The sequence below is a fragment of the Pseudomonas sp. NPDC088885 genome (assembly GCF_044750025.1).
GTDB lineage: Bacteria > Pseudomonadota > Gammaproteobacteria > Pseudomonadales > Pseudomonadaceae > Aquipseudomonas > Aquipseudomonas rustica.
Genome location: NZ_JBIVJB010000030.1, coordinates 1 through 54,979 on the forward strand (window position 1 = coordinate 1; position 54,979 = coordinate 54,979).

Here is a 54,979-nt window from a genome sequence, read left to right on the forward strand (position 1 = left end):
GAAAGTCACAGCACCAAGGACATGAATGTACACTTGTGCACTGAAATTTTTAATCAAGCCCCTTTTGAGGCTCGTTCGGGTGCCTAAGACTGCCGCACTTTCGCTTTTCACGCCAGTCGCAGATGGTCGAAAGGCCCACTCTACGACACCCAGCGCTGCAGAATCTGCTGCAGATCATTACGTTTGAACGGCTTCGCCAGATAATCGTTCATACCCGCCTGCAGGCAGGTTTCGCGGTCGCCCTGCAAAGCGTTGGCAGTCAGCGCGATGATCGGCACGTCGGTACGCCCGGGCAGACAGCGAATCTGTCGGGTCGCCTCGTAGCCGTCGATAATCGGCAAGCGGCAATCCATCAGAATCACTTCGAAATCATTTTCTTCGGCACTGCGCACCGCTTGCGCGCCATCGGTGGCCACGCTGACAGTAAAGCCCAGACTGCGCAGCATCGCTTCAATCACCGTTTGATTGACCGGGTTGTCCTCGACCAGCAGCACATTGCGCCCTTCACCGTGGCCGTCGCCATTCAGCGTGCGCGGCGCGGTCAATTGCGGCAACGCCTGCTTCGACAGCGCCAGCGGAATCTCTAGGGTAAACACCGAGCCGCGGCCTTCCTCGCTTTGCGCGCGCAATGTGCCGCCCATGCGCTCGGCCAGCGTTCGGGCGATCGGCAAACCGAGGCCGGTGCCGCCGTAACGCCGTGAAATCGAACTGTCCGCCTGCTGGAACGCGTTGAACATCAGCTCCAGACTCTCCGACGAAATACCGATGCCGCTGTCGCGCACCGAGCAGGTGAACCACAGCAGTTCGTGATCCAGCGACTGCCACTGCGCCTCGATGCTGACCCGGCCCTGTTCGGTGAACTTCAGCGCATTGCCGACCAGGTTGACCAGAATCTGCCGGATCCGCGTCGGATCGCCCTGTACCTGCAAGCCGCGCATGTCCTCGGGAATCCGCAGATTCAACGCCAAACCCCGTTGCACGGCGCTGTGCTGGAAAGACTGCGCGCAGGCACTGATCAACTCGGCGAGGTTGAACGGGATATGTTCCAGCTCCAGCTCTGAGCGTTCGATCCGCGAGAAATCGAGAATATCGTTAATGACTTTCAGTAAGTGTTCGGTGGACTCGGAGGCGAGGGCGGCGTACTCGACCTGCTCCTCGGTCATCTCAGTGGTTTCGAGCAATTGCAGCATGCCGAGCACACCGTTCATGGGCGTGCGCAGTTCATGGCTCATCATCGCCAGAAAGTCGGATTTGGCGTTGTTGGCCTTCTCCGCTTCCTCGCGAGTCTGGATCAACTGCGCCATCGCCTGATGCTGTTCGCGGCTGGCCTGCTCCAGCGCCTGGGCAAGGTTATTGATGTGCTGTGACAGCGCGCCGAGTTCGGTGTCATCGACAATCGGCAGCGGAGTTTTGTACTCGCCCTCCTGAATCGCCTTGACCGCATTGCCGATGTCACGGATCGGCTGGGACAGACTGCCGGCCAGACGCCGCGCCAATACGAAAGTGAAGAGCAGGGCAAACAGCGCGAGAATTCCGGCCTTGAGCAGAATTTCCTGCTGACGCTGATTAAAGGCATCGTTGGACAGACCGACGATCACCCGCCCCAGATAATCCTCGCCGGCCGCCGCGTTATTGGCTTTGGTGTCCTGGAAAAAATCATTGTGCAGAGCGATGCGTTGCAATCGCACCGGCGCCTGAAACACCTCGACCTGATGCGGTTGGCTGTGGGACGCCGCCGGTTGCTCGACGTACACCAGAATCCGGTTGGCGCTGTCCTGTACCTCAAGGAATCGCACATTCGGCGTGGCCAGCGTGGCCCTGAGCAGACTTTCCAACACTTCATTGTTGCCGGAAATCACCCCGTATTCGGTGGCGGGCGCCAGTTGGTTGGCGATCAATTGCCCGGTGTGAGTCAGCTCCTGCCGCAAATCCTGAATGCGCACAAAGGTGAAGAAGCTGATCAGCAACAAGGTCAGCAACAGCGCCGGGCCCAGACTGATCAGCTGAGTGCGGGTGTTGATGTCCCAACGGCGACGGAAACTCATCAGTGGCGCTCTCCTTCAGCCAGCGTTCTGGCGACAGACGCTTCATTCAACGGTTCGATCCCTAAGGAACGCGCCACCTGCGCATTACTTGAGACTTTAAAACGTTCGGGATAGAGCGTTCGCGGCCAGCGCGTGGTGGGCTGGTCGAGCAAATCATCCAGAATCGCCAGCCAGTCGCTCTGGTCGCTGTAACTGCTGGCCAGACTGCCGGCGCGCACAAAAGCGGCATTCGGTCCGATTAGCGCGACGTGCCGCGCGTAGCTGCTGAGCAGCAGGTTCTTCGCGGTTTTCGGGTTGTACAGGTCGGGGTCGTCGAGGCCGAGCAGCACGTCGCTGTTTTTCAGGACTATTTGTAACGGGCGACTGTCGTTGGTGTTATCCCAGCGCTGGCTGAAGATCTGCAGATTCAGCGGCTCGGCAACCAGATTCAGTTCTTTGAGGAGGAATTCGCTGTGCTCATCGAACAGCACGCCGACCCGCTTGGCCTGCGGCAGAATCCGTCGGATCAATTGCAACTGGCGAGCCAGCGGCGGATCGCTCCACAACAGACTCAGATGCATCGGTTGCGCTGTGCCAAAACGTTGCCGCGCTTGCAGACGGCTGATGCGCAGCACCAGCGTCGCCGGGCCTTGGGCATCTTGCAGGCGCCAGTCCAGCGCGGGCAGGTCAAGCAGGATAAGCCGCAGACTAGACGGTAATTTGCCCGGTGCCGGCAGGCTTGCCAGTGGCTGAAAACGCACGTTATCGGTCGGGCGCAATTCGCTCAGCGCTTCGACGAACGCCTGCACACCGGGGCTTTCTTCGTTGCCGGTCAACAGAATGTCGGCGGCTTGCACCCCGACGCCGTGCAGCCACGCGGTCAAAAACAGGCAGAGCCCGGCCAGCCAGTGGCCCAGGGTTGGCGTCTTCCGTGACGTGCCCAATCGCATCCTAGAACTCCAACTCGGCGCTGAAGTACATGACTCGGCGCTCGTCGTAGTTGTTGTCAACGAAAGTGGTCGGCTCATGGTCGAGGCGCTGTTGCAGCACGCCGGCCAGTTGCAACTGCGCCTTGCCCAGCGCGATGCGTTTGGCGATGCGCGTGTCGACCCGTTCGAAGCGGTAGCCGTTGAGGGCGTTGTCGCCGTAATAGAAGAGGGCGCTGTTCCAGCCGTGGCCCCAGTCGCGCAGCCAACCGGCGGAACCACTGTTGCGCGAAGTGAATTGCTGATCGAGTGGATTGCTCGCTTCGGCATCGACGAAGGCATACGTGAAGCGCAGGCGATCGGCCCGGCTCACGCGCCAGTCGAGCTGGGTTTCCGTGCCGCGAAAACGTGAGCTGTTGGCGTTGCTGGCGATGTACTGATTGTTGCGCAACGGCTCGCTGATCATCCCGGTGATTTCGTCGTAGAACAGTTTCACGTCGACGGCCAGACCGAGCTCGGCGAAATAGCCGTTGTAGCCCAACTCGCGCGAGCGCATGTGTTCCTGATCAAGATCGCCCGGGCCACGGGTCTTGACGAAATAACGCGCCGAAGACTGGCCGTAGGCCGAGGGCCGCAGGTTGCTCACCTGATAGCTCCAGTTGACGTTGTTTTCGAACATGTCCGGCGAGCGGATCGCTTCCGAGTACACCGCGCGCAGGCTGTGGCGCGGATTGATCAGGTAGTTGATCGCGAAACGCGGGGTTAGCGAACTGCCGATCAGTTGCGTGTCCTCGAACATCGCGCCGCCCTGCAACAACCAGTGTTCTGTCGCGCGCCATTCCAGTTGGCCGAACGCGCGCCAGGTGGTGTCGTCCAGTGTGCCGTTGAAATAGGTTTCGGAGTCGGCGCGGTCGTAACGATAGTTCATGCCGCTGACCAGACGCAGGCTGTCGGACAGGCTGAGGGTGTCCTGCAATTCGAGGTCGTAGCGCGATTCGCGGGCGCTCTGGTCGATGTCACCGCACAGGGTTCGGCTGGCACCGTTGCGCCATTGATCGAGCACTTGGTTGGCCAGGGCCATTTCCTGCGGCGTACCGGGCGCGGCACCGGGGCCGGTGAACTGGGTGATGTTGCGCGCCAGGCGTTCGGTGTAATTCGGGTTGAGCTGCCACAGTTGCGTCAACTCAGGGCTGAACGACACTTCGGCATCACAGGCGCGCCACGTTTGCTGACGATCCCAGTGTTGCGCCGAAGCTTGTACATAGAGGCTGTGCTCGGGATTGATGTCGAGATTCCAGCGCACCGAACCAGCGTAATCCTTCGCCACCACGTCGGAATTGTTCCCGGCCGCGGTAATCCCCGAGAACACCGGGTGGTAGGTGTAGGGCCGCTGGTTCGTGCCGTCCTTGGCGTTGACCTGCCAGTCGAGGCTCTGGTTATCGCTGAGGGTGTGGCTGACCGCGAGGCTGAAGCGGTTCAAGCGGCGGCTGTCGCGATAGTCGTCGCCACGGCGGTCGCTGTCGAAACCGTCATCTTCCTGACCGGACAACGACAGGCGCAGATCGCCGCCATTCCAACCGGTGCCCTGACTGGCATAGAAATCATTGATGCCGCGCTGGCCACGGGTGATTTTCAGTCGCGTGCCGTGACTGTCCACCGGGTGACGGGTGATGATGTTGACCACCGCCATCAGCGCGTTGGCGCCGTAGCTGACGGTGTTCGGGCCGCGAAAGACTTCGATGCGCTCGATGTCTTCCATGGCCACCGGAATATCGCTCCAGTCCACCGTGGCCAAACCGGCGCGGTACACCGAACGGCCGTCGATCAGCACTTGCATGCGCCGCGCTTCGGTGGCGTTGGTGCCGTGGTAATTGACCGCCGCCTGATTGCCGCTGATGTTGCCGACCATCATTCCCGGCACCAGCCGCAGCAGTTCGCTGATGTCGCGGGCGCCGCTGGCGTTGATCAATTCACTGTCGAGTACGGTCATGCTTCCCGGCACTTCCGCCGGCGTCTGCTTCAAACGCGTGGCGGTCAGCACCTGCGGCAGCGCTTCGCTGTCGATAAACAGGTCGTCTGCCAGCACCACCGGGCTGAATAACAGCGCCAGCAACAGTGACGAACGCGGAGGAGGGGAACCGACGGACACGACACAGCCTTGAAAGCAAAGAATTGGCGCGCATGTTAACCGAGGACAGCGACTTTTCCAGTCACGTTGCGGGCATTTTCCTAGGTTTTATTGGTCTTCTTCCTACAAGTGTCGGTAATTGTTGCGGGGGCTGGCCGCGACCGGGTCGCCCCGTATAATGCCGCCATCGCCACTGGTATGGATTAACGGATTGCATATGACTGAACAGCGCCCGATTGCGGTCCTGGGAGGCGGAAGTTTTGGTACCGCCGTGGCCAATTTACTGGCCGAGAACGGCCATCAAGTCCTGCAATGGATGCGTGACCCCGAACAGGCTGAAGCCATCCGGGTCAATCGCGAAAACCCGCGTTACCTCAAAGGCATCAAGATTCTGCCGGGCGTGACTGCGGTCACCGACCTGCAAGCCACGCTCGACGCCTGTGATTTGTGCTTTGTCGCGCTGCCGTCCAGCGCGCTGCGCACGGTGCTCGCTGCCCACGCCGAGCGCCTCAGCGGCAAGATGCTGGTCAGCCTGACCAAAGGCATCGAAGCGCAGACTTTCAAACTGATGAGCCAGATTCTCGAAGAGATCGCCCCGCAAGCGCGCATCGGCGTGCTGTCCGGGCCGAACCTGGCGCGCGAAATCGCCGAGCACGCGCTGACCGCCACGGTGGTCGCCAGTGAAGACGAAGATCTGTGCAAAGCCGTGCAAGCCGCGCTGCATGGTCGCACCTTCCGCGTTTACGCGAGCGCCGACCGTTTTGGTGTCGAGTTGGGCGGGGCGTTGAAAAACGTCTACGCGATCATCGCCGGCATGGCGGTGGCGCTGGAGATGGGTGAGAACACCAAAAGCATGCTGATCACCCGTGCCCTCGCGGAGATGACCCGGTTTGCGGTGAATCAGGGCGCGAATCCGATGACCTTCCTCGGCCTGGCCGGTGTCGGCGATTTGATCGTCACCTGTTCGTCGCCGAAGAGCCGCAACTATCAGGTCGGTTTCGCCCTCGGTCAGGGTCTGAGCCTTGATGAAGCGGTGTCGCGTCTCGGTGAAGTCGCCGAAGGCGTAAATACGCTGAAAGTGCTCAAGGCCAAGTCGCAGGAAGTCGGCGTGTACATGCCGCTGGTCGCCGGGCTGCACGCGATCCTGTTCGAAGGACGCACGCTGGAGCAGGTCATCGGTCTACTGATGCGCGCCGAGCCGAAAACCGACGTCGACTTTATTTCCACCAGCGGTTTCAACTGAGTGAGCCGGGAGTAGCAAGCCATGAACGATCCGAAAACCGAAGCCAAGTACGAATCCATCCTCCTGCGTGTGCTGTGGATGATCGTTTACGTACTGGTCTGGCAAGTGGCGCAGTTCATCCTTGGCGCGGTGGTGCTGGTGCAACTGATCTATCGTTTGATTTATGGCGCGCCGAGCGCCAGCCTGATGAATATCGGCGACAGCCTGAGCCAGTTTCTGGCGCAGATCGGCCGTTTCGGCAGTTTCCACAGCGACCAGAAACCGTGGCCGTTCGCCGACTGGCCAACGCCGCGTACCCCGGAAGGTGAAGCGCCTCACGCCGTCGCGCCGGCACCGCATCCGGTTCGAGATGAGGAACCCAAACTATGAAACTCTGGGTATTGCGTCACGGTGAAGCGGTGCCTTACGGCTCGTGCCCCGACTCCGAACGGGAGCTGACCGACCACGGTCGCAAAGAAGCCTTGAGCAGCGCTGCCCATTTGATCGGCCAGCCGCTCACGGCGATCTACGCCAGCCCTTATTTGCGAGTGCAGCAGACCGCGCAGATTGTGCGCGAGGCGCTGGGTTTTGAGCCGGAGATTCGTACGGTTGAGTGGCTGACGCCGGAGGTTGATCCGGACAAGGTCACCGATCAATTGGTCTCGGTGAGCAATGTGCTGTTGGTCAGCCACAATCCCTTGGTGGGCAATCTGCTCAGCTATTTGCAGCATGGCGCCGGTTATCCGCCGGAGAAGGTCAGCACTGCCGGGTTGGCCGAGCTGGAAAGCCCTGAGTTGTTGATTGGCTCGATGACCCTTAACAGTCTCAAACATCCTTAAAAGCAAAGATCGCAGCCTTCGGCAGCTCCTACATTGGAATGCATTTCCCTGTAGGAGCTGCCGAAGGCTGCGATCTTTTGATCTTGTTTCTTTTGGTAAAAAATCCAACCAAGCACTTGCTTGGTTGACTACGCTTGCTCCAGACCTAAAAAACAGGAGCGAGTCGCATGTCTGCCGCCTTCCGTTTGCCGCTGGACGTGTTCTACGAACGAGAAGCCCGGCACCCGCGCCAGCGCTTTCTCGTGCAGCCCATCGGTGGCGGGCAAGTCGAGACCCTGAGCTGGGCCGACGTCGGCCATCAGGCCCGATGCGCCGCGCATTGGCTGCGTGCTCGCGAGTTGCCGCAAGGCAGCCACATCGCCCTGATCTCGAAAAATTGCGCGCACTGGATCATCGCCGACCTCGCGATCTGGATGGCCGGTCATGTTTCGGTGCCGCTCTATCCCAATCTCACCGCGGATTCCGTCGCGCAGGTGCTCAACCATTCGGAAAGCGTGCTGGCGTTTATCGGCAAACTCGATGACTGGCCGAGCATGTCCAAAGGCGTGCCGGATGATTTGCCGACCATCAGCCTGCCGCTGCACCCGCCTGGCGACTTTGATTTCAGCTGGGCTGACTTGCAGCGCAGCTCACCGATTCAGGACGATCCGCGTCCCGCCGCCGAGCAACTGGCGACGATCATCTACACCTCCGGCACCACCGGCCTGCCCAAAGGCGTGATGCACAGTTTTGCCAATCTCGGTTTCGCCACGACGCGCGGCACGCAGCTGTTCGGGCTCAACGAGACTGACCGGCTGTTGTCGTACCTGCCGCTGTGTCATGTTGCCGAACGGATGTTTGTGGAGTTGGCGTCGATCTACACCGGGCAAACCGTGTTCTTCGCCGAAAGCCTCGACACCTTCATTACCGACTTGCAACGCGCACGGCCCACCGCGATGTTCGGCGTGCCGCGTATCTGGACGAAATTCCAGATGGGCGTGTACAGCAAGATCCCGGCGAAGCGTCTGGATTTCCTCCTCGACCTGCCGTTCATTGGCAAACGCGTCGGCCACAAAGTGCTCGCGGGGCTGGGGCTGGATGCCTTGCGCGTGGCGTTGTCCGGCGCGGCGCCGGTGCCGCAGACCTTGCTCACCTGGTATCAGAAACTCGGCCTCGATGTACTCGAGGTTTATGGCATGACCGAGAGTTGCGGTTATTCGCACATCTGCCTGCCGGGGCAATACAAACAGGGCTGGATCGGCAAACCGTGCCCGGATGTCGAGGTGCGCATCGATGAAACCGGCGAAGTGCTGGTGCGCAGTCAGGCGACCATGCTCGGCTATTTCAAGGATCCCCAGAAAACCGCTGAAACGCTCACCGAGGATGGCTTCCTGCGCACCGGCGACAAGGGCGAACAGGATGCCGAAGGGCGCTTGCGCCTGACCGGGCGGCTGAAGGAAATCTTCAAAACCAGCAAGGGCAAATACGTCGCCCCGGCGCCGATCGAAAATCGCCTGGCAGTGCATTCGCGCATCGAACAGGTCTGTGTGGTCGGCGATGGTTTGAGTGCGCCGCTGGGCTTGTGCGTGCTGTCGACGGTCAATCAGGAGGAGGGGCGGGCGAGTCTGCGTTCCAGCCTGGAAAAACTGCTGGAAGAGGTCAACGCCGTGCTCGACAAACACGAACGCCTGCGCCGTCTGGTAGTGGTCAAGGACAGTTGGGCGGTGGAAAACGGTTTTCTCACGCCGACCTTGAAGATCAAACGCAACGTCATCGAAGACACTTACGGCGCGCGCTTTGAAGAATGGAGCGAGCGCAGCGAGGCGGTGCTGTGGCAGGATTGAGCGACGACTAAAACAACAAAGGAAGTCTGCGATGAGCTTGTGGCGTACCACTCCGAACATCGAGCAGTTGAACGCGATCCAGAAAAACACCATCGGCGAAGTGCTGGACATTCGCTTTGAATCTTTCGACGAAGAGTCGCTGACCGCGAGCATGGTCATCGACCATCGCACCCATCAACCGTACGGTCTGCTGCACGGCGGCGCATCGGTGGTGCTGGCGGAAAGCGTCGGTTCGATGGCCAGTTATCTGTGCATCGATGCCAGCAAGTTTTATTGCGTGGGGCTGGAGATCAACGCCAACCATTTGCGTGGTTTGCGCAGCGGTCGGGTGACGGCGGTTGCCAAGCCGATTCATATCGGCCGCACCACGCATGTCTGGGATATTCGGTTGACCAGCGATGAAGGCAAGGCCAGTTGTGTGTCGCGGCTGACCATGGCGGTGGTGCCGTTGGGGCAGACGCCGCCTGCGCAGTGAGTCAATGGCTGGATTGGCTTCGCCGAGAGCCAAAGGATCGCATGGGCAGGTCAACCGCATGCGGTGTCTCCGGATGATAACTATCAGGTGTGGCATTTCTCCACTCTCTGTTGGGAGGCGTGAATCGATCCAGAACGAAGTCCGCGTCCCCGGCTATTTGGAGTAACTCGTAAGCGCCCAGCTCTACATGTTGCCCAAGGTAGGTGCGGGCTTCGCTGGGCGTTGCCAGGCTGGTGACCGCGGCGTTTCTCAGGTTGATATCGTCGATGGCTGCTGTAGCGGAGGCCGTGCCCAATGCGAGCGAGGCGGTCAAAGTAGACCCGGCCGTGCGTGTCGTGACGCCGTATAACATCTCCCCGAACTTCGGCATGGAGAGCTGGTTTTTCTCCGGACTTTGGTACGCGCCACCTCGAAAGGCGTTAATCGTGGTGATGGACACGCCATCAAGACCTTCGACGCCAGCCCCGGCAACCACGCCCGCGATTGCGGATAACTCTGCTCGTACGAGGCCAGTGCTAAACAGCAGGCCGCCGTAAGCGGCGGTACGCGCCGCCGTGGTGATGGCGGAAGGTGCAACCGTGACGCTGGGGCCAACATCGGCCAGCATCCGCTGCCCGGCTTCTCTTGTCAGATTCCCGGGGGCGCTGGCTAGCAGACTGATGGCCGTGACGTTCAACGCTTCACGGTTGGCGAGATAGGCATAAACGGGGGCGGCGGCTCCGAGGGCGGCGCCCGTCAGAGCCAATGCGCCAGCCATGATTTTTTGTGTCGTGCGACTGTAATTACGGCTGCTGGCAATCCGGCTACCAGTTCCCAATCCCATCGATCCTCCGGCAGCGGCACCGACAATCGCGCCTGCGATGGTCAATCCCAGATTGACACCGGCATCCGGGGGCGAGTCCGTATCGCCCGAGGCCCATTGCTCCAATCCTGCGGCGGCAAAATATTTCACCGAACCGCCGGCCAGTGCGCTCGCGCCATCTCGGGCAAACGTTGCGAGCGCCGCGCTGGCGCCTTCTTTCACCGTGACCAGCCCCTGAAAATCGACATTGCCGACCGGATTGCCATGCACCATGGCAAACAGATTCAGGCCGTCTGCAGTGCCCAGCGGATCAGCATTGAGCCAGCGCTGCAGCCATGGCGCGTAGTAACGAAAACCGTAGTAATACAAACCCGTGGCGTCACGCTCTTTGCCCGAATAGCGCAGGGTTTTGTAACTGGCTTGGACCTGACTGCGCCCGGCCCACCAACAGGTTTCGCCGTAGGGGTAATAGTCCTCCCGCGAAATCAGTTGTGCCTGTGCGTCCAGCTCCACGGTGCTGGAATTCAGGTGGTCGCTGAAGCTGTAGCGTTGCTGATCCTGCACCATGCCCGCCGGCAGGCCTTTCGCCCAATGCAACACCTGGAGGGTGGCGCGTGCGGCCTTGATCGAGATGACGTGGACAATCTGGTCTGGCTCAGTGCGAATCTCCAGACCGGGCAAGTAACGGGTTTCACTGTCGCGCGTCAGCGTGCCGGTGAAACGCTGAGTGATTTTGCGCTGACGCTGGCCACCACCGTCATACACATAGAACTCGATGTCATCTGGCTCATCGGCACGGACGATCTGGCTAACCTGCCGTAATTCATTACGCCGATCCCATTGCAGATCGTGTCCATGCTGCAAAAGCAGGCGATTGCCGCTGGCGTCGTACCTCGCAGCAATTTCGCCTTCATCCGGCAACTGGCCGTCAGGTTTTTCCGCCAGGCTACGATTGCTGGAGTGAGCGACGGCGGTGCGTTCGGTGCGGTTGCCGCTGGCGGCGCGGTGTTCCATGCGCAGTAAATTACCGGCGCAATCGTAGGTGTAGGTACGCGTGTAGTTTTCCAGTTGTGCCGGATCGGCAGGCGAGGAAAACTCCGGTAACTGTGGGCCGCCAGTGGCGTTACGGATCTGCCGGCCACTGGCCTCAATCAAGCGCGAGAGACTGTCGTAGCGATAGCGACAGGTCGCTTCGGTGCGCTGGTTGCGGTGAAAGTGAGCGGGCGCTGCGTGATCGGCGATGCGGGTGATGTTACCGCTCGCGTCATATTCGTACGTCAGATCCTGCACCGTCTGGCCATCATTTGTCTGACTGAGCAGATGCTGCAGGCGACCGTCATCAGCGCCGAACCGTGCTCGAGACACCACGCCGTTCCCTGCACGTTGATGTTCCAGATGGCCTTCGGCGTTGTACTGAATATCGCTGGCTATCGTCTGGCTCTGCGGGTTGGCTGCCAGCGTCAGATGGATCTCGCGTAACTGACCGACGCGATCCTGCAACAGTGTTTGCCGATTGCCCAGCGCATCGGTCTGGCTGATCAACTCCCCCATGGCGTTGTAGATGCAGAACGTCGTTGCGGGGTCTCCTTCCAGAAAGTGATCGCGCTCGGCGCGCGTTTCCGGCCAGTTCACCGCCCAGACGGGGTCAGCGCAGAAGGCACGACCGCATTGCAATGGCAGGCCAGTCAGACTGAATTGCGCAAAAAGCAGGGTGCCTGCCGTATCGTCGTGCCGAATCAATCGGCCGCGACGGTTATGGACGATTTCCGTCGATTCATCGCCATAGGTGAAACGCTCCGTGCAGTGTTCAGGCTCGCTCTCTGCGTGCTCGAATATCGCGCTCGGGCGGCGCAGCGAATCGAGGCCCGTGCGTCGGTGGTTGCGTTTCTGATCCCAGCCTTCAAGGCTGAAACCGTCCGCTGCGATCAGGCTCAAGCGCCAGCCAGCGTCGGTGTTTTCACTTAACAGCGGCGATCCCGAGAGGCTGAACACGTTGCTCTGATTCGCCGGGGCCGAAGGATCGAGCTGATGACGGAGGAACAGTCTCGGATCGCGGCTCTGGAGCGCGCGTCCTGATGCATCGTAAATCTGTTGAGTGACGTAGCTTTCAATTGCCGCACTCGCGTCGCGGTGATGATAGGCCACGCTGCGCACGGGCAGCCCCCTCGGATCGCGCGCTTGAATGGCCGGCGTGTTCGCGTGAGTCATGAGCAGCCAGCGCCAGACAAAGGGGGGTAGGTTTTTATCGGCCTCAGCAGGGCGCCTGTCAACTGACAGAACTGACAGTTGACAAGTGCCACAACGGCGCCTGCCATAGCCGTGGCGCGACTGTCATCATTCCTGGCAGTTACGGTCATTGCTGTCGCGCGCCGTCTTGCGGACAATCAACGCCACGTTTCCCGCTCATGGATGTACCGGTATGTCGCAACCCATCTTTTTCGCCCACGCCAACGGCTTCCCTTCGGGCACCTATGGCAAGTTGTTCGCGGCGCTGGCGCCCGAATACCGGGTCGCGCATCTCGAGCAGCATGCCCATGACCCGCGTTTTCCGGCGGATGACAACTGGTACAACCTGGTTGATGAGCTGATCCATCATTTACAGCAGCAGGATCAACCGGTGTGGGGCGTTGGCCATTCGTTTGGCGGCGTGTTGCATCTGCACGCGGCGCTGCGTTGCCCGGAGTTGTATCGCGGCGTGGTGATGCTCGATTCGCCGGTGCTCACGCGCACCGATCAGTGGGTGATTCGTGCGGCCAAGCGTTTTGGCTTCATCGACAAACTGACCCCCGCCGGTCGCACCTTGGGCCGCCGCGAAGAGTTCGCCGACCTCGACAGTGCGCGCAGCTATTTTGCTGGCAAAAGCCTGTTTCGTGGCTTTGATCCGGAATGTTTCGACGCTTATCTGCAACACGGTTTGCACAAGGTCGGCGACAAGCTGCGCTTGCGCTTCGACCCCGCCACTGAAATCAGCATCTACCGCGGCGTGCCGCACACCAGCCCTGGCCGCACCGGGCAATTGCAAGTGCCGCTGGCGGTGGTGCGCGGGCACAAAAGTCGCGTGGTCATGCGTCATCACACGCGTTTTGTGTCGCGGCTGGCGCAAGGCGAAGCGCTGAGCATGCCCGGCGGCCACATGTTTCCCCTTGAGCGCCCGCAGGACACCGCGCGGCTGCTGAAGACTCTGTTCACGCGCTGGGAAAACCGTCAGGACAAGGATTGCGCATGAGCCCGACTTTCGAAGAAGTGCGCCTGAGCCTGCCGCATATCGAACTGGCGGCGCATTTGTTCGGCCCCGAGGACGGTCTGCCGGTGATCGCCCTGCATGGCTGGCTCGACAACGCCAATAGCTTCGCGCGGCTGGCACCGAAGCTCAAAGGCTTGCGCATCATTGCACTGGACATGGCCGGGCACGGCCATTCCGGGCATCGTCCGAACGGCGCCGGTTACGCGCTGTGGGACTACGCCCATGACGTGCTGCAAGTCGCCGAGCAACTGGGCTGGAAGCGTTTCGGTCTGCTCGGGCATTCGATGGGCGCGATTGTTTCGCTGGTGCTGGCGGGTGCGTTGCCGGAACGCATCACCCATCTGGCGCTGATCGACGGCGTGATTCCTCCTACAGACAAAGGCGAAAATGCCGCCGAGCGCATGGGCATGGCCCTGCAAGCGCAACTGGATCTGCGCGAGAAGCGCAAACCGGTTTACAACACCCTCGACCGTGCGATCGAGGCACGGATGAAAGGGTTGGTGGCGGTCAGTCGTGAGGCGGCCGAACTCTTGGCCCAGCGTGGTTTGATGCCGGTGCCGGGCGGTTACACCTGGCGCACCGATAATCGCCTGACCTTGCCGTCGCCGTTGCGTCTGACCCAGGAACAGGCGATGGCTTTCGTCGCGCGCATCAGTTGCCCGGCGCAACTGGTCGTCGCGGCCGACGGCATGCTGGCGAAACATCCAGAGCTGCTGGAACGTCTACCCTTTAGCCGGGAACAGCTGCCGGGTGGCCACCATTTGCACCTGAACGATGAGGCCGGTGCCGACCTTGTCGCAGACTGTTTCAATCGGTTCTTCGCCATTCCTTGACTTGCTGCGGGCAACTGTCGAGGCTGGGCGGGTTGAAATGGGAGACAACCACGATGGATTTCTATACCGCTGCGACCTCGAATCACACAGTCATGCCGATCCGATGAGCCTGACTATGCGGTCACTCAGTCTGTTGGCGCTGTGCTGTTTCAGTACCTTTTCATTCGCCGCCGATGTGCCCGGCAGTCAGGATCTGCAGATCGTGCCGCGCCTGGCCGATGCGCAGATTGTCGACTATCGCCCTCCGGTGGAGCTGGAGCGCATCTACCCGATGGGCTCGATCCGCAAGATCAGCGGCCAGTTGCGCTTTGACGGCCAGGTCACCGCCCGAGGCCAAACCACGGCGGTGACCTATGAGTTGCCACCCGAACATTCCGCCACCGAAGCCTTCACCGCTGCCCGCGAAGCCCTGCAAAAGCAGGACGCCGAGTTGCTGTTCTGGTGTCAGGCGCGTGATTGTGGCGAGAGCAGCCTGTGGGCCAACGAGGTGTTCGGCAACTCCAAGCTTTATGGCGCTGATGAACAGCAGGCGTACTTGCTGTTGAGGCTGGCAGCTCCGCGCGACAACACGCTGGTGGCGCTGTACAGCATCACTCGCGGCAATCGCAAAGCCTATCTGCACGTTGAACAGTTCGAAGCAGTCGCGCCGCTGGGAGAGTTGTTGCCAACCTCGGCGACCTTGTTGCGTCAATTGAAAAGCACCGGTGAGCTGGATTTCCCGAACCGCGTGGATGCTCCGGATGACGCTTGGCTGCGGCTGATTTCCCGTGGCTTGAATCTCGACACGACGTTACGCGTGACGGTGTCCGGACCCAAGGCCGAGGCGTGGCGTCAGGCGTTGATCAATCAGGGCGTACGTGCAGCGCGTATGGAGACCGGCAGCGTCGACGGCGTTGGCCTGCGCATTGATCTGTTGCGATAAGCTGTATCGGGCGAGCGCGCGCGGCGTGTTCGCCTACTCTTGGCCTGACTGACTTTTTCGGAATCTTACATGCTCAATAACGATCGCCTGCTGGTGCAGATCCTCCTGCTGGTGTTGTTTGGCGCCAGCCTGTGGGTGATGGCGCCATTCTGGTCGGCGCTGTTCTGGGGCGCGGTGCTGGCCTTCGCCAGTTGGCCGCTGATGCGCCTGCTGACCCGCTGGCTCAATGGCCGGGAATCGCTGGCGGCAGCCATTTTGACGCTGGGCTGGATGTTGCTGGTGGCGGCGCCGCTGGTTTGGCTGGGGTTCAATCTGGCGGATCATGTGCGCGATGCCACGGGTTTCATCAAGGACGTGCAGGTCGACGGTTTGCCGGAAGCGCCGGTGTGGCTGGGGACTGTGCCGTTGGTGGGCGAGCGTCTGGTCGGCATCTGGGACAGTATCGATCAGCAGGGCGCGGCGCTGATGGTGTCGATCAAGCCTTATCTGGGGCAGGTCGGTAACTGGTTGCTGGCGCGCAGTGCGCAGATCGGTGGCGGCATTCTTGAGCTGACGCTGAGTATTGTGTTTGTGTTCTTTTTCTACCGTGACGGGCCGCGGCTGGCGGCGTTTGTTCATGGTTTGCTGGAGCGGTTGATTGGTGATCGCGCCGGGTATTACATCGAGCTGGTGGCTGGTACGGTGCAGCGGGTGGTCAACGGGGTGATCGGCACGGCAGCGGCGCAGGCGGTTCTGGCGTTGATCGGGTTTTTGATTGCCGGGGTGCCGGGGGCGCTGGTGCTGGGGATTGTGACGTTCCTGCTCAGTCTGATTCCGATGGGGCCGCCGTTGGTGTGGGTGCCGGCGACGGCCTGGCTGGCGTGGAAGGGTGAGTATGGGATGGCGGTGTTCCTCGGGATTTGGGGGACGTTTGTCATCAGTGGCGTGGATAACGTGCTCAAGCCGTATTTGATCAGCCGCGGGGGGAATTTGCCGTTGGTGATTGTGTTGCTTGGGGTGTTTGGCGGGTTGATTGCGTTTGGGTTTATCGGGTTGTTTATTGGGCCTACGTTGTTGGCGGTGGCTTACAGTTTGTTGACGGATTGGAGTAAGAGTCAGGGGCGGGTTGAGGATCGGCGCTGAGTTGTTTGGGCATATCCGTTGCTGCGGGTGTGGCTGATTATGGTTTCGCCCTTACGGCGAGTCACCTTTTCCAAACGCCGAAAAGGTAACCGAAAAGGCTTTGCCCTGACGTTCGGCCCTCGCTGGGGCTCGGGTTCCTTCGCTCCGGGATTGATCCGGGGTTCATCGCCTACGGTTTGCTTCGCTGCACCTCCTCTCGATGTGTTTGGCTGCGCCAAACGGTCGCTGCGCTCCCACCCCGGATCAAACCCTCCACTCAGCCTGCCGACGGGCTCCGAGATCAAAATCAAAAGCTTTGTCGAGCTTGCGCTCATCCTGTGTAGGAGCTGCCGAAGGCTGCGATCTTTTGATCTTCGTTGGATTCGCCCCTCACCCCAGCCCTCTCCCGAAGGAGAGGGGGCCGATTGGTGGGCTTTTCAAAACTTGAGTTCAACTCGATATCCCACGTCGGCGTACTTCTACCAAACCACTCGATCAGTCCCCTCTCCCTCCGGGAGAGGGCTAGGGTGAGGGGCTCTTGATTCAGCTCTTCAAACTCGAGTTCAACTCGGTATCGTCGGCGTATCTCTCCGAATCCACGCGGTCAGTCCCCTCTCCCTCCGGGAGAGGGCTACGGTGAGGGGCTTTTGATTCAGCTCTTCAAACTCGAGTTCAACTCGGTATCCCACGTCGGCGTATCTCTCCGAATCCTCGCAGTCAGTCCCCTCTCCCTCCGGGAGAGGGCTAGGGTGAGGGGCTTTTGATTTTGCGCTGTAGATTACGTCGCAGGCTCAAGTCGCCACGTTCAAGTACTTGCCCACCGGCGCCGCGTTATCGAGCGAGTATTGCTTGCTCAAATTGGCAATCATGCGATTCAGCGCTTCTGTCGTGCTTTGAGTCGAAGCCGTCTGTTCTTCATCCGGGCGTTCGCGTCCAGCCTGTAAAGCGGCTTTCAGTTCATCACTGCTTACGCCGCCACTGCTGTCGCTATCGAGTACTTGGAGCAGGGCGGCGCTGGTGTCGGTGTTGCTCGTTGAGGTGCTGTCGCTGGTTTGCAACGCGCTGCTCAGTTCGGTGGCGGTGACGCTGCCGTCGCCATCGGCATCGAGTTGGCTGAACAGTTCGTCGCTGTTCATTTGTGGCGGTGGCGGTGGCGGGGGTGGCGTCAGGCTGGCGGTGAGTTCGTCCTGGCTGACGGTGCCGTCCTTGTTTTTGTCCAGGGCGGAGAAGATTTCGCTGCTGTCGGCGGTGCTGCCGGCGCTGGTCAGGCCGCTGCTGAGTTCATCGCTGTTGATGGTGCCGTCGCCGTTGCTGTCGAGTTTGGCGAACAGTTCTTTTTGCAGTTCCTGACTGCGGGCGTTCCGTGTGGTGTTGCTGGTGCTGATATAGCTCGTGTAGTTGCTGACGCTACCGATCATTGGACTCACTCCCTGGAATGAAAACCGGTGGGTGTACCGGCTTATGCAGCGTCGGGGCGCAAGTTGTCGGGGGTATGTGGGGTTTGTACCGGGTGGTACACAGATCAAAAAAACACGACAAAACCCTGTGGGAGCGGGCTTGCTCGCGAATGCGGTGGGTCAGTCAAATCATTGCTGGCTGACACGCCGCTTTCGCGAGCAGGCTCACTCCTACAAGGGGATGGTGGTGTTTTCAGGGGCGGGGCAGGCGGATGATGGCGGTGAGGCCGCCGCCCGGGGTTTCTTCCAGATTCAGCTGTCCGCCCAGACGCTGCGCGGCTTCGCGGGCGATGGTCATGCCGAGGCCGACGCCGCCGGAGTTGCGGTTGCGTGAGCCTTCCAGTCGGTAGAACGGTTCAAACACCGCTTCACGTTTGTCGGCGGCGATGCCCGGGCCGTGGTCGATCACGTGAATCAGCAGTTGTTCACGCTGATCCTGCAGTTCGATCCGCGCCTGCCCCGCATAGCGCAGCGCGTTGTCCATCAGGTTGTTAAGGCACGAGCGCAGCGCCATCGGTTGCACCGGCAGCGGTGCGCAATGGCCGCTGACCTGCACGTCGGCGCCCTGATCCTGGGCGTTTTCGCACAACGATTCGACCAGCGCCTGCACGTCCATCAGTTGCAGGGCTTCGCTGGTGCGCTGTTCGTGCAGGTAGGTGAGGGTGGCGTCGAGCATGCCGATCATGTCGTCCAGATCCTGACGCATCTGGCCTTGCAGCTTTTCATCGCTGATGTTTTCCAGACGCAGTTTCAGGCGTGACAGCGGCGTGCGCAGGTCGTGGGAGACGGCGCCGAGCATGCGCGCGCGTTGCTGCACCTGTTCGCGGATGCGCTGTTGCATCAGGTTGAAGGTGTGCGCCGCTTGCCGGGCTTCTTTCGGGCCTGATTCGTCGAGCGGCGGGCTGTCGAGGTTTTCGCTGAGGCGCTCGGCGGCGTCGCTCAGGCGCTGGATCGGTCGGGTCAGCAGTTTGGCGCCGTACCATGCGGCGATCATCAGCGAGATGAACTGAAACGTCAGCGGCACCAACGGCCCGCCAAACCATGGGCGCGGTGGACGCGGTTCGAAGCGCGGATCCATCGGCGGACGCTGGCCGTCGACGCCCTCGGAAAGTTCCGGCGGTGGCGGCGGCGGAGGCGGGCCGTAGTGGTGGAACCAGGCAAACGCCAGCAAGTGCGCCAGGACAATCGCCACGAACAGCATGCCAAACAGGCGGCCGAACAGCGTGTCGAAGCGCGCTCGCATCAGCCGATGTCCCGCGCGTCGAACAGGTAACCCTCACCGCGCACGGTTTTGATCAATTGCGGGGCTTTCGGATCGTCGCCGAGTTTTTGTCGCAAGCGCGACACCAGCAAATCGATGCTGCGGTCGAACGCTTCGATCGAGCGACCGCGCGCGGCGTCGAGCAATTGTTCGCGGCTGAGCACCCGGCGCGGGCGTTCGATAAACACCCAGAGCAAGCGGAATTCGGCGTTGGACAGCGGCACCACGAGGCCATCGTCGGCGATCAACTGGCGCAGGACGCTGTTCAGGCGCCAGTTGTCGAAGCGAATATTCGCACGCTGTTCGGTACGGTCGTCGCGCACGCGGCGCAGAATCGTCTGAATGCGCGCCACCAGTTCGCGCGGTTCGAACGGCTTGGCCATGTAGTCATCGGCGCCGAGTTCGAGGCCGATGATGCGGTCGGTCGGCTCGCAGCGCGCGGTGAGCATCAGGATCGGGATGTCCGATTCGCTGCGCAGCCAGCGGCACAGCGACAAACCGTCTTCGCCGGGCAGCATCAGGTCGAGCACCACCACGTCGAAATGTTCGGCCTGCATCGCCAAACGCATCGCCGCGCCATCGGTCACACCGCTGGCGTGGATGTTGAAACGCGCAAGGTAGTCGATCATCAGCTCGCGGATCGGCACATCGTCGTCGACGATCAGCGCGCGAATGCTCCAGCGTTTGTCGTCTTTGGGCTCATCAGTCGCGGTCATTTGGGTGTTGTGCATGAGGCTGTTCGTCTGCCAGGTAGGCCGCCAACCACAAAGATGGGCTGCGAGGTAGTGGTTTCAGCATAGGCGTCCGGCCGTGAGGCGGGAAGTGCTGATGTAAGGACGTGTTGCGGCTGGCGAGGCTAGCGCGGGTGCTTGTTGCTGGCGTGTCGGCTGTGTATCGGAGTCGACACAATAGCAGCGAGCGCTATGCTGATCACGGTTGGCGCAACGATTTACCGATCATCGGGTGCCGCGCCGCCGCCGGTTCCGCTACAATGCGCGCCGATTTCGTCCTGCCTGAGAGCCCATTCATGTCCGCCTGCCAGACTCCTATCATCGTCGCCCTGGATTTTCCCACCCGTGACGCCGCACTGAAGCTGGCCGACCAGTTGGACCCGAAACTGTGCCGGGTCAAAGTGGGCAAGGAATTGTTCACCAGTTGCGCCGCGGAAATCGTCGGCACCCTGCGTGACAAGGGTTTTGAGGTATTCCTCGACCTGAAATTCCACGACATTCCCAACACCACCGCGATGGCCGTAAAAGCCGCTGCCGAGATGGGGGTGTGGATGGTCAACGTGCATTGTTCCGGCGGTATGCGCATGATGGCTGCTTGCCGTGAAGTGCTCGACAAGCGCACGGGCCCGCAACCGTTGCTGATCGGCGTGACCGTGCTGACTTCGATGGAGCGAGAAGATTTGGCCGGTATCGGTCTGGACATCGAGCCGCAAGAGCAAGTGCTGCGTCTGGCTGCACTGGCCGAGAAGGCTGGCATGGACGGTCTGGTGTGCTCGGCGCTGGAAGCCACCGCACTGAAAACTGCGCACCCGTCGCTGCAACTGGTGACCCCGGGGATTCGCCCGGCGGGCAGCGCGCAAGACGATCAGCGCCGCATTCTGACCCCGCGTCAGGCGCTGGATGCCGGTTCCGACTATCTGGTGATTGGCCGTCCGATCAGCCAGGCGGCAGATCCGGCTCAGGCATTGGCTTCGGTTGTAGCCGAAATCGCCTAAGTAATACCGAAGATCCAAATGTGGGAGCGGGCTTGCTCGCGAATGCGGTTTGTCATTCAACATTAATGTCGACTGATACACCGATTTCGCGAGCAAGCCCGCTCCCACATTGGTTTTGTGGTGGGTTTAAACCTTCAACACCAACTTGCCAAAGTTCTCGCCGCTGAACAATTTCATCAGCGTCTCCGGAAAGGTCTCCAGGCCTTCGACGATATCTTCCTTGCTCTTGAGCTGCCCCTTGGCCATCCAGCCGGCCATCTCCTGCGCCGCGCTCGCGTATTGCGCCGCGTAGTCCATCACCACAAAACCTTCCATCCGCGCGCGGTTGACCAGCAGCGACAGGTAATTGGCCGGGCCTTTGACCGCTTCTTTATTGTTGTACTGGCTGATCGCGCCGCAAATCACCACCCGCGCTTTCAGATTCAAACGGCTCAGTACCGCGTCGAGAATGTCACCGCCAACGTTATCGAAATACACGTCCACGCCTTTCGGGCATTCGCGTTTGAGCCCGGCGATCACGTCTTCGTTTTTGTAATCAATGGCGCCGTCGAAACCCAGCTCATCAATGAGGAATTTGCATTTATCGGTGCCACCGGCAATGCCCACCACGCGGCAACCTTTGATCTTGGCGATCTGCCCGGCAATGCTGCCCACCGCGCCGGCCGCGCCGGACAACACCACGGTGTCGCCAGCCTTCGGCGCGCCGACATCCAGCAAAGCGAAGTAAGCGGTCATGCCGGTCATGCCCAGCGCTGACAGATACACCGGCAGCGGGGCCAGTTTCGGATCGACTTTGTAGAAACCTCGTGGCTCGCCGAGGAAATAATCCTGCACGCCAATGGCACCGTTAACGTAGTCGCCGACGGCAAAACCCGGATTGTTCGAGGCGACGACTTTTCCCACGCCCAATGCGCGCATCACTTCACCGATGCCGACCGGCGGGATGTAGGACTTGCCTTCATTCATCCAGCCACGCATGGCCGGGTCGAGGGACAGGTATTCGTTCTTGACCAGAATCTGGCCCGCCGCCGGCTCGCCGACCGGTACTTCCTGATAGGTGAAGGTCTCGCGGGTGGCTGCGCCCACCGGGCGTTTGGCGAGCAGGAACTGGCGATTGGTCTGGTTGGTCATGGCAGGCACTCGAACGGAATGAAGCCTTGTTGATAGACCTTCATGGCCGATGCCGCAAGGTTGGCTGATGCGGCGAATGCACGTCGATCCAGTGCAGTGATGATCACCGGGCCGGTTTTATCACTGCAACGCATGGGTGCCTAAACAGCCACTGGATAGTGCTGACGCCCGGCCAACCGCTGTGGCTATGCTGCAACGCTAAGCATTCCCCCTGCATCTATGCGTTCGAGGACATAACAATGAGCATGACGTTTTCCGGTCAGGTTGTCGTAGTCACAGGCGCGGCCAACGGCATCGGCCGTGCGACCGCCCAGGCATTCGCCGCCGAAGGCTTGAAAGTGGTGGTCGCCGATCTGGATAGCGCAGGGGGCGAGGGCACCGTGGCGCTGATTCGTACAGCCGGCGGCGAAGCGACCTTCGTCCGTTGTAACGTGACCGTCGAGAGCGAAGTGAAAAATCTGATGGACGAGGTGATCAATACCTACGGCCGTCTCGACTATGCCTTCAACAATGCCGGGATCGAAATCGAGAAGGGCAAGCTGGCTGAGGGCTCGATGGACGAGTTCGACGCGATCATCGGCGTCAACGTCAAAGGCGTCTGGCTGTGCATGAAGTATCAGTTGCCATTGCTGCTGGCGCAGGGCGGCGGGGCGATCGTCAACACTGCTTCGGTCGCCGGTCTTGGCGCCGCGCCGAAGATGAGCATTTACGCGGCGTCGAAACACGCAGTGATCGGCCTGACCAAATCGGCGGCCATCGAATATGCGAAGAAGAAAATCCGCGTCAACGCCGTGTGCCCGGCGGTGATCGACACCGACATGTTCCGTCGCGCCTACGAGGCCGACCCGAAGAAAGGCGAGTTTGCCAACGCCATGCACCCGGTCGGCCGCATCGGCAAGGTCGAGGAAATCGCCAGCGCGGTGTTGTACCTGTGCAGCGACGGTGCGGCGTTCACCACCGGTCATTCGCTGGCAGTAGATGGCGGTGTGACCGCGTTCTGAACCTGCTCCCTCACCCAGCAATGTGTATCAAATAGTTAGATCGAGCGCTTTTGTCGGCTTTGTCGCACAGCCTCCTGACGGCGGCTGTGATTTACTGCGGCCAGCAAAACGGACAGGAGTTTGTGCGCTCATGGAATTGAGAATCGACCGACAGGCATTGGTGCCAGTGGTGCAGCAAATCGTTGATGGAATGACGGAGTGGGTCGCGCAGAGTGGCGTCGCGCCCGCCACTCGTTTGCCCTCGGTTCGGCAAATTGCCCGGGGCAACTTGCTCAGCCAGTCCTGTGTGACCGAGGCCTGCGAGCGGCTGGTCGCGCAGGGGATTCTGGCTTCATGCCAAGGCACGGGGTTCATGGTGGCCGCGTCACCCAAAACGCTGTGCGGACAGGGCGAGGGCGAGGCTGGTTGCAGTGGCTTCTACGGCGCTGCTGGCGGATTGAAGCTGGGCGGTGGCGGCTTGCCCGAGAGCTGGCGCGAGTCCGATGACTTGAGCTATGCGATCCGCGAGGTTGCCCGCACGGACATGGCCAGCCTGTTCAACTACAGCAGCGCGGCAGGCCTTCCGGCGCTGCGCGAGCAGATCGTCAAACGCCTGAAAATATTCAATATCGATGCGCCTGCAGAGCAATTGCTCACCACTGCGGGTGCCAGCCATGCACTGGATTTGATCGTGCGCACGCTGTTACAAGCGGGAGATTGCGTGGTCGTGGAAACACCCGGATACGCGCCACTGTTCAATCTGCTGCGCTTGAACGGAGTGAACATGATCGAGGTGCGCCGCACGCCGACCGGGCCTGATCTCGACGCGCTTGAAAGGTTGCTGGGTGAATTTCGCCCGGTGGCGATGTTCATCAACAGTCATCACCACAATCCCACGGGTACCAGCCTGACAGCGGCCGCGGCTCAGCAGGTTTTGTACTTGTGCAGGCTGCATGATGTCCGCCTGATCGAAGACGATGTCTACGCCGACCTACACACTGGCAACGGTACTCGGCTGGCGGCGCTGGATGAACGGGTGATTTACGTCGGCAGTTTTTCGAAAACCCTGAGCAGTTCATTACGGGTCGGTTTCGTCCTCGCCGAACCTGAAGTGATTGCCCGTCTGGCGCAAGTGAAGATGATCAGCAGCATGGGCGCCTCGAGCTTCAGTGAGGCGGTTGTGGCAAGCCTCATGGCCAGCGGCGCTTATCGAAAACTGGTGCAGCGCCAGCGCCAGCGCCTGAATACCGATCGCACCGCCGCATTGCAGTTGCTGGAAGACGCCGATTGGGAGGTGTTCGGCAAGCCTACGGGCGGATTGTTCATTTGGGCGCGGGCCCCGCAGACCGATGATGTTCGGTTGTGCCGCCAGGCTCAGCGCAGTGGTGTGTTGCTGTCGGCGTCCAGTGTGTTCAGTCCGAGTGGCGAAAGTAGCGACTGGCAGCGGATCAATGTGGCGCATGCCTGTGATCCGCGCGCGCGGCAGTTTTTTCGCAACACTTGTGTGGATCGACCTCGAGTGTCCTGAAAACGACGCGGGCGTAGCTTTTTGCCATTATTCCGACGCCAGAGACTTGTGCTGCCTGTTGGCCGTTGCGACTCTGCGTTCACAGACTTTGGCAGGGGATTAAGCGCAATGATTTCGGCCGTGCAAGGACGTTTTGCCAACCTCGGTATGGCAAAAAAACTGGGTATCGGATTTGCACTGGTGCTGCTGTTGACCGCGTTGGTCGCGGCGATTGGCGTCTGGTCTCTGCAAACCATCAGTCAGCGTTTTGATGGGCTCAAACAGATGTCATCGCTCAATAGCGGTCTGCTCGATGTGCGGCTGCTGGAGCAGGAATATGCGCTGCGCGGCAATCCGAAAACCGCCGATGCCTTGCGTGAAGGCGTCGATGGGCTGATTGCTCAAGCCAACGCGCTCAAGGCGCAATCACCGGCCAACGTGCCGGTGATGAACGATGTCGTGCAATCGCTGGAGGCCTATCGCAAGGCCTTCGATGAATTTGTTTCGCTGACCCAGACCAAGGATCTGGCACTGGAGATGGCCAGTTGGTCGGTGTCCAGCGTCGCCAATAACCTCGATGTGTTGCAGGCCGGGTTGGCGGACGACGGCGCCTATACCTTGAAAGAGTCCGAGGGCAAGGACGGTGCGCAATTCATCGAGCAAGCCAGTCAGGTCAGTCAGGTGTCGCGGCTGATGTTGCAGGCGATGAACGAGGCGCGGGTTCGCCTGGATCAAAGTCGCAAGGGCGATGCCGACGGTGCCGACAAAGGCAATATCGAACAGGCCGCGCAGGCTCAGGCGCAGGCCGAGGCGCTGAAGTCGACGGTCAAGGACGAGGGTTATCTGACGGTGCTCAATGAGGTGTCTGGGCATATTGCCGGTTTCAACGAGAAGCTGGCTGAGTACACCGGGTTGTTGGCGCAGGAAAAAACCGTCTACGGCCAATTGCACCAGCGGGCCGCGCAAGTGGTGGAGCGGGTGAATCAGGCGTATGTCGCTGAAGACGGTGCGATGCAGGCTGAGCTGAAAAAGAATTCACTGCTGATTATTGCCTCGTCGGCGTTGGCGCTGTTGGTCGGGTTGATTGCGGCGTGGGTGATTACGCGATTGATCGTTGCGCCGTTGCGCAGTGTGATTCAGGTGGCGCAGCAGATTGCGGCGGGGGACTTGAGTGCGACGGTGCCGGTGACGCGTCGTGATGAAATCGGTCAGTTGATGCTGGCGATGCAGCAGATGGGCGCGGGGTTGAGCACGATTGTCAGCGGGTTGCAGGCGGGTATCGAGCAGTTGGCCAGTTCGGCGCAATCGCTATCGGCGGTGACTGAGCAGACCAATCTTGAGGTCAGCAGTCAGAAGGAGGAAACCGAGCAGGTTGCCACCGCGATGAATCAGATGACGGCGACGGTGCATGATGTTGCGCGCAATGCCGAAGAGGCCGCGTTGGCGGCGCAGACCGCAGACAGCAAGGTTGAGAGTGGTCAGCAGGTGGTGCGGCAGAGCATGGCGCGGATCGAGCAGTTGGCGGATTCGGCGACGTCGGCGAGTTCCAGCATCGAGAGCCTGAGTACCGAGATTCAGAATATCGGCACGGTGCTGGGGGTGATCAAGAGCGTGGCCGAGCAGACCAATCTGTTGGCGTTGAACGCGGCGATCGAGGCTGCGCGTGCCGGGGAGCAGGGCAGGGGTTTTGCGGTGGTGGCGGATGAGGTGCGTGCGTTGGCGCGGCGTACGCAGCAGTCGACCGAGGAGATTGAGCGCTTGGTCAGTGCGTTGCGGGCGGCGGCGCATTCGTCGGTGCAGCAGATTCAGAGCAGTGGTGAGTTGGTGAAGCTGGCGGTGAGTGATGCGCTGCAGACGGAGAGTGCGTTGGGGAGTATTGCGGCGGCTGTTTCGTTGATTCAGCAGATGAATCAGCAGATTGCGGCGGCGGCCGAGGAGCAGAGTTCGGTGGCGGAGGAGATTAATCGCAGTGTGACGAGTATTCGTGCGAGTGCGGATCAGTCTTCGTTGGCTATGCGGGGGAATGCGGCTTCTAGTGTGGAGCTGGCACAGTTGGGGGTTGGGTTGCGGGGGATGGTTGGGCATTTTCGGCTTTGACGCTTTTGGGTTGTCTTGGCGGCCTTTGGGCCGACCATGTTCTTGGGGTTTTGGGTGTATATCCGGTTCTTCGGGGGTTGCGGCTGGCGGTTTCGCTCTTACAGCGACTCCCTTTGGCAGACGCCCCAAAGGAAGCAAAGGTCTGGGCCCCGGCGTTCGGCCCGCTCGCTGGGGCTCGGGGTTCCTTCGTTACGGGATTCATCCGGGGGCATCGCCTCCGGTTTGCTTCGCTGCACCTCCTCTCGATGTGTTTGGCTGCGCCAAACGTCGCTGCGCTCCTACCCCCGGATAAATCCCTCCACTCAGCCTTCCGAAGGGGCCGGCACGGCAAGATCAAAAGCTGCAGCCGAGCTTGCGCTCATCCTGTGTAGGAGCTGCCGAAGGCTGCGATCTTTTGATCTTGATTATGCTTTTGTAGGAGCAGAGCTTGCTCGCGAAGGCGGCCTGACAGCCGACCCATTTCTACGGTTGTACTCAATCCCTGTGTGGCGGGCTTGCTAGTGATGACGGCCTCACAACCAACAATTATCTGCCTGTACGCACCCAATCCAGCTGTAGGAGCTAGCCTGCTAGCGATGACGGCCTCACAACCAACCATTATCTGCCTGTCCGCACCCAATCCAACTGTAGGAGCTAGCCTGCTAGCGAAAGCGGCCTGACAGCCGACTCATTTCTACGGTTGTACTCAATCTCTGTGGGAGCTGGCTTGCCAGCGATGACGGCCTCACAACCAACCATTATCTGACTGTCCGCACCCAATCCAACTGTGGGAGCTAGCCTGCTGGCGAAAGCGGCCTGAAATTCCCCTCAGTCCCCATCTATCACCCACAAAAAAGCCACCTCCCGGTGGCTTCTCTCGCTACTTCTTCAATCAGTCGTAAATCACTTTCTTCTTCCAGTCCGCATCCGCCTCTACATCTTTCAAACCTGTGGTCAGTTGGTTCTCTTCGCCTTCGACCGGTGCAATTTTGTCCATGACCTGGGCGTTGGCGCGGGCGAGCAGTTTTTCCAGGTATTGCAGTTGTTCGGCGTAGGCCTGCGGGTCTTGTTGTTTGCGCAGGTATTGCACGCCGCGTTCGAAGGCGAGGCGGGCTTGGCCGGGTTGGTTTTGTTGCAGGGATTGTTGGCCGAGGTTGTTGAAGAATTCGATGTGCAGCAGTACGAGGATGTGGCGGACTTCGCGGATCCACTGTTTGGCTTCGTTCGGTGGCAGGAAGCCGTCGTGGGCGGCGCGGGTTATTTGGCCGTGCAGGGCTTCGAGCAGGAAGCGCACGTCTTTGGCTTTGGCTTCGGTCAGGATCGGTGCCGGCGGGTTGTTGACCGGGATCGATTCGCCCTGGGCGACCAATGCGCTGAGTTCGCTGATGCGCGCTTTGGTGGTGGCGCTGGTTTTTTCCAGGTTGAGCAGGCGCTGGCAGACGTTGAGTTCCAGTCGGGTCAGCAAAAGTTTCAGCGCAGGGGTCATGAACTGGCCGGGAAAGGTCTCGGTCAGTTCGCCGCAGCGGCGCAGGCGGTCGTTGAGTTCGACCTTGGTGCGGGCCTTCTCCAGTTTGTTGTTTTCCACCACATGGTTCATGTAGCCAATGGCGATCAGAATTGCGATCCCGGCTACGACTAGCAGGGTGATCATGAGTGGTGTCACCGGTACGACCTCTTTATAGGGTTCACTTGCGAGTTCAGTGGCTCGGCATTCAGCTGGCTGCCGCTGCTCGACACGTTGGATCGGTAGCTTCTGTCTATATCGGCCACGCACTGCTTAGATGAATGCTGGCGCGGTAAGCGCATATGGCCATCACTGTGCGGTGGACTATAACGCCTTGGCGTGTGGCGGAATATAGGCGTCAATCGTCGGGCGACGGAAAAGCCTGATTGACTTGGTAAAGCAGGTCGAAGTCATTGATTTAAATAAATTTATATCAAGGGGTTGACGACCCCTTAATCCATCCATAGAATGCGCGCCACTTACAGCGTAAAGCACACAGCGAAACGCGGTAGGGAGTGAAGTTGTAGCGTGTCCCCTTCGTCTAGTGGCCTAGGACACCGCCCTTTCACGGCGGTAACAGGGGTTCGAGTCCCCTAGGGGACGCCATTGCGGGAATAGCTCAGTTGGTAGAGCACGACCTTGCCAAGGTCGGGGTCGCGAGTTCGAGTCTCGTTTCCCGCTCCATATTCAACAAAAACGCCGATCAGTGATGATCGGCGTTTTTGTTTGTGCGCGATTTGTCGCGGCCCAAAAAAAAGGACCTTTACGGTCCTTTTTTTGTTTCCGTCAGAGCTTCGGCAATTGCCCGATGCGCCCCATCATTTCGGTGACAATCTGCAGATCCAGCAAGAACTGGTCAACAGTCTTGAATTCGCCATCGGTGTGCCCGGTGTATTTCACCTCGGGACGCGCCAGACCGAACTGCACGCCATTCGGCAATTCATGCACCGACGTCGCGCCGGCAGAGGTGCCGAACTCGTGCTTCATGCCAAGGTTTTCCGTCGACACTGCCAGCAGCGCCTTGACCCATTCGCCTTCCGGGTTGCGGTACATCGGCTCGGCGATCGAGTAATCGAAGGCCACGGCAACGTGGGTTTTCTTCGTCCACGCGCTCAGCTTGTCAGCGATTTCAGCCTTGAGTTTTTCTGGCGATTTGCCCTTCGGCACGCGCAGATTGACCGCCAGTTTGAAGGCTTTGTCGTTCTCACCAACGTAGGTCAAAGAAGTGGTCAGCGGGCCCATGAAGCTGTCGGCGAAACCGACCTTCAAGGTGTTGCCCAAGTAATCCAGGCCCCAGTTGTCAGCGGCATAACGCGCGGCGTCGGTGAACTGGTTGTGCTTGAGGGCGACTTTGCCGTTCAGGCTATTGATGAACACCAGCATGCGCGCCACCGGGTTCACGCCGGACTCTGGCTCGGAGGAGTGCGCAGAAACACCGGTCACCGTCAGTTTGACGTCTTTGCCATCAACCTTGGCCGCCACTTCGAAGTTGCCGCCGTTGTTTTTGGCGAACTCATTGCCGGCCTTTTGCAGACTCGCCGCCAATTCGGCAGGTTTGTCCGTCACCAACGTCACGACGGAGGCCGATGGAATCTGGTTGGTCGCCAGACCGCCGGTCATCGAAGTGATTTCGGCGCCTTTGCCTTCAGCTTTGCGCTTGGCGAAGTTGGCCATCACGGTGCCGTAACCTTTCTCGGCAATTACCACCGGGTAACCGCCATCCAGCGCCATGTTGTAGGCCGGCGTCGGGTTGTGTTCGAAGTAGTAAGGGATCGCATCGCCGGTGGTCTCTTCGGTGGTGTCGACCAACAGCTTGAAGTTGCGTGCCAGTGGCAGCTTTTCTTCTTTGATGACTTTCATCGCGTACATGGCGACGACGATGCCGTTCTTGTCATCCTCGGTGCCGCGACCGTACATGCGATCGCCGATCAGCGTGACTTTGAACGGATCGAGTTTGGTGCCGTCCTTGAGCACCCAGTTTTCCGGGGTGACCGGCACCACGTCGGCGTGCGCGTGAATGCCGACGACTTCATCGCCCTGGCCTTCCAGCGAAATCTCGTAAACGCGGTTATCGACGTTGCGGAAATTCAGGTTGAAAGACTCGGCCAGGCTCTTGATCTTGGCAGCGATCTTGATGAACTCAGGGTTGTCGTGCTGTGCCACACCTTCCTTCTGGAAGGTCGGAATCTCGACCAGTTCGCGCAGGGTTTCCAGCGCGGCTTTGCCGTACTTCACGCGGGTGTAAATGCCTAACAGACGATGAATCTCGTTCTGCTGCTCAGCGTTCAGGGTTTTGTTGTCGAGGAAAGCGCTGATGGCCGGGCCGAGGTTGTCGGTTTTAGCGATGTCGCTTTTGGCCAGACTGCCCAGAAACTCGCGAAAATCCGTGACGGTTTTGGCGTCGAAGGATTTCAGGATGACCGCGCTCTGCTCTGGGGTGATGTTGGCTTGAGCGGCGGTGGTGAACGAGGCGAGGCTGGCCAGCATCAGGGTAGCGGCGGCCAGTTGCTTGAGGGAAAAGTCCATTACGGAGGCATTCCTTTGCAGGCGGTTAATGAGATGTTGCCGACGGGTGTGTCAGAAACATTTCGCAAACTAACACTGCAAGCACCTGCCGTGGGAGGCTCTAAACGGGATGTGTCGCACAGAACTGCAAAAGAGGCGCACAAATGAAAAAGTCCCGGCGGGCATCGCCGGGACTTTTTTTGCATTACATGGAGAGCATCAAGCGCCCGGCGAACAGAATCAAAATCACCCCCATGCTGCGTTCGAACCAGTGGCCCATGCGCATAAACAGCACGCGTACTTTGTTGCTGGAGAAGAACAGCGCGACGATCACAAACCACAGTGCGTTTACAAAACACATCCACAAACCATAGAAGGCCTGGATTTGCAGGGGCGTGCTGGCGCTGATGATCGTGGTGAAGATCGCCAGGAAAAACAGGGTTGCTTTGGGATTGGTCGCATTGGTCAGGAAACCGGTGCTGAACGCCTTGAACAACGATTGTTCCACCAACGGTTCATCGGCATTTTTTTCGCCTTCAAGGGTGGTTTTCGGTTTGCTGCGGATCAGGCTGACACCCAGATACAAAATGTAAGCACCGCCGACTACCTTGGCCACGGTCAACAACCACGGGGTGGTGTGCATCAACGCGCCGACCCCAAGCAACGTGTACAACACGTGCACGGAAATTCCCGCACCGATGCCCAGCGCGGTGCAGATCCCTACCAGCCTTCCGAAGCGCACGCTCTGGCGGATGGTCACCGCGAAATCAGGGCCGGGAGCGACCACGGCAAGGAAGTGAATGGTGGCCAGCGCCAGAAACTCGCCCAGGTAATTCGAATACATCTCAGCTCCAGAAAGTCAGGGGTGAAGCATTGCCGCGATAGCCGACAAAGAAGGAAAGGCTCAAACGCGGATCGGCCACGCCCGGGGTCACCGAGTGCATGCAGCGCGAATTGAACATGATGAAATCGCCGGGTTCGGGGCGTACCTCAAGGGCTGGGCGGCCTAACAGCGCCGGGTCGATGCCGTAGCTGTCGCCGCGCATTTCGTCGAACTGATCCGGCGTGATGTCGTCGTCCCACATCTGCAATGCGCCGCCCTCGGTGGGCATGTTCAGGTACACGTTGCAGGCAAATTGCGCATCGAGGCTGCGCGCCTGAAAACTGTCCGGGGCGTCCTTGGCGAAAATGTCGTGATGGGCGAGAAAGCACACGCCGGGCTTCACCACGCGCGACAGGCCGACGTACATTTTGCGGCCGTAAAGGTTTTCCAGATGCGCACCGGCCGGCCAGGATTCGTCGAGCATGCAGCGCAGCGTGTCGACCGGCGAGGAGTAGGGCGCGCAGCGATGGCGCAACTCGGCGATGTTGCGGGTGGCGAGTTCGAAGTAGTCCTCAATCAGCATCGGCTGATTTTCTGCCTCGTAAAACGCCATGCCGATACGGCCGATACTCGGCGCGTTGATGTAGCCCTCATAGCCCGGGGCAAGAATCTTGTCGCCAATTTCGATCGCCAGCGGCTTGGGCAGAAAGCCTTTGACGCGGATGGCGAGGACTTCTTCGTTGGCCAGTTTTTTTATGCACGTCTCATCGAGACGCTCGACGTCTAGCATCATTTTATTTTAGGTCCATCTATCGATAGTCAACGGAACCGGCGAGTGCGGTTCCACGGCGTCGGGCGCTGCGTGGCGGCAGCGCCCGAAATGCTCAATCCACGCTGTAGTGGACGGACAGCGTGCCCTTCTTCTGCGAGAGGGACGCGATCGTGACTGTGCCCAGATCCTTCAGGCTACGTACATGGGTGCCGCCGCAGCCGTAGGCAGGCAGCTCACCGAAACTGATTTCCCGCGCGCCTTCGCGCAGTGAGGTGAGGCGTGGCAGATCGTGTTCGATCCACTGGCCGACGCCGTATTGAACGGTCTCGGCATCGACATCCTGGGCGACATCGCTCGGTTTGAATTGCACTCGGCCCTCATCCGGCCAGTGATGCGCCTTGATCGGTGTCCAGCCCATGGCCTGAACGAAATGGCCGATCAGGTGACCGGCCGAATGCATGCGTGTGTTGAAGCGACGGCGATCTTCGTCGACGCGGATACAGGTCATGCCTAACGGTACCGGGCGATCAACGAAATGCACGATGCGCTCTGGCTCCTGCACCACACGCAGCACCTGGCTTTCGCCGATCCAGCCGGTATCGCAAGGCTGACCACCGCCCTGCGGGTGAAACAGGGTGGCACGGAGCACCACGGCATATTCGTTTTCGTGGGGTGTGCAGTCGAGGACTTCCACGTTGGCCTTGAGGTCATCACTGTGGAAAAACAGGCGAAGCGTCATGTTTCAGGCCTTATTAAAGTTCTGTTTTTATTATATGAATCGTGCAATAACGTGATAATCCATCCAAACATCAAAGGACTTGTGCGCTGTGAGCATCAATCTGCCGCTACCGCTGCTCGGTGAAATGGCGATTTTCGTCAAGGTCGTGGAGACCGGCAGCTTCTCTGAAGCGGCTCGCCAACTGGGCTCTTCGCCGTCGGCGGTCAGTCGCAGCATCTCGCGGTTGGAGAAAGCCCTGGCCACGCGCTTGTTGCAGCGCACCACGCGCAAACTGCGCCTGAGCGATGGCGGCGAAGAAGTGTTCAAGCGTTGTCAGGAGATGGTCAGCGCGGCCAAGTCGGTGATGGAAATCAGCGGCCAGTTCACCCACGAAGCGGAAGGTCTGGTGCGCGTCAGCGTGCCGAAAGCGGTGGGGCGTTTTGTGATTCATCCGCACATGCCGGAGTTTCTGCGGCGCTATCCCAAAGTCGATGTCGAGTTATTGCTGGAGGATCGGCAGGTCGATCTGATCGACGATCATGTAGATCTGGCCATTCGCATCACCGATCGGCCGCCGGCGGGGTTGGTCGGACGTCAATTACTGACCATCGACCATATGCTCTGCGCCACGCCGCAATACCTCGCCGAACACGGCACACCCACGCATCCGCATGACCTGCTCAATCACAGTTGTATTTATCTGGGCGAAACCCCGAGCGATGCGCGCTGGAAATTCAAGAAGGGCAGCAAAGCGGTGACGGTCGGGGTACGCGGTCGCTATGCCGCCAATCACACTGGCGTGCGACTGGGCGCGGTGTTGCAGCACATCGGCATTGGCAGCCTGCCGTACTTCACTGCGCGTTATGCGTTGGAGCAGAAGTTGGTGGTGCAGGTGTTGCCGGACTGGACGTTCCTGGCTTCGTATCACGGTGGGCTGTGGCTACTGCATTCGCCGACGCGGTATCTGCCGCCGAAGCTGCGGGTGCTTATCGATTTTCTGGTGGAGTGTCTGGAGAAGGAACCGACCTTGAGCAAGCCGGGGAAGGTGGGCAATGCGAGTAACGCCGCGATGGCGTATGAACTGCCTGAAAGCGAAGGGTTGTTGTAGCGCAAAAGCAAAAGATCGCAGCCTGCGGCAGCTCCTACAGGGGATTGCGTAATTCCACTGTAGGAGCTGCCGAAGGCTGCGATCTTTTGATCTTCAACCAATCTATTTGATCAGTGCTTGCTGTCCTGAGCAGACATCGCCAGCAACTGCTTTTCCTGATTCCAGTCGAACGGTTCGTCGTTCTGTTCAGCTTCGAAACGACGTTCTTCCAGCGCCTGATATAAGTCGATTTCTTCATCGGCCAGGTAATGCAGGCAATCACCGGCGAAGAACCACAGCAGATCCCGCGGGATCAGGTGGGCAATTTGCGGATAACGGCTAATCACTTGAGTCAGGATGTCCTGGCCCAGGTATTGGCTTTCGATCGGATCGATCGGCAACGAAGCGAGCAGTTCGTCGAAACGCTCCAGAAACAAGGCATGGCTTTCTTCGGGAACCTGTTCGGCCTCACCTACGGCGACCAGGATACTGCGCAGATGGTCGAGCAACACAAGATGATCGGCAACGACGTTGGACACGAGATAAGTCCTCAAGAGCAAAACGGGCGCGGGAGTATAAAGCTCCTGCGCCCGCTTGGACATGGGTCTCAGGATCAGCGGACTTTGCCCTCTGCCTGTTTCAGCTCCTCTTTGTCGAAATCATCGACATCGATCACCTTGCGTCGCGCCGCTTCGGCATCACGCAGGCTCTGCGCTTCCACCGCTTGCAGTACGCCGGCCTCCAGTGCCGCGTCGATCGCGTGTTCGCCGGCGACCGGTTTGACCTGACCGCTTTTCAGCGACGCATGCAGCTTTTTATGCAGCGGTTGCGCAGTCGTCAGCAGATCGCTGGCGTGTTGCAACGCACCGACCGCATCGTCCGGCGACTGTGGGCGATAGCAACCGGCGAGCAGTTCTTCCAGCGCCGGATCGCCTTTCGCCCGACCAATCACGCCAGCCACTTCGGCCCCGAGTTTGTCCGACGGGCCTTTGTGACGACGGCCAAACGGGAAGACGATGACGCGCAGCAGGCAACCGAAGACCTTGTTCGGGAAGTTGCGCAGCAACTCATCCATGGCCCGCTCCGCCTGGCCGAGGCTTTCTTCCATCGCCCAGCGGAACAGCGGCTCCATGTACGCCGGCGAATCCAGATCGTGATAACGCTTGAGCGCAGCCGAGGCCAGATACAAGTTGCTCAACACATCGCCCAGTCGTGCCGACAGACGTTCGCGGCGTTTCAGCTCACCGCCGAGCAGCATCATGCTGAAGTCGGCAAGCATCGCGAACGCGGCTGCCTGACGGTTAAGCGCGCGGAAGTAGCCTTGGCTGATCTTGTCGCCCGGTGCGTGTTCGAAGTGGCCGAAACCAAGGTTCAGCACCAGCGTGCTGGCGGCGTTGCTCACGGCAAAACCGATGTGCTTGAGCAGCAGACCGTCGAACTCTTTCAGCGCCTGATCCTTGTCCTCACGACCGGCCAGGGCCATTTCCTTGAGCACGAATGGATGGCAGCGAATCGCGCCCTGACCGAAGATCATCAGGTTGCGCGACAGGATGTTCGCGCCTTCCACGGTGATGAAGATTGGCGCGCCGTTCCAGCTGCGCCCAAGGTAGTTGTTAGGGCCCATGATGATCGCCTTGCCGCCGTGGACATCCATGGCGTGGCTGATGCATTCGCGGCCGCGTTCGGTAAGGTGGTACTTGAGAATCGCCGACAGTACTGAAGGCTTCTCGCCGAGATCCACCGCGTTGGCCGTGAGCATCCGCGCCGCGTCCATCATCCACGCGTTGCCGCCGATGCGCGCCATCGCTTCCTGAATGCCTTCGAACGCCGACAGCGGCACGTTGAACTGCTCACGAATCTGCGCGTACTGACCGGTGACCAGACTGGTGAATTTCGCCGCACCGGTACCCACCGCTGGCAGCGAAATCGAACGGCCGACCGACAGGCAGTTCATCAGCATCATCCAGCCTTTGCCGAGCATCTCCTGACCGCCGATAAGGAAGTCCAGCGGGATGAACACGTCCTTGCCGGAGTTCGGGCCGTTCATGAACGCCGCGCCCAGTGGCAGGTGACGACGGCCGATCTCGACGCCTTCGGTGTCGGTCGGAATCAGCGCCAGGCTGATGCCGAGGTCTTCCTTGTCGCCGAGCAAGTGCTCTGGGTCATACGCTTTGAATGCGAGGCCGAGCAGCGTCGCCACCGGCCCGAGGGTGATGTAGCGTTTTTCCCAGTTCAGGCGCAGACCAATGACTTCCTGACCTTCCCACTGACCTTTGCAGATAATCCCGGTGTCGGGCATTGCACCGGCATCGGAACCGGCGAGCGGGCCGGTGAGGGCGAAGCACGGAATGTCGTCGCCACGGGCCAGGCGTGGCAGGTAGTGATTGCGTTGTTCGTCGGTGCCGTAATGCAGCAACAGTTCGGCCGGGCCGAGGGAGTTGGGCACCATCACGGTGGAGGCGAGGTCGCCGCTGCGGGTCGCGAGTTTCATCGCCACTTGCGAGTGGGCGTAAGCCGAGAAGCCTTTACCGCCAAATTCTTTCGGAATGATCAGGGCAAAGAAGCCGTGTTCCTTGATGTGCGTCCAGGCTTCCGGCGGCAAGTCCATCGACTGGCCGATCTGCCAGTCAGTGACCATCGCGCACAGTTCTTCGGTCGGGCCATCGATGAAGGCTTGTTCTTCTTCGGTCAGTTGCACCTTGGGATAGGCCAGCAGTTTGTCCCAGTCCGGACGGCCGCTGAACAGCTCACCATCCCACCACACGGTGCCGGCATCGATCGCGTCGCGCTCGGTCTGCGACATCGGCGGCAGGGTTTTCTGGAACCAGTTGAACAGCGGCGCGGTGAAATGTTTGCGGCGCAGGTCAGGCAGCAGCAACGGCGCGGCGACCACCGCCAGCAGCACCCAGAGCACCAGCATTAGCCAGCCGTGTGCGTGACTGAAAATGCCCATTGCCAATAAGTAGACGGCAACGATGCCCAACGCGGGCAGCGGGGCGATACGCCGGTGGGCGATATACGCCACGCCGACAATCAAAACCAGTATCCACAACAACAGCATATTTCAGTCCTCCGTGAACCAAGGCAAATCGACCCTCCAGAGCTTAGACCGCATCTGCAAAACCGGGTGGTCAGACCAAGGTGATTGAAATCGTGGGAAACCCCGGATGGTGTTCGTAGGTTCGGTGGGCAACACGTGTGGGAAATCGTTCGGTGATCCCGCGTCTTTGCGTCCAAGTTTGGCCGAAACGTCGTTATCTCTGTGCTTGAGCTGTCGCTAGACTCCAGTTTCATCAAGGAGATTGTCGTCATGCACGAATATCTGAGTCCCGGCCGCTTCACCGATAGTGACCACCCGGCGGTGGTGGAGTTCGCTGAACGACACCGGGGTGCCAGCCGCGACCCGGTCGAGCAGGCGATCAATCTTTATTACGCCGTGCGCGAAGCGGTGCGCTACAACCCTTACACCTTCAGCCGTGATCCGCAAACCCTGCGTGGCAGCTATGCATTGGCGGCGGGGGAGAGTTATTGCGTGCCCAAAGCCACGCTGCTCGCCGGTTGCGCGCGGCATTGCGGGATCCCGGCGCGGATCGGTCTGGCCGACGTGAAGAATCATTTATCGACGCCACGTCTGCTCGAATTGCTGAAAAGCGACATGTTCGCCATGCACGGCTACACCGAGTTTTTCCTCAACGATCGTTGGGTAAAGGCCACACCGGCGTTCAACCAGAAGCTCTGCGAACTGTTCAACGTCGCGCCGCTGGAGTTCGACGGCATCACCGACAGTGTTTTCCACCCGTACAACCGTGATGGCGCGCAGTTGATGGAGTACCTGGTCGATCACGGCCAGTTCACCGATGTGCCGGAAACCTTCTTCTTCGAACACCTGGAAAAATGCTATCCGCACCTGTTCGGCGATCGGCAGCCACAACTGTTGGGTGACATGCACAGCGATGTAAGCCGCGTCTGATCCGGCGTATGCTGGCCGCCCACTCATTTGAAAAGAGGCGGTCATGCTGAAGATCTGGGGACGGAAAAACTCATCGAATGTCAGGAAGCCATTGTGGGCTGCCGAGGAACTCGGTCTGGCTTACGAGGCGATCGATGCCGGGGGCGCATTCGGTGTGGTCGACACGCCGGAGTACCGGGCGATGAACCCGAACGGTCGCGTGCCGGTGATCGAAGACGACGGTTTCGTGCTGTGGGAATCCAACGCCATCGTGCGCTATCTGCTGGGCAAACATGCGCCGAACAGCGCTTGGTATTCGGCCGATCCGCAAGCCCGCGCCCTCGCAGACAAGTGGATGGACTGGACGACCTCGAGTTTTGCCGGGCCGTTCCGCACGGTGTTCTGGGGCGTCTTGCGCACCCCGGCGGACAAGCAGGACTGGCCTGCGATCAACGCCGCGATCAAGGAATGCAGCGAGTTGCTGAGCATGGCCGACGAGGCGCTGGTCAGCCAACCGTACCTGTCCGGAAAAGACATCGGCATGGGCGATATTCCACTGGGCAGTTTCATTTATGCCTGGTTCGAAATGCCCATCGAACGCGCCCCGCAACCGCATCTGCAAGCCTGGTACGAGCGCCTGAAGCAGCGTCCGGCCTACAAAAAAGCCGTTATGACCGCGTTGACTTAATACCTACTATCGACACACTTGACTGTACTTGTACGGCGGCGGCAAGCACCATTGCGCACTTGCGCTGCGGTTGGATCCATCGCCGCCGTCTCCTTTCTTCCTTCCATGGTGCGTAAATCAGATATGAGTTCCGCTCTGTCCATCCGGCAGCTAACCAAAACCTACGGCAACGGGTTCCAGGCCTTGAGTGGTATCGATCTGGACGTCGCCGAAGGTGACTTTTTCGCCTTGCTCGGCCCCAACGGTGCCGGCAAATCCACGACCATCGGCATTCTCTCGACCCTGGTCAACAAGACCAGCGGCAGCGTGAATATCTTCGGACATGACCTCGACAAGAATCCAGCGCAGCTCAAGCGCTCGATCGGCGTGGTGCCGCAGGAATTCAACTTCAATCAGTTTGAGAAGACCTTCGACATCGTCGTCACTCAGGCCGGTTACTACGGCATTCCGGCGAAGATCGCCAAGGAACGCGCCGAGCAGTACCTGACGCAACTGGGCTTGTGGGACAAGCGCGATGTGCCGTCGCGTTCGCTGTCCGGCGGCATGAAACGCCGTTTGATGATCGCCCGCGCGCTGGTGCACGAACCGCGTCTGCTGATCCTCGATGAACCGACCGCAGGCGTCGACATCGAGCTGCGCCGCTCGATGTGGACGTTCCTCACTGAACTGAACCAGAAAGGCATCACCATCATTCTCACCACGCATTACCTGGAAGAGGCTGAGCAGCTGTGCCGCAACATCGGCATCATCGACCACGGCACCATCGTCGAGAACACCAGCATGAAACAGCTGCTGGGCCAGTTGCACGTGGAAACCTTCTTGCTCGATCTGAAAAACGACTTGAGCGTCACGCCGCAATTGCTCGGCTATCCGGCGCGGTTGATCGACAGCCATACCCTGGAAGTCCAGGTCGATAAATCCATGGGCATCACGGCGTTGTTCACTCAATTGGCGCAGCAGAACATCGAAGTGCTGAGCCTGCGCAACAAAACCAATCGCCTTGAGGAGCTGTTCGTGTCCCTGGTGGAGAAAAATCTGTCGAAGGTGGCGGTATGAGTTCCGAGTTACGTCCCAACCTCGTCGCCCTCAACACCATCGTTTATCGCGAGGTCCGACGCTTCACGCGGATCTGGCCGCAGACCCTGCTGCCGCCGGCGATCACCATGGTTTTGTACTTTGTGATCTTCGGTAACCTGATCGGTCGACAGATCGGCGACATGGGTGGCTTCACTTACATGCAGTACATCGTGCCGGGGCTGATCATGATGTCGGTGATCACCAACTCTTACGGCAACGTGGTGTCGAGTTTCTTTGGCAGCAAGTTCCAGCGCTCCATCGAGGAATTGATGGTCTCGCCGGTGTCGCCGCACACGATCCTGATCGGCTATACCTGCGGCGGCGTGCTGCGCGGTTTGATGGTCGGCGTGATCGTGACGATTCTGTCGATGTTCTTCACCGATTTGCAGGTGCATCACCTCGGCGTGACGATTTTGGTAGTGGTACTGACGGCGACGATCTTCTCGCTGCTGGGCTTTATCAACGCTGTATTCGCGCGCAACTTCGATGATATTTCGATCATTCCGACGTTCGTGCTGACGCCGTTGACTTATCTGGGTGGCGTGTTCTACTCGATCACCTTGCTGCCGCCATTCTGGCAGACCGTATCGCTGGCCAACCCGGTGCTGCACATGGTCAACGCCTTCCGTTACGGCATTCTCGGTGTGTCCGACATCAAGATCGGCATCGCCATCACCTTCATGCTGGTGGCGACGGTGGTGCTGTACCTCGGTTGTGCGCGGTTGCTGGTGAGTGGACGCGGGATGCGTACTTGATCCGAGACCTCGTCTACCGCTTCGCGAGCAAGCCCGCTCCCACACTGGATCTCTGTTACAACGCAGACCCCATGTGGGAGCGGGCTTGCTCGCGAAGGCGTCAGTCCCGACAACACAAAACAAAAAATGGCCTCCCATCGCGGAGGCCGTTTTGCATTCAGGATTTGCGACTTTTCTTGCGCCGTGCCCACTGCCGCGCCACCCACCAACGCCAATACATCATCACCAGAAAGTAGGCGAGGGCACCGAGCACCAGCCCCACCACCACTGATCCCAGCAAAAAAGGCTGCCACAACGTCGACAACTCACCGCTGATCCATTCCCAGGTCAGCTCATCGGGCAGATGCCGCGCGGGCACATCCATCAGCCACGCCCCGGCCTGATAGGTGCAGAAAAACACCGCCGGCATGGTGATCGGATTGGTCAGCCAGACCAGACTCACCGCAATCGGCATATTGCCGCGCACCATGACGGCAAGCGCGGCAGCCACCAGCATCTGCGCCGGAATCGGCAGGAAAGCGGCAAACAATCCGACCGCCATCGCCCGCGCGACCGAGTGGCGATTGAGGTGCCAGAGGTTCGGGTCATGCAGCAACTTGCCGAGAAAGCGTAAGGATTTGTGTTCCCTGATGCTCGTCGGGTCGGGCATGTAACGTTTGAATAAGCGCCGGGGCATAAGGCTTCTCGGTCGGTTAAGGCGGCAAGTATGTCTGGATTCGATGAACCGCCCATTCAGACTTTGTGACAATTGTTGACGGCGCGAGTGCGCAACACCCGCTATGCCTAAGAACGGGACTCTCAAGGACGGGCTTATGCGCACAGGGATGATGGCGCTGGCAGTCGGTCTGCTGGCCCCGATGTTTTTACCGGCATTACCGCCGGTCGGGTTGATGCTGGTGTTGCCGGTGGTGGGTTTGATGTTGCTGCCGTTTCGCAGCTATCCATTGGCGTTTTGGTTGTTTGGCTTTACCTGGGCTTGTGTCAGTGCGCAATGGGCGCTGAATGATCGACTGCCCGCGCATCTCGACGGTGAAACCCGTTGGCTCGAAGGGCGGGTGGTCGGCTTGCCGCAAAATGCGGACGGCGTGGCGCGTTTCGAACTGGCCGATGCGCACTCGCGACACGAAAAACTGCCGTCGCTGCTGCGTCTGGCCTGGTACGCCGGGCCGCCGGTCAACAGCGGCGAGCGCTGGCGACTGGCAGTCAAACTCAAGCGTCCCGTTGGTTTGCTCAATCCGGATGCGTTCGATCACGAGGCGTGGCTGCTCGCGCAACGTGTCGGCGCGACCGGCACAATCAAGGATGGCCAGCGCCTGAGCGAGGCGCGCTGGGCCTGGCGCGACAGCATTCGTCAGCGCTTGCTGGCAGTGGACGCGCAAGGTCGCGCCGGAGCATTGGCAGCGCTGGTGCTGGGCGACGGTTCGGGGCTCAGCCGTGACGATTGGCAGATTTTGCAGGACACCGGCACTGTGCATTTGCTGGTGATTTCCGGGCAGCACATCGGTTTGCTGGCGGCGGTTATGTACCTGCTGGTCGCCGGGCTCGCGCGTTTTGGACTGTGGCCATTGCGCTGGCCATGGTTGCCGTGGGCCTGTGGATTGGCGTTCGCGGCGGCGCTGGGTTACGCCTTGCTCGCTGGTTTCGACGTGCCGGTGCAGCGCGCCTGCGTGATGGTCGGATTGGTGTTGTTGTGGCGCCTGCGCTTTCGTCATCTGGGCGCGTGGTGGCCGCTGCTGCTGGCGTTCAATGGCGTGCTGTTGCTGGAACCGCTTGCCAGTTTGCGTCCGGGTTTGTGGCTGTCGTTCGCGGCAGTTGCGGTGTTGATTTTCACCTTTGGCGGCCGCTTGGGCGCGTGGCGTTGGTGGCAAACGTGGACGCGGGCGCAATGGTTGATTGCCATCGGTTTATGCCCGGTGCTGCTGGCGCTGAATCTGCCGATCAGTCTGAGCGGGCCGTTGGCGAATTTGCTCGCGGTGCCGTGGATCAGTCTGGTGGTGTTGCCGCCGGCGCTGCTCGGCACTGTGTTGTTGCCGGTTCCTTATGTCGGCGAAGGACTGCTGTGGCTGGCCGGCGGTTTGATCGATTGGCTGTTTCGCGCGCTGGCGCTGATTGCCGGGCGATGGCCTGCGTGGACTGCGCCGTCGATACCATTCTGGGTGTGGATTCTCGGCAGTCTCGGCGCCGTGCTGTTGCTATTGCCACGCGGGGTGCCACTGCGACCACTGGGCTGGCCGTTGTTGCTGATTCTGGTGGTGCCGCCGCGCGAGCGACTGGACGAGGGATTGGCCGATGTCTGGCAGCTCGATGTCGGCCAAGGCCTGGCGATCCTGATCCGAACCCGCCATCACACGCTGCTCTACGACGCCGGCCCGCGCTTCGGCGATTTCGATCTCGGTGAACGCGTGGTGCTGCCAGCCCTGCGCAAACTCAGCGTGGACAATCTCGATGTGATGCTGCTCAGTCACGCCGACGCCGATCATGCCGGCGGTGCGCTGGCGATTGCGCGGGGCATGAAAGTCGTCCGTGTATTGAGCGGCGATCCGCCGGGCCTGCCTGCCGAATTGAGCGCTGAAGCCTGCGAAAGTGGCGAGCAATGGCAGTGGGACGGTGTGCGTTTTCAACTGTGGATGTGGGCGGATGCCCGCGACAGCAACCAGCGCTCCTGCGTGTTGCAGATCGAAGCCAACGGCGAGCGTCTGCTGCTGACGGGCGATATCGATGTCCATGCCGAGCGCGTGCTGCTCGACAGTCCATTGGCGGTGCCAACGCAATGGCTGCAATCCCCGCACCATGGAAGTCGTAGCTCGTCATCCATGGCCCTGCTCAACGCGCTGAAGCCCGAAGCCGTGCTGATCTCTCGAGGCCACGGCAACTCCTTCGGCCATCCGCACCCGACGGTGCTGGCGCGCTACCGCAAACAAGGCCTGCGCATCTACGACAGCGCCGAACAGGGCGCCATTCATCTGCAACTGGGCCGCTTCAAAGCGCCGTGGACGATGCGTCAACAGCGGCGTTTCTGGCGCGATCCGCCTGCGCTCGCCCGTTGATCGGTGCCAGCATGGATGGCACATCACGGTCGTCGGAGCGGCGGGTCTTAATCGCGGATCGGTATGGTAAAGTGGCGCACTTTTTCGAGGGGACTGTCACTGTGTGGGAATTGGTCAAATCCGGCGGCTGGATGATGTTGCCGATCATTCTGAGTTCCATCGCGGCCATGGCGATTGTCGCCGAGCGCCTGTGGACCCTGCGCGCCAGTCGCGTCACCCCCGAGCATCTGTTGGGCCAGGTCTGGGTCTGGATCAAGGACAAACAGCTCAATAAAGAAAAACTCAAGGAATTGCGCGCCAACTCGCCGCTGGGGGAAATCCTCGCCGCCGGTCTGGCCAACTCCAAGCATGGTCGCGAGATCATGAAAGAGTGCATCGAAGAGGCTGCCGCTCGCGTCATCCACGAGCTCGAACGCTACGTCAACGCGCTGGGCACCATCGCCGCGATGTCGCCGTTGCTGGGCCTGTTGGGTACGGTGCTGGGCATGATCGACATTTTCAGCGCCTTCACCGGTTCCGGCATGACCACCAACGCCTCGGTATTGGCCGGTGGTATCTCGAAAGCGTTGATCACCACGGCAGCGGGCCTGATGGTCGGTATTCCGGCGGTGTTCTTCCACCGGTTCCTGCAACGCCGCATCGACGAGTTGGTGGTGGGCATGGAGCAGGAAGCGATCAAACTGGTTGAAGTGGTGCAGGGCGACCGTGACGTCGATCTGGCCGAGGGCCGCGCGTGAAATTCCGTCGCAAACCACGGGAAACGATCGACATCAACCTCGCGTCGCTGATCGACGTGGTGTTTATCCTGCTGCTGTTTTTCGTCGTGACCACCACGTTTACCCGCGAAACCCAGTTGCGCGTTGATCTGCCGGAAGCTGTCAGCGGCTCGCCCGCCGAAGATCAGCAGCTCAAGCAGATCGACGTGGCCATCAGCGCTGAGGGCGTGTTTTCGGTGAACAACAAGATTCTGCCGAAGAACGATCTGGCGACATTGATGGAAGCCATGCAGAAAGAATCCAACGGTGACACCAACCTGCCGTTGTCGATCAGTGCTGACGGCAAGACGCAGCACCAATCCGTGATCACCGCCATGGACGCGGCCGGCAAGCTCGGTTTCAGCCATCTGCGCATGACCACGGTCGAGGCGGCGCCCAAATCCTGATGAGCCTGTCCGATCGCTTGCTCGCCGCGTGGTATCAGGGGCACCCGGCCCTGACGCTGCTGCGGCCGCTGGAAATGTTCTATCGCCGCGTGGTGGTCAACAAGCGTCAGCGTTTTCTCGATGGCCAGGGCGAAATTTATCAGCCGCCGGTGCCGTTGATCGTGGTCGGCAACATCACCGTGGGCGGCACCGGCAAAACGCCGATGATCCTCTGGTTGATCGAACACTGTCGGCGCAGTGGTTTGCGTGTTGGCGTGGTCAGCCGTGGTTACGGCGCCAAGCCGCCGCAGTTGCCATGGCGGGTCGAGGCCGATCAGGCCGCCGACGTTGCTGGCGACGAACCGCTGCTGATCGTCCAGCGCACCGGCGTGCCGTTGATGATCGACCCCGATCGCAGCGCCGCCGTCAAAGCCTTGCTCGCCAGCGAACCGCTGGATCTGATTCTCTCCGACGATGGCATGCAGCATTACCGTCTGGCGCGGGATATGGAGCTGGTGTTGATTGATGCCGCTCGCGGTCTCGGCAACAAGCGCTGCCTGCCGGCGGGGCCGTTGCGTGAGCCGATCGAACGTCTGCAAAGCGTCGACGGCGTATTGTTCAACGGTGCCACCGAAGATCGCGACGACGGTTTCGCTTTCCATCTGCAACCGACCGCGCTGGTTAACCTGCGCAGTGGCGAGCGCAAGTCGCTCGAGCATTTTGCGCCGGGCCAGAGCGTCCACGCAGTTGCCGGGATCGGCAATCCGCAACGTTTCTTCAATACCCTCGAAGCGCTAGACTGGCGCGCAGTCCCGCATGCGTTTGCCGACCACGCAGAATACAGCGTGCAGGCCCTGAATTTCACACCGTCATTGCCGTTGGTGATGACCGAAAAGGACGCGGTGAAGTGCCGTGCCTTCGCTGCTGCCGACTGGTGGTATCTGGCGGTCGATGCCGTGCCGTCGCCGGCCTTCGTGGCCTGGTTCGACACACAGCTGATGCGCCTGCTGCCCGATCGGCTTTTGCCTTAACTCATTTATCAGGGAAAGTTCATGGACACCAAATTGCTCGACATCCTCGCGTGCCCGATCTGCAAAGGCCCGCTCAAGCTCAGCGCCGACAAGACCGAACTGATCAGCAAGGGTGCCGGCCTGGCGTACCCGATCCGCGACGGTATTCCGGTGATGCTCGAAAGCGAAGCCCGCACCCTGACCACCGACGAGCGTCTGGATAAATGACCACCGCCTTCACCGTTGTCATCCCGTCGCGTTACGCCTCGACCCGTCTGCCCGGCAAACCGCTGCTGGACATCGCCGGCAAGCCGATGATCCAGCACGTCTGGGAACAGGCGAGCAAAAGCAGCGCGAGCCGCGTGGTCGTCGCGACTGACGATCCGCGCATCGTCGAGGCCTGCAAAGGCTTTGGCGCCGAAGTGGTGCTGACCCGTGAAGATCACAATTCCGGCACTGATCGTCTGGCTGAGGTCGCAGCGAAACTGGGCCTTGAGCCTGACGCGATCGTGGTCAACGTGCAGGGCGACGAGCCGCTGATTCCGCCGAGCGTGATCGATCAAGTCGCTGCCAACCTGGCCGCACACACCGAAGCGCGCATGGCCACGCTGGCCGAGCCGATCGAAGACGTCGACACCCTGTTCAACCCGAACGTGGTCAAGGTCGTCAGCGACATCAACGGTCTGGCGCTGACCTTCAGTCGCGCGACTTTGCCTTGGGCGCGCGACGCGTTCGCCAAGAGCCGCGAGCAACTGCCGGAAGGTGTGCCGTACCGTCGCCATATCGGCATTTATGCCTACCGCGCCGGGTTCCTTCAGGACTTCGTGAGCTGGGGCCCGTGCTGGCTGGAAAACACTGAATCCCTCGAGCAACTGCGTGCGCTGTGGCACGGCGTGCGTATTCATGTTGCTGACGCGTTGATCGCGCCGCCGACTGGCGTCGACACCGTCGAAGACCTCGAGCGCGTTCGTCGCCTGCTGGGGGCCTGATGCGCGTTCTGTTTGTGTGCCTGGGCAACATTTGCCGTTCGCCCACGGCTGAAGGCGTGTTGCGCCACAAGTTGCGCGCCGCAGGGCTGGCGGATCAGGTTGAAGTGGCCTCCGCCGGCACCGGTGACTGGCACGTCGGCAATCCGCCGGACAAACGCAGCCAGGCCGCTGCCAAAGTGCGCGGTTATGACTTGTCGGCGCAACGCGCGCAGCAAGTCAGCCGCGCCGATTTCGCCAGTTACGACCTGATTCTGGCGATGGACAACAGCAACCTGCGCAATCTCAAGGCCTTGCAACCGTCCACCGGCCGCGCCGAACTGGATCTGTTTCTGCGCCGTTATGCCGGGCTCGTCGATGAAGTGCCGGATCCGTATTACGACGGCGATCAAGGGTTTGAGCAGGTGCTGGATCTGATTGAAGCGGCTTGTGACCAATTGTTGATCGAAGTAAAGGGCCGGTTATGAGTTTGCAGGTGCAACCGCAGGTTTCCCTGAAACCGTTCAACAGTTTTGGCGTCGACGTTCGCGCGCAACTGTTCGCCGAAGCCCATAGCGATGGCGATGTTCGTGAAGCGCTGGCCTATGCCGTTGCTCATGATGTGCCGCTGCTGGTGATCGGCGGTGGCAGCAATTTGCTGCTCACGGCAGATATTCCGGCGCTGGTGCTGCGCATGGCTACACGCGGGATTCGTGTGATCAGCGATGACGGCAACCGTGTGGTGATCGAGGCGGAAGCGGGCGAACCGTGGCATCCGTTCGTGCAGCACACGCTGGCGCTAGGATTTTCCGGGCTGGAAAACCTCAGCCTGATTCCTGGCACCGTTGGCGCTGCGCCGATGCAGAACATTGGCGCTTACGGTGTCGAGATCAAGGATGTCTTTGCCGGGCTCACCGCGCTGGATCGTCAGACCGGCGAGCTGCGCGATTTCAGCCTCGAAGAGTGCAACTTCGCCTACCGCGACAGCCTGTTCAAACAGCAGCCGGGGCGTTGGTTGATTCTGCGCGTGCGTTTCAAACTGGATCGCGTCGCCCATCTGCATCTGGAATACGGCCCGGTGCGTCAGCGCCTGACCGAGCAGGGCATCGAACAACCGACGCCGACCGACGTCAGTCGCGCGATTTGCAGCATCCGCAGTGAAAAACTGCCGGATCCGGCGGTGCTCGGCAATGCCGGCAGCTTCTTCAAAAACCCGCTGGTGTCGGCGGCCATCGTCGCGCAGATCAAAGCGCAGCACCCGGATGTGGTGGCTTACGCGCAAGCCGACGGGCAGATGAAATTGGCCGCTGGTTGGTTGATCGAGCGCGCCGGCTGGAAAGGTTTCCGCGAAGCCGATGCCGGCGTGCACAAATTGCAGGCGCTGGTGCTGGTCAATTACGGCACCGCGACCGGCCTGCAATTGCTCGATCTGGCGCAACGTATCCAGAAAGACATTGCCGAACGTTTCAATGTCGACCTGGAAATGGAGCCTAATCGGTATTGAAGCAGCGGCGAGCTTCAAGCCTCTAGCGGCAAGCTACAATCTTGAGCGTGAGCCAGCTTCTGTTTTTACTTGCAGCTTGTAGCTAAAAGCTCGCCACTGAAAAGCCCTGTCTCAGCAGGGCTTTTTCGTTAATGTTGGGTTAACTTAGCGAGCTAACGATAACCGTCATTTGCTCCACCAAAGGCCCGGTGCAGACGTTCGCGTCGACACAAGAGAGCCTCATTAGCCTGAGTCGATCTGCGTGAACCACCGCCGATGCAACGGCGGCAGATTGCTCGACCCCATAACCACCAAAAATATGCGGGCGTGCCCATGATTACCCTGAAACTCAATGGCCAGGATCATTCTCTCGACGTCACGGAGGACATGCCGCTGCTTTGGGCGATCCGCGACGTTGCCGGTTACAACGGCACCAAGTTCGGCTGCGGCATGGGCCTGTGTGGCGCGTGCACCATTCATATCGATGGCTTGCCGGCGCGCAGTTGCATCACGCCGATCGGCTCAGTGATCGGGCAGAACGTCACCACCATCGACAACCTGCATGCCGATCCGGTCGGTCAAGTCGTCCAGCAAGCCTGGCTCGATACGGCAGTCGCGCAGTGCGGTTTCTGTCAGGGCGGGCAAATCATGTCGGCCACCGCGTTGCTCAAAACCAATCCAAACCCGAGCGACGAGCAGATCGAAGAAGCCATGGTCGGCAACATCTGCCGCTGCGGCACTTATAACCGCATCAAAACCGCGATCCGCCAGGCCTCCACGCATTTGAAGGAGGCGAAAGCATGAGCCGCCTTCCGAACGATTTCGCCCTGAGCAATCTCAGTCGCCGCGGTTTCCTCAAAGGCGTCGGCGCAACTGGCGCATTGGTGCTGGCCGCCAGTTGGGGCTGGCAGGACGCGCTGGCCGACGAGAAAGAAAAGAAATTCGGCGCTGATGGCATGCCCAACGGCTGGATCGATGACCCGAAAGTCTACGTGAGCATTGCCGCTGACGGCACGGTCACCGTGCTCTGCAACCGTTCGGAAATGGGGCAGGGCGTGCGCACCAGTCTGACCATGGTCGTCGCCGATGAACTGGACGCCGATTGGGCCAGGGTCAAAGTGCAGCAGGCGCCAGGCGATGAAGTGCGCTTCGGTAATCAGGACACCGACGGTTCGCGCAGCATGCGTCACTGGTACGAACCGATGCGGCGTTGCGGTGCTGCAGCGCGGACGATGCTTGAACAAGCGGCGGCCACGCAGTGGAAAGTGCCGGTCGGCGAATGCCACGCGCAGTTGCACAAAGTCATTCACAAGCCGTCTGGCCGTGAGCTGGGTTATGGCGAACTGGCCGCCGCCGCGAGTGCGTTGGCGGTGCCAGCGCGTGACAGCCTGCGCCTCAAGCAACCGTCGGAATTTCGCTACATCGGCAAGGAAGGCACCAAAGCCATCGACGGTGCCGATATCGTCAACGGCCGCGCGGTGTATGGTGCCGACGTGCATTTCGATGGCATGGTTTACGCGACCATCGCCCGTCCGGCGGTGTATGGCGGCAAGGTCAAATCGCTGGATGACAGCGCTGCACTGAAAGTCCCCGGTGTGCTGAAAGTCATTCAGATTGAAGGTCGTCCACTGCCTTCTGAATTTCAGCCATTGGGTGGCGTGGCGGTGGTGGCCAGCAATACCTGGGCGGCGATCAAGGGCCGCGAGGCGCTCAAAATCGAATGGGATGACGGCCCCAACGCCAGTTACGACTCGATCGCCTATCGCAAGGAGCTGGAAGCCGCCTCGCTGAAACCCGGCAAAGTGGTACGCAATACCGGCGATATCGACAAAGCATTGAGCGGCGCTGCCAGCACACTCGAAGCTTCGTATTATTTGCCGCATCTTGCGCAGGCACCGATGGAGCCAATGGTCGCCATCGCCCGTTACAAGGACGGTGTCTGTGAAGCCTGGGCACCGAGTCAGGCGCCGCAAGTCACCCGCGAGCGTATTGCCGAGCGTCTCGGTCTGCCGTTCGACAACGTCACCTTTAATGTCACGCTGCTTGGCGGCGGTTTCGGGCGCAAGTCGAAACCGGACTTCGTCGTTGAAGCGGCGATTCTCGCTAAAGAATTTCCCGGCAAAGCCGTGCGAGTGCAGTGGACGCGTGAAGATGACATCCACAACTCGTACTTCCACACCGTGTCCGCCGAATTTTTGAAAGCAAGCGTCGGCAAGGACGGCATGCCGTCCGGCTGGTTGCATCGCACCGTGGCACCGAGCATCACCGCGCTGTTCGCGCCGGGCATGAACCACGAAGCGGCGTTCGAGCTGGGCATGGGCTTCACCAACATGGCCTACGCCATTCCCAACGTACGTCTGGAAAACCCCGAGGCCACCGTGCACACGCGGGTCGGCTGGTATCGCTCGGTGTCGAACATTCCTCATGGTTTCGCCATCCAGAGTTTCGTCGATGAGCTGGCGCACAAGGCCGGTGAGGATCCGCTCAAGTACCAGATCAAACTGCTCGGCCCGGATCGGCAGATCGACCCGCGCACCTTGAGCGAAGAGTGGAATTACGGCGAATCCCCCGAGCGTTATCCGATCGATACCGGGCGCATGCGTACCGTGCTGGAAACCGCTGCCAAAGCCGCCGGTTGGGGGCGTAAATTACCCAAGGGCCGTGGCTTGGGGCTGGCGGTGCATTACAGCTTCGTCACCTATGTGGCGGCGGTGATCGAAGTCGAGGTTAAAGACGATGGCACGCTGATCGTGCACAAAGCTGACATCGCCGTGGATTGCGGGCCGCAGATCAACCCTGAGCGGATTCGCTCGCAGTTCGAAGGCGCCTGCGTCATGGGCCTGGGTAACGCGGTGCTGGGTGAAATCAGCTTCAAGGACGGCAAGGTTCAGCAGGACAACTTCCATATGTACGAAGTGGCGCGCATGTCGCTGGCGCCGAAGGAGGTCGCAGTGCATCTGGTGACGCCGCCGGGCGATGTGCCGTTGGGCGGTGTCGGCGAGCCGGGTGTGCCGCCGATTGCGCCGGCGCTGTGCAATGCGATTTTTGCTGCCACGGGCAAGCGCATTCGTAACTTGCCCGTGCGTTATCAACTGCAGGATTGGCAGAAGGCGGACGCCTGATGGACAGTGTCGACCTCAACGTTCTGCGCAGCGTGCTCGAATGGCGCCGCGCCGGGCAGCGGGTGGTGCTGTTCAGCGTGGTGCAAACCTGGGGCACCGCGCCCCGGGCCCCCGGTGCGATGCTCGCCTTGCGCGAGGATGGCGTGGTGATCGGTTCGGTGTCGGGCGGTTGCGTCGAGGATGACTTGATCGCCCGCCTGCACGATGGACGGATTGCCAGCGACGGGCCGCCGGTGCAACTGATCACGTATGGCGTCACTCGGGAGGAGGCGGCGCGGTTTGGCTTGCCCTGCGGAGGTACGCTGCGCCTGACCGAAGAGCGGGTTGGCGATCCGCAGTGGGTCGCCGAGCTGCTCGCGCGTTGTGAAGCCCACGAAATTGTCGCCCGCGAACTGAATGTCGAAACCGGTGAAGTGGTTTTGACAGCGGCGAGCAAAACCGATGCTCTGGAGTTCGACGGCAAGCTTCTGCGCGCGATTTACGGCCCGCGCTGGCGCTTGCTGTTGATTGGTGCCGGGCAATTGTCACGCTACGTCGCGGACATGGCGCGGTTGCTGGATTTCGAAGTGCTGATCTGCGATCCGCGCACTGAGTTCGTTTATGGCTGGGAAGAGCAGCACGGTCGTTTTGTCGCGGGCATGCCGGATGAGGCGGTGTTGAACATTCAGACCGATGAGCGCACAGCGATTGTCGCGTTGACCCACGATCCGCGTCTGGATGACATGGCCTTACTGACCGCGCTGGATTCGCCGGCGTTTTATGTTGGCGCACTCGGCTCGCGGGTCAATAGTTTGAAGCGCCGGGAGAATCTGGCTCAGCTAGGCTTGTCGGTAGAGGCGATTGCTCGATTGCATGGGCCGATCGGTCTGCACATCGGCAGTCATTCGCCGGCGGAGATTGCCTTATCTTTGCTCGCAGAGATTGTCGCGATCAAAAACGGCGTTGAGTTGAAGCAGAAGAAACCCGTGGAGGGCGCATGAGCCGAACCATTGGCGTGATTGTGTTGGCCGCAGGCGAGGGCAGTCGCTTTCGCAAAGCGGCGGGTGCGGACAAGGATAAGTTGCTCGCCGATTGCACCGGTCGCGATGGCGCGGTGCGCTCGGTGATCGAGCAGGTGCTGGTGAATCTGCCGGCCAGCCTCGACAAACGTGTACTGGTCACGACGGAAGAACGACCGCAAGCGATGCGTATGGCTCAGGCGTATGGCTGTGAAGTTGTGACGATTGGCACGACCGGCATGGGCGACAGCATTGCGGCGGGCATCGCGACGTGCCCGCAAGCGGATGGCTGGCTGATTGTGCTGGGGGATATGCCGTTTATTTTGCCCTCGAGTATTGAGCGGGTTGTTGCGGCGATGGCTGATGATGCGGTGAGCGTGCCGGTTCAGGACGGCGAGTTTGGTCATCCGGTGGGGTTTGGCCGGTCGTTTGGTGCGGGGTTGCTGGCGTTGAGTGGTGATCGTGGGGCTCGGCCTTTGTTCAAGCAGGGCAGGGTGGTTGAGGTGGCGGTGGATGATCCCGGGGTGTTGTGGGATATCGATGTGCCGGAGGCTTTGGTTTTTAAATAACAGCAAGATCAAAAGATCGCAGCCTTTGGCTGCTCCTACAGGGGAACGCATTTCAAATTGTAGGAGCTGCCGAAGGCTGCGATCTCTTGATCTTTTAAATGGCATAAAAAAAGCCCCGCCAGGCTTTCACCGGGCGGGGCTTTTTTACAGCTTCAGGAATCAGACGAGGGGTTTAGGCTCGTGTTCTTTTTCCTGGGCTTCTTCGTGGTGCTCTGCTGCGTCTTGAACGGAGCGAGGCGCTTCAGCGATGACCGCTTCAACTACCGCTTGTTCAGCGACGACTTCAGCAGCCGGAGCAGCAGCGGCAGCCTGTTCGGCTTCCTTCTGCAGGCGTTCTTCTTCACGCTTGCGACGACGCACTTCACGAGGATCGTTCGGTGCGCGACCGTTTGCAGCCAGAGCGCTGACCGGAGCCACTTCAGCCACCGGAGCAGGAGCTTCGACAACTACCGGCGCTTCGACGACTGGAGCTGGTTCAGCAACAACCACTGGCTCGGCAGCTTTGGTCTCTTCAACCACTGGAGCATCGGCAACAGGCGCTTCGTACGCTGGTGCTTCGAACACTGGCGTCTCAACAACCGGCGCTTCAACCGCTGGCGCTGGTGTTTCAGCGACAACCGGCTCGGCTACCCAGTTGAAAGCGGTCTGCTCTTCGCGAACTTCACGTACGGTTTCGGTCACGGTTTCAGCGACGGTTTCAACCACCGGCTCAGCAACCACAACTGGAGCCGGCTCTACCTGAGGCAGCGTTTCCTGAACCGGAGCCACTTCGACTTCCGGAGCAGCAACCACTTCTACTGGAGTGGTCGCTTCAACAACCGGCGCTTCCACTGGAGCGGTTTCCTGAACAGCAGCGGTGGCGCGTTCGGCTTGCTCAAAGGCTTGGGCTTCGGCCGGAGCGCTGATCACGGTGCTGGCAACGGCTGCGGTAACAGCCAGGCCGGCGGCCAGATCGGCAGTGCTTGGCTCTTCAGCGTTTTCGCCGGCTTCGGATTCTTCCGAACCTTCGATCACGTTGCCGTTGGCATCACGCTGACGCTCACGACGGTTGCTGCGACGACGCTGACCGCGCGAACGACGACGTGGGCGATCGCCTTCGGCGCTCTCCGAACCGTCTTCCGGCAGTTGCTCTTCGTTGGTGTTCACTTCTTCTTCAGCGACGGCAGCAGCGGCCTGTTCGGCGCGCGGTTGACGCTCTTCACGCGGCGGACGCGGTGCGCGCTCTTCGCGTGGCTGACGAACCGGACGCTCTTCAGCAGCCACCTCGGTGGTCACGGCAGGAGCGGCGTCGAGTGGCTCGCGCAGTTCACGTACACGTTCTTCACGCTCGCCACGTGGCTTGCGATCTTCACGCGGAGCGCGCGGTGCACGTTCTTCACGCGGCGCACGTGGCGCGCGTTCTTCACGAGCGGCCGGCGCTGCTTCGGTACGGGCTTCACGCGGCTCGCGAACTTCGCGGGCTTCACGTGGCTGACGCTCTTCACGCGGCTCACGTGGGGCGCGTTCTTCACGCGGTGCACGCTCTTCGCGCGGTTTGCGTTCTTCATCGCGGCGACCGTTACGGTTGCGGCTCTGCTGACGACCGTTGCGGCGCTCTTCGTTACGGGCCGGACGCTCGGCAGCCGGTTTTTCAACCACGGCCGGAGCAACTGGCTCTTCTTTGGTAGCGAACAGGCTGACCAGCGACTTTACCAGACCTTTGAACAGGCTTGGTTCTGGCGCGGCAACCGGAGCCGGCGCCGCGGCAGCAGCAGGTGCGGTCACTTCGGTCGGCACCGGAGCGTTGGCGCGAGCCGGTGCAGTTTTGACCGCGGCTTCCTGGCGAACCAGGGTGCGGGTCGCGGCGGCTGGCTGAACTTCTTCAACTTCAGCAGCGGCGGCAGCGATTTCGTAGCTGGACTGGTTGGTCGCGGCTTCCGGGCTGTCGTCACGCAGGCGCTGAACTTCGAAGTGCGGCGTTTCGAGGTGATCGTTCGGCAGAATGACGATGCGAGCACGGGTGCGCAGTTCGATCTTGGTGATCGAGTTGCGTTTTTCGTTGAGCAGGAACGCGGCCACCGGGATCGGCACTTGTGCGCGAACTTCGGCAGTGCGGTCTTTCAGGGCTTCTTCTTCGATCAGGCGCAGGATCGCCAGCGACAGCGATTCAACGTCACGAATGATGCCGGTGCCGTTGCAACGCGGGCAGACGATGCCGCTGCTTTCGCCCAGCGATGGACGCAGGCGCTGACGCGACATTTCCAGCAGGCCGAAGCGCGAGATGCGGCCGATCTGCACGCGAGCGCGGTC

General features: G+C 60.3%; 48 protein-coding genes, 2 tRNA genes and 1 pseudogene. 33 read left to right on the forward strand and 18 right to left on the reverse strand.

All coding sequences use genetic code 11. The annotated features are described in order from the left end of the window. Positions 1 to 140: 140 nt before the first annotated feature. Genes ACIP1X_RS14465 through ACIP1X_RS14475 form a run of 3 tightly spaced genes read right to left on the reverse strand, consistent with a single transcriptional unit; the run spans position 141 to position 5,099 of the window. Positions 141 to 2,045 (reverse strand): response regulator, encoded by a 1,905-nt coding sequence (locus ACIP1X_RS14465; protein ID WP_400753038.1) that lies wholly within the window; start codon positions 2,043 to 2,045, stop codon positions 141 to 143. After that, on the reverse strand, positions 2,045 to 2,974 hold the full coding sequence (locus ACIP1X_RS14470; protein WP_400753041.1) for an ABC transporter substrate-binding protein: 930 nt from the start codon (positions 2,972 to 2,974) through the stop codon (positions 2,045 to 2,047). The genes ACIP1X_RS14465 and ACIP1X_RS14470 overlap by 1 nt, the downstream gene beginning before the upstream one ends. A 1-nt stretch (position 2,975) precedes the next feature. Further along, entirely contained in the window at positions 2,976 to 5,099 is a 2,124-nt protein-coding gene (locus ACIP1X_RS14475; RefSeq protein ID WP_400753044.1) for a TonB-dependent receptor plug domain-containing protein, read from the reverse strand. Between the two features lie 196 nt (positions 5,100 to 5,295). Between ACIP1X_RS14475 and ACIP1X_RS14480 the strand changes: the two genes are divergently transcribed. The 5 genes from ACIP1X_RS14480 to ACIP1X_RS14500 all read left to right on the forward strand — a co-directional run bounded on the left by ACIP1X_RS14480 (position 5,296) and on the right by ACIP1X_RS14500 (position 9,437). Next, positions 5,296 to 6,321, forward strand: a complete 1,026-nt coding sequence (locus tag ACIP1X_RS14480; protein ID WP_159814978.1) for an NAD(P)H-dependent glycerol-3-phosphate dehydrogenase — start codon at positions 5,296 to 5,298, stop codon at positions 6,319 to 6,321. Between the two features lie 21 nt (positions 6,322 to 6,342). Then, positions 6,343 to 6,690: a DUF4389 domain-containing protein gene (locus ACIP1X_RS14485; protein ID WP_400753047.1), complete on the forward strand. Its 348-nt coding sequence runs from the start codon at positions 6,343 to 6,345 to the stop codon at positions 6,688 to 6,690. Further along, positions 6,687 to 7,139 (forward strand): phosphohistidine phosphatase SixA, encoded by a 453-nt coding sequence (gene sixA, locus ACIP1X_RS14490; RefSeq protein WP_400753050.1) that lies wholly within the window; start codon positions 6,687 to 6,689, stop codon positions 7,137 to 7,139. The genes ACIP1X_RS14485 and sixA overlap by 4 nt, the downstream gene beginning before the upstream one ends. Positions 7,140 to 7,306: 167 nt before the next feature. After that, entirely contained in the window at positions 7,307 to 8,962 is a 1,656-nt protein-coding gene (locus ACIP1X_RS14495; protein ID WP_400753053.1) for an AMP-binding protein, read from the forward strand. Positions 8,963 to 8,993: 31 nt separating this feature from the next. Then, positions 8,994 to 9,437, forward strand: a complete 444-nt coding sequence (locus ACIP1X_RS14500; protein WP_053122736.1) for a hotdog fold thioesterase — start codon at positions 8,994 to 8,996, stop codon at positions 9,435 to 9,437. Position 9,438: 1 nt separating this feature from the next. On the opposite strand, the gene ACIP1X_RS14505 is transcribed toward ACIP1X_RS14500, so the two are convergent. Beyond that, positions 9,439 to 12,447, reverse strand: coding sequence for an RHS repeat-associated core domain-containing protein (locus ACIP1X_RS14505; protein WP_400753055.1), 3,009 nt, complete (start codon positions 12,445 to 12,447; stop codon positions 9,439 to 9,441). A 211-nt stretch (positions 12,448 to 12,658) separates the two neighbouring features. Here ACIP1X_RS14505 and ACIP1X_RS14510 point away from each other — a divergent pair, with 211 nt between their 5' ends. From ACIP1X_RS14510 to ACIP1X_RS14525, 4 genes are all read left to right on the forward strand, one after another. After that, entirely contained in the window at positions 12,659 to 13,465 is an 807-nt protein-coding gene (locus tag ACIP1X_RS14510) for an alpha/beta fold hydrolase (RefSeq protein WP_053122732.1), read from the forward strand. Then, complete coding sequence (locus ACIP1X_RS14515; protein ID WP_400652021.1) at positions 13,462 to 14,316, forward strand: alpha/beta hydrolase; 855 nt, start codon at positions 13,462 to 13,464, stop codon at positions 14,314 to 14,316. Before ACIP1X_RS14510 ends, ACIP1X_RS14515 begins: the two co-directional genes overlap by 4 nt. A gap of 115 nt (positions 14,317 to 14,431) precedes the next feature. Further along, entirely contained in the window at positions 14,432 to 15,238 is an 807-nt protein-coding gene (locus ACIP1X_RS14520) for a DUF4892 domain-containing protein (RefSeq protein WP_159814973.1), read from the forward strand. 69 nt (positions 15,239 to 15,307) lie between these two features. Beyond that, positions 15,308 to 16,360, forward strand: a complete 1,053-nt coding sequence (locus tag ACIP1X_RS14525; protein WP_053122726.1) for an AI-2E family transporter — start codon at positions 15,308 to 15,310, stop codon at positions 16,358 to 16,360. Positions 16,361 to 17,130: 770 nt separating this feature from the next. Here the strand turns inward: ACIP1X_RS14525 and xopAW are convergent. The 3 genes from xopAW to ACIP1X_RS14540 form a co-directional block, all read right to left on the reverse strand. Continuing rightward, a complete protein-coding gene (gene xopAW, locus ACIP1X_RS14530; protein WP_400753059.1) occupies positions 17,131 to 17,757 on the reverse strand; it encodes a XopAW family type III secretion system calcium-binding effector in 627 nt (208 codons plus the stop codon). Between the two features lie 232 nt (positions 17,758 to 17,989). Beyond that, positions 17,990 to 19,039 carry a sensor histidine kinase gene (locus ACIP1X_RS14535; protein WP_400753061.1) on the reverse strand — a complete coding sequence of 350 codons (1,050 nt, stop codon included), beginning with the start codon at positions 19,037 to 19,039 and terminating at the stop codon, positions 17,990 to 17,992. After that, positions 19,039 to 19,788, reverse strand: coding sequence for a response regulator (locus ACIP1X_RS14540; protein WP_053122719.1), 750 nt, complete (start codon positions 19,786 to 19,788; stop codon positions 19,039 to 19,041). Before ACIP1X_RS14540 ends, ACIP1X_RS14535 begins: the two co-directional genes overlap by 1 nt. Before the next feature lie 296 nt (positions 19,789 to 20,084). Between ACIP1X_RS14540 and pyrF the strand changes: the two genes are divergently transcribed. Beyond that, positions 20,085 to 20,783, forward strand: a complete 699-nt coding sequence (gene pyrF / locus ACIP1X_RS14545) for an orotidine-5'-phosphate decarboxylase (RefSeq protein ID WP_172680142.1) — start codon at positions 20,085 to 20,087, stop codon at positions 20,781 to 20,783. 126 nt (positions 20,784 to 20,909) lie between these two features. Here pyrF and ACIP1X_RS14550 read toward each other — a convergent pair whose 3' ends face one another. Further along, positions 20,910 to 21,914, reverse strand: coding sequence for an NADP-dependent oxidoreductase (locus tag ACIP1X_RS14550; RefSeq protein ID WP_400753064.1), 1,005 nt, complete (start codon positions 21,912 to 21,914; stop codon positions 20,910 to 20,912). Then, positions 21,911 to 22,048, reverse strand: coding sequence for a hypothetical protein (locus ACIP1X_RS14555; RefSeq protein WP_156316174.1), 138 nt, complete (start codon positions 22,046 to 22,048; stop codon positions 21,911 to 21,913). The genes ACIP1X_RS14550 and ACIP1X_RS14555 overlap by 4 nt, the downstream gene beginning before the upstream one ends. A 105-nt stretch (positions 22,049 to 22,153) precedes the next feature. Between ACIP1X_RS14555 and ACIP1X_RS14560 the strand changes: the two genes are divergently transcribed. The 4 genes and pseudogenes from ACIP1X_RS14560 (at position 22,154) to ACIP1X_RS14575 (ending at position 26,498) form a co-directional block, all read left to right on the forward strand. After that, positions 22,154 to 22,915, forward strand: a complete 762-nt coding sequence (locus ACIP1X_RS14560) for an SDR family oxidoreductase (protein ID WP_053122713.1) — start codon at positions 22,154 to 22,156, stop codon at positions 22,913 to 22,915. 130 nt (positions 22,916 to 23,045) lie between these two features. Continuing rightward, positions 23,046 to 24,422 carry a PLP-dependent aminotransferase family protein gene (locus ACIP1X_RS14565; protein ID WP_400753066.1) on the forward strand — a complete coding sequence of 459 codons (1,377 nt, stop codon included), beginning with the start codon at positions 23,046 to 23,048 and terminating at the stop codon, positions 24,420 to 24,422. A gap of 147 nt (positions 24,423 to 24,569) precedes the next feature. Next, positions 24,570 to 25,637: pseudogene (locus tag ACIP1X_RS14570) on the forward strand (HAMP domain-containing protein); the annotation flags it as partial. Beyond that, the gene (locus tag ACIP1X_RS14575; protein ID WP_400753107.1) at positions 25,635 to 26,498 is read left to right on the forward strand and encodes a methyl-accepting chemotaxis protein; all 864 of its coding nucleotides are present in this window, start codon (positions 25,635 to 25,637) and stop codon (positions 26,496 to 26,498) included. The pseudogene ACIP1X_RS14570 and the gene ACIP1X_RS14575, both read left to right, overlap by 3 nt. A gap of 871 nt (positions 26,499 to 27,369) precedes the next feature. Here ACIP1X_RS14575 and ACIP1X_RS14580 read toward each other — a convergent pair. Then, entirely contained in the window at positions 27,370 to 28,128 is a 759-nt protein-coding gene (locus ACIP1X_RS14580; protein WP_053122697.1) for a hypothetical protein, read from the reverse strand. A 383-nt stretch (positions 28,129 to 28,511) separates the two neighbouring features. On the opposite strand from ACIP1X_RS14580, the gene ACIP1X_RS14585 reads away from it, so the two are divergent. Together ACIP1X_RS14585 and ACIP1X_RS14590 are read left to right on the forward strand one after the other, a co-directional pair. Next, a tRNA-Glu gene (locus ACIP1X_RS14585) sits at positions 28,512 to 28,587 on the forward strand. Between the two features lie 2 nt (positions 28,588 to 28,589). Next, a tRNA-Gly gene (locus ACIP1X_RS14590) sits at positions 28,590 to 28,665 on the forward strand. A gap of 102 nt (positions 28,666 to 28,767) precedes the next feature. On the opposite strand, the gene ACIP1X_RS14595 is transcribed toward ACIP1X_RS14590, so the two are convergent. From ACIP1X_RS14595 to ACIP1X_RS14610, 4 genes are all read right to left on the reverse strand, one after another. Further along, positions 28,768 to 30,507, reverse strand: coding sequence for a dipeptidase (locus tag ACIP1X_RS14595; protein ID WP_400753069.1), 1,740 nt, complete (start codon positions 30,505 to 30,507; stop codon positions 28,768 to 28,770). 184 nt (positions 30,508 to 30,691) lie between these two features. After that, positions 30,692 to 31,330 carry a LysE family translocator gene (locus ACIP1X_RS14600; RefSeq protein ID WP_400753072.1) on the reverse strand — a complete coding sequence of 213 codons (639 nt, stop codon included), beginning with the start codon at positions 31,328 to 31,330 and terminating at the stop codon, positions 30,692 to 30,694. 1 nt (position 31,331) lies between these two features. Then, positions 31,332 to 32,102, reverse strand: coding sequence for a 2OG-Fe(II) oxygenase (locus tag ACIP1X_RS14605; protein WP_053122688.1), 771 nt, complete (start codon positions 32,100 to 32,102; stop codon positions 31,332 to 31,334). A 91-nt stretch (positions 32,103 to 32,193) separates the two neighbouring features. After that, the gene (locus ACIP1X_RS14610; protein ID WP_400753074.1) at positions 32,194 to 32,820 is read right to left on the reverse strand and encodes an alanyl-tRNA editing protein; all 627 of its coding nucleotides are present in this window, start codon (positions 32,818 to 32,820) and stop codon (positions 32,194 to 32,196) included. Between the two features lie 88 nt (positions 32,821 to 32,908). Here ACIP1X_RS14610 and ACIP1X_RS14615 point away from each other — a divergent pair, with 88 nt between their 5' ends. Continuing rightward, positions 32,909 to 33,907 carry a LysR family transcriptional regulator gene (locus ACIP1X_RS14615; RefSeq protein WP_053122682.1) on the forward strand — a complete coding sequence of 333 codons (999 nt, stop codon included), beginning with the start codon at positions 32,909 to 32,911 and terminating at the stop codon, positions 33,905 to 33,907. A gap of 110 nt (positions 33,908 to 34,017) precedes the next feature. On the opposite strand, the gene ACIP1X_RS14620 is transcribed toward ACIP1X_RS14615, so the two are convergent. Next, positions 34,018 to 34,425 (reverse strand): PA2817 family protein, encoded by a 408-nt coding sequence (locus tag ACIP1X_RS14620; RefSeq protein WP_053122680.1) that lies wholly within the window; start codon positions 34,423 to 34,425, stop codon positions 34,018 to 34,020. A gap of 74 nt (positions 34,426 to 34,499) precedes the next feature. Beyond that, a complete protein-coding gene (locus ACIP1X_RS14625; RefSeq protein WP_400753077.1) occupies positions 34,500 to 36,947 on the reverse strand; it encodes an acyl-CoA dehydrogenase in 2,448 nt (815 codons plus the stop codon). Positions 36,948 to 37,196: 249 nt separating this feature from the next. On the opposite strand from ACIP1X_RS14625, the gene ACIP1X_RS14630 reads away from it, so the two are divergent. From ACIP1X_RS14630 to ACIP1X_RS14645, 4 genes are all read left to right on the forward strand, one after another. Beyond that, positions 37,197 to 37,856, forward strand: coding sequence for a transglutaminase family protein (locus ACIP1X_RS14630; protein WP_212548965.1), 660 nt, complete (start codon positions 37,197 to 37,199; stop codon positions 37,854 to 37,856). Positions 37,857 to 37,899: 43 nt separating this feature from the next. Beyond that, positions 37,900 to 38,523, forward strand: coding sequence for a glutathione S-transferase family protein (locus tag ACIP1X_RS14635; protein ID WP_400753079.1), 624 nt, complete (start codon positions 37,900 to 37,902; stop codon positions 38,521 to 38,523). 123 nt (positions 38,524 to 38,646) lie between these two features. Then, the gene (locus ACIP1X_RS14640; RefSeq protein ID WP_053122667.1) at positions 38,647 to 39,579 is read left to right on the forward strand and encodes an ABC transporter ATP-binding protein; all 933 of its coding nucleotides are present in this window, start codon (positions 38,647 to 38,649) and stop codon (positions 39,577 to 39,579) included. Beyond that, positions 39,576 to 40,355 carry an ABC transporter permease gene (locus ACIP1X_RS14645; RefSeq protein ID WP_053122664.1) on the forward strand — a complete coding sequence of 260 codons (780 nt, stop codon included), beginning with the start codon at positions 39,576 to 39,578 and terminating at the stop codon, positions 40,353 to 40,355. The genes ACIP1X_RS14640 and ACIP1X_RS14645 overlap by 4 nt, the downstream gene beginning before the upstream one ends. Before the next feature lie 157 nt (positions 40,356 to 40,512). Here the strand turns inward: ACIP1X_RS14645 and ACIP1X_RS14650 are convergent, their stop codons facing one another. After that, entirely contained in the window at positions 40,513 to 41,031 is a 519-nt protein-coding gene (locus tag ACIP1X_RS14650; protein WP_053122655.1) for a DUF2062 domain-containing protein, read from the reverse strand. 136 nt (positions 41,032 to 41,167) lie between these two features. On the opposite strand from ACIP1X_RS14650, the gene ACIP1X_RS14655 reads away from it, so the two are divergent. From ACIP1X_RS14655 to ACIP1X_RS14710, 12 genes are all read left to right on the forward strand, one after another. Continuing rightward, entirely contained in the window at positions 41,168 to 43,402 is a 2,235-nt protein-coding gene (locus tag ACIP1X_RS14655) for a DNA internalization-related competence protein ComEC/Rec2 (protein WP_400753082.1), read from the forward strand. Positions 43,403 to 43,503: 101 nt separating this feature from the next. Then, positions 43,504 to 44,139 carry a MotA/TolQ/ExbB proton channel family protein gene (locus tag ACIP1X_RS14660; protein ID WP_007908216.1) on the forward strand — a complete coding sequence of 212 codons (636 nt, stop codon included), beginning with the start codon at positions 43,504 to 43,506 and terminating at the stop codon, positions 44,137 to 44,139. Then, a complete protein-coding gene (locus tag ACIP1X_RS14665) occupies positions 44,136 to 44,564 on the forward strand; it encodes an ExbD/TolR family protein (protein ID WP_400753085.1) in 429 nt (142 codons plus the stop codon). The genes ACIP1X_RS14660 and ACIP1X_RS14665 overlap by 4 nt, the downstream gene beginning before the upstream one ends. Continuing rightward, positions 44,564 to 45,574, forward strand: a complete 1,011-nt coding sequence (gene lpxK, locus ACIP1X_RS14670; RefSeq protein WP_400753087.1) for a tetraacyldisaccharide 4'-kinase — start codon at positions 44,564 to 44,566, stop codon at positions 45,572 to 45,574. Before ACIP1X_RS14665 ends, lpxK begins: the two co-directional genes overlap by 1 nt. A gap of 21 nt (positions 45,575 to 45,595) precedes the next feature. Continuing rightward, a complete protein-coding gene (locus tag ACIP1X_RS14675) occupies positions 45,596 to 45,781 on the forward strand; it encodes a Trm112 family protein (protein ID WP_003174668.1) in 186 nt (61 codons plus the stop codon). Beyond that, complete coding sequence (gene kdsB, locus ACIP1X_RS14680) at positions 45,778 to 46,542, forward strand: 3-deoxy-manno-octulosonate cytidylyltransferase (protein WP_400753090.1); 765 nt, start codon at positions 45,778 to 45,780, stop codon at positions 46,540 to 46,542. Before ACIP1X_RS14675 ends, kdsB begins: the two co-directional genes overlap by 4 nt. Further along, entirely contained in the window at positions 46,542 to 47,006 is a 465-nt protein-coding gene (locus ACIP1X_RS14685) for a low molecular weight protein-tyrosine-phosphatase (protein WP_053122639.1), read from the forward strand. The genes kdsB and ACIP1X_RS14685 overlap by 1 nt, the downstream gene beginning before the upstream one ends. After that, complete coding sequence (murB, locus tag ACIP1X_RS14690; RefSeq protein WP_400753093.1) at positions 47,003 to 48,022, forward strand: UDP-N-acetylmuramate dehydrogenase; 1,020 nt, start codon at positions 47,003 to 47,005, stop codon at positions 48,020 to 48,022. Before ACIP1X_RS14685 ends, murB begins: the two co-directional genes overlap by 4 nt. 312 nt (positions 48,023 to 48,334) lie before the next feature. After that, the gene (locus ACIP1X_RS14695; RefSeq protein WP_053122632.1) at positions 48,335 to 48,805 is read left to right on the forward strand and encodes a (2Fe-2S)-binding protein; all 471 of its coding nucleotides are present in this window, start codon (positions 48,335 to 48,337) and stop codon (positions 48,803 to 48,805) included. Next, entirely contained in the window at positions 48,802 to 51,123 is a 2,322-nt protein-coding gene (locus ACIP1X_RS14700; protein ID WP_400753096.1) for a molybdopterin cofactor-binding domain-containing protein, read from the forward strand. The genes ACIP1X_RS14695 and ACIP1X_RS14700 overlap by 4 nt, the downstream gene beginning before the upstream one ends. Further along, positions 51,123 to 52,103, forward strand: coding sequence for an XdhC family protein (locus tag ACIP1X_RS14705; protein WP_400753099.1), 981 nt, complete (start codon positions 51,123 to 51,125; stop codon positions 52,101 to 52,103). The genes ACIP1X_RS14700 and ACIP1X_RS14705 overlap by 1 nt, the downstream gene beginning before the upstream one ends. Continuing rightward, positions 52,100 to 52,690, forward strand: coding sequence for a nucleotidyltransferase family protein (locus ACIP1X_RS14710; protein WP_400753102.1), 591 nt, complete (start codon positions 52,100 to 52,102; stop codon positions 52,688 to 52,690). The genes ACIP1X_RS14705 and ACIP1X_RS14710 overlap by 4 nt, the downstream gene beginning before the upstream one ends. Before the next feature lie 159 nt (positions 52,691 to 52,849). Here ACIP1X_RS14710 and ACIP1X_RS14715 read toward each other — a convergent pair. After that, positions 52,850 to 54,979 (reverse strand): ribonuclease E (locus ACIP1X_RS14715; protein ID WP_400753104.1); only part of this gene is annotated, 2,130 nt, incomplete at its 5' end.

Coding starts and splice junctions, on each gene's coding strand:
- ACIP1X_RS14465 (WP_400753038.1), bottom strand. CDS start 2,045: ATGAGTTTCCGTCGCCGTTGGGACATCAACACCCGCACTCAGCTGATC.
- ACIP1X_RS14470 (WP_400753041.1), bottom strand. CDS start 2,974: ATGCGATTGGGCACGTCACGGAAGACGCCAACCCTGGGCCACTGGCTG.
- ACIP1X_RS14480 (WP_159814978.1), top strand. CDS start 5,296: ATGACTGAACAGCGCCCGATTGCGGTCCTGGGAGGCGGAAGTTTTGGT.
- ACIP1X_RS14485 (WP_400753047.1), top strand. CDS start 6,343: ATGAACGATCCGAAAACCGAAGCCAAGTACGAATCCATCCTCCTGCGT.
- sixA (WP_400753050.1), top strand. CDS start 6,687: ATGAAACTCTGGGTATTGCGTCACGGTGAAGCGGTGCCTTACGGCTCG.
- ACIP1X_RS14495 (WP_400753053.1), top strand. CDS start 7,307: ATGTCTGCCGCCTTCCGTTTGCCGCTGGACGTGTTCTACGAACGAGAA.
- ACIP1X_RS14500 (WP_053122736.1), top strand. CDS start 8,994: ATGAGCTTGTGGCGTACCACTCCGAACATCGAGCAGTTGAACGCGATC.
- ACIP1X_RS14505 (WP_400753055.1), bottom strand. CDS start 12,447: ATGACTCACGCGAACACGCCGGCCATTCAAGCGCGCGATCCGAGGGGG.
- ACIP1X_RS14510 (WP_053122732.1), top strand. CDS start 12,659: ATGTCGCAACCCATCTTTTTCGCCCACGCCAACGGCTTCCCTTCGGGC.
- ACIP1X_RS14515 (WP_400652021.1), top strand. CDS start 13,462: ATGAGCCCGACTTTCGAAGAAGTGCGCCTGAGCCTGCCGCATATCGAA.
- ACIP1X_RS14520 (WP_159814973.1), top strand. CDS start 14,432: ATGCGGTCACTCAGTCTGTTGGCGCTGTGCTGTTTCAGTACCTTTTCA.
- ACIP1X_RS14525 (WP_053122726.1), top strand. CDS start 15,308: ATGCTCAATAACGATCGCCTGCTGGTGCAGATCCTCCTGCTGGTGTTG.
- xopAW (WP_400753059.1), bottom strand. CDS start 17,757: ATGATCGGTAGCGTCAGCAACTACACGAGCTATATCAGCACCAGCAAC.
- ACIP1X_RS14535 (WP_400753061.1), bottom strand. CDS start 19,039: ATGCGAGCGCGCTTCGACACGCTGTTCGGCCGCCTGTTTGGCATGCTG.
- ACIP1X_RS14540 (WP_053122719.1), bottom strand. CDS start 19,788: ATGCACAACACCCAAATGACCGCGACTGATGAGCCCAAAGACGACAAA.
- pyrF (WP_172680142.1), top strand. CDS start 20,085: ATGTCCGCCTGCCAGACTCCTATCATCGTCGCCCTGGATTTTCCCACC.
- ACIP1X_RS14550 (WP_400753064.1), bottom strand. CDS start 21,914: ATGACCAACCAGACCAATCGCCAGTTCCTGCTCGCCAAACGCCCGGTG.
- ACIP1X_RS14555 (WP_156316174.1), bottom strand. CDS start 22,048: ATGCGTTGCAGTGATAAAACCGGCCCGGTGATCATCACTGCACTGGAT.
- ACIP1X_RS14560 (WP_053122713.1), top strand. CDS start 22,154: ATGAGCATGACGTTTTCCGGTCAGGTTGTCGTAGTCACAGGCGCGGCC.
- ACIP1X_RS14565 (WP_400753066.1), top strand. CDS start 23,046: ATGGAATTGAGAATCGACCGACAGGCATTGGTGCCAGTGGTGCAGCAA.
- ACIP1X_RS14575 (WP_400753107.1), top strand. CDS start 25,635: ATGGGCGCGGGGTTGAGCACGATTGTCAGCGGGTTGCAGGCGGGTATC.
- ACIP1X_RS14580 (WP_053122697.1), bottom strand. CDS start 28,128: ATGATCACCCTGCTAGTCGTAGCCGGGATCGCAATTCTGATCGCCATT.
- ACIP1X_RS14595 (WP_400753069.1), bottom strand. CDS start 30,507: ATGGACTTTTCCCTCAAGCAACTGGCCGCCGCTACCCTGATGCTGGCC.
- ACIP1X_RS14600 (WP_400753072.1), bottom strand. CDS start 31,330: ATGTATTCGAATTACCTGGGCGAGTTTCTGGCGCTGGCCACCATTCAC.
- ACIP1X_RS14605 (WP_053122688.1), bottom strand. CDS start 32,102: ATGATGCTAGACGTCGAGCGTCTCGATGAGACGTGCATAAAAAAACTG.
- ACIP1X_RS14610 (WP_400753074.1), bottom strand. CDS start 32,820: ATGACGCTTCGCCTGTTTTTCCACAGTGATGACCTCAAGGCCAACGTG.
- ACIP1X_RS14625 (WP_400753077.1), bottom strand. CDS start 36,947: ATGCTGTTGTTGTGGATACTGGTTTTGATTGTCGGCGTGGCGTATATC.
- ACIP1X_RS14630 (WP_212548965.1), top strand. CDS start 37,197: ATGCACGAATATCTGAGTCCCGGCCGCTTCACCGATAGTGACCACCCG.
- ACIP1X_RS14635 (WP_400753079.1), top strand. CDS start 37,900: ATGCTGAAGATCTGGGGACGGAAAAACTCATCGAATGTCAGGAAGCCA.
- ACIP1X_RS14640 (WP_053122667.1), top strand. CDS start 38,647: ATGAGTTCCGCTCTGTCCATCCGGCAGCTAACCAAAACCTACGGCAAC.
- ACIP1X_RS14645 (WP_053122664.1), top strand. CDS start 39,576: ATGAGTTCCGAGTTACGTCCCAACCTCGTCGCCCTCAACACCATCGTT.
- ACIP1X_RS14650 (WP_053122655.1), bottom strand. CDS start 41,031: ATGCCCCGGCGCTTATTCAAACGTTACATGCCCGACCCGACGAGCATC.
- ACIP1X_RS14655 (WP_400753082.1), top strand. CDS start 41,168: ATGCGCACAGGGATGATGGCGCTGGCAGTCGGTCTGCTGGCCCCGATG.
- lpxK (WP_400753087.1), top strand. CDS start 44,564: ATGAGCCTGTCCGATCGCTTGCTCGCCGCGTGGTATCAGGGGCACCCG.
- ACIP1X_RS14675 (WP_003174668.1), top strand. CDS start 45,596: ATGGACACCAAATTGCTCGACATCCTCGCGTGCCCGATCTGCAAAGGC.
- kdsB (WP_400753090.1), top strand. CDS start 45,778: ATGACCACCGCCTTCACCGTTGTCATCCCGTCGCGTTACGCCTCGACC.
- ACIP1X_RS14685 (WP_053122639.1), top strand. CDS start 46,542: ATGCGCGTTCTGTTTGTGTGCCTGGGCAACATTTGCCGTTCGCCCACG.
- murB (WP_400753093.1), top strand. CDS start 47,003: ATGAGTTTGCAGGTGCAACCGCAGGTTTCCCTGAAACCGTTCAACAGT.
- ACIP1X_RS14695 (WP_053122632.1), top strand. CDS start 48,335: ATGATTACCCTGAAACTCAATGGCCAGGATCATTCTCTCGACGTCACG.
- ACIP1X_RS14700 (WP_400753096.1), top strand. CDS start 48,802: ATGAGCCGCCTTCCGAACGATTTCGCCCTGAGCAATCTCAGTCGCCGC.
- ACIP1X_RS14705 (WP_400753099.1), top strand. CDS start 51,123: ATGGACAGTGTCGACCTCAACGTTCTGCGCAGCGTGCTCGAATGGCGC.
- ACIP1X_RS14710 (WP_400753102.1), top strand. CDS start 52,100: ATGAGCCGAACCATTGGCGTGATTGTGTTGGCCGCAGGCGAGGGCAGT.